The sequence below is a fragment of the Peterkaempfera griseoplana genome (assembly GCF_001418575.1).
Lineage (GTDB): Bacteria > Actinomycetota > Actinomycetes > Streptomycetales > Streptomycetaceae > Peterkaempfera > Peterkaempfera griseoplana.
On record NZ_LIQR01000366.1, the window covers coordinates 1 to 48,774 of the forward strand.

At 73.4% G+C, this 48,774-nt stretch carries 46 protein-coding genes and 1 pseudogene; 20 read left to right on the forward strand and 27 right to left on the reverse strand.

The window, feature by feature from the left end; genetic code table 11:
• Positions 1-126: 126 nt before the first annotated feature.
• The 4 genes from AOK09_RS25730 to AOK09_RS25745 all read right to left on the reverse strand — a co-directional run bounded on the left by AOK09_RS25730 (position 127) and on the right by AOK09_RS25745 (position 4,946).
• The gene (locus tag AOK09_RS25730) at positions 127-1,122 is read right to left on the reverse strand and encodes a pyridoxal-phosphate dependent enzyme (RefSeq protein WP_055589629.1); all 996 of its coding nucleotides are present in this window, start codon (positions 1,120-1,122) and stop codon (positions 127-129) included.
• Positions 1,123-1,195: 73 nt separating this feature from the next.
• Complete coding sequence (locus AOK09_RS25735) at positions 1,196-1,846, reverse strand: HD domain-containing protein (protein WP_055589630.1); 651 nt, start codon at positions 1,844-1,846, stop codon at positions 1,196-1,198.
• Positions 1,847-2,034: 188 nt separating this feature from the next.
• On the reverse strand, positions 2,035-3,279 hold the full coding sequence (locus AOK09_RS25740) for a PP2C family protein-serine/threonine phosphatase (RefSeq protein ID WP_407675438.1): 1,245 nt from the start codon (positions 3,277-3,279) through the stop codon (positions 2,035-2,037).
• Positions 3,276-4,946 (reverse strand): sensor histidine kinase, encoded by a 1,671-nt coding sequence (locus AOK09_RS25745; RefSeq protein WP_407675439.1) that lies wholly within the window; start codon positions 4,944-4,946, stop codon positions 3,276-3,278. The genes AOK09_RS25740 and AOK09_RS25745 overlap by 4 nt, the downstream gene beginning before the upstream one ends.
• A 148-nt stretch (positions 4,947-5,094) precedes the next feature.
• Here AOK09_RS25745 and AOK09_RS25750 point away from each other — a divergent pair, with 148 nt between their 5' ends.
• Complete coding sequence (locus AOK09_RS25750; RefSeq protein WP_055589631.1) at positions 5,095-5,469, forward strand: hypothetical protein; 375 nt, start codon at positions 5,095-5,097, stop codon at positions 5,467-5,469.
• Positions 5,469-5,903, forward strand: coding sequence for a response regulator (locus tag AOK09_RS25755; RefSeq protein WP_055589632.1), 435 nt, complete (start codon positions 5,469-5,471; stop codon positions 5,901-5,903). The genes AOK09_RS25750 and AOK09_RS25755 overlap by 1 nt, the downstream gene beginning before the upstream one ends.
• Before the next feature lie 295 nt (positions 5,904-6,198).
• Here the strand turns inward: AOK09_RS25755 and AOK09_RS25760 are convergent, their stop codons facing one another.
• From AOK09_RS25760 to AOK09_RS25770, 3 genes are all read right to left on the reverse strand, one after another.
• On the reverse strand, positions 6,199-6,537 hold the full coding sequence (locus AOK09_RS25760; protein ID WP_175609345.1) for a hypothetical protein: 339 nt from the start codon (positions 6,535-6,537) through the stop codon (positions 6,199-6,201).
• A 225-nt stretch (positions 6,538-6,762) separates the two neighbouring features.
• Positions 6,763-8,034: a dihydroxy-acid dehydratase domain-containing protein gene (locus AOK09_RS25765; protein ID WP_265736741.1), complete on the reverse strand. Its 1,272-nt coding sequence runs from the start codon at positions 8,032-8,034 to the stop codon at positions 6,763-6,765.
• Positions 8,031-9,113, reverse strand: coding sequence for a GDSL-type esterase/lipase family protein (locus AOK09_RS25770; protein WP_055589634.1), 1,083 nt, complete (start codon positions 9,111-9,113; stop codon positions 8,031-8,033). The genes AOK09_RS25765 and AOK09_RS25770 overlap by 4 nt, the downstream gene beginning before the upstream one ends.
• A gap of 78 nt (positions 9,114-9,191) precedes the next feature.
• Between AOK09_RS25770 and AOK09_RS25775 the strand changes: the two genes are divergently transcribed.
• Positions 9,192-9,539, forward strand: a complete 348-nt coding sequence (locus tag AOK09_RS25775) for an ArsR/SmtB family transcription factor (RefSeq protein ID WP_055589635.1) — start codon at positions 9,192-9,194, stop codon at positions 9,537-9,539.
• Positions 9,540-9,585: 46 nt separating this feature from the next.
• Here AOK09_RS25775 and AOK09_RS25780 read toward each other — a convergent pair whose 3' ends face one another.
• The gene (locus tag AOK09_RS25780; protein WP_055589636.1) at positions 9,586-10,599 is read right to left on the reverse strand and encodes a LacI family DNA-binding transcriptional regulator; all 1,014 of its coding nucleotides are present in this window, start codon (positions 10,597-10,599) and stop codon (positions 9,586-9,588) included.
• 619 nt (positions 10,600-11,218) lie between these two features.
• Here AOK09_RS25780 and AOK09_RS25785 point away from each other — a divergent pair.
• The gene (locus AOK09_RS25785; protein WP_055589637.1) at positions 11,219-11,614 is read left to right on the forward strand and encodes a winged helix-turn-helix transcriptional regulator; all 396 of its coding nucleotides are present in this window, start codon (positions 11,219-11,221) and stop codon (positions 11,612-11,614) included.
• 94 nt (positions 11,615-11,708) lie between these two features.
• On the opposite strand, the gene AOK09_RS25790 is transcribed toward AOK09_RS25785, so the two are convergent.
• Together AOK09_RS25790 and AOK09_RS25795 are read right to left on the reverse strand one after the other, a co-directional pair.
• Positions 11,709-12,590 (reverse strand): PhzF family phenazine biosynthesis isomerase, encoded by an 882-nt coding sequence (locus AOK09_RS25790; protein WP_055589638.1) that lies wholly within the window; start codon positions 12,588-12,590, stop codon positions 11,709-11,711.
• A gap of 194 nt (positions 12,591-12,784) precedes the next feature.
• Positions 12,785-13,483, reverse strand: a complete 699-nt coding sequence (locus tag AOK09_RS25795; RefSeq protein ID WP_055589639.1) for an aspartate/glutamate racemase family protein — start codon at positions 13,481-13,483, stop codon at positions 12,785-12,787.
• A 78-nt stretch (positions 13,484-13,561) separates the two neighbouring features.
• Here AOK09_RS25795 and AOK09_RS25800 point away from each other — a divergent pair, with 78 nt between their 5' ends.
• Together AOK09_RS25800 and AOK09_RS25805 are read left to right on the forward strand one after the other, a co-directional pair.
• Complete coding sequence (locus AOK09_RS25800; protein ID WP_079063429.1) at positions 13,562-15,241, forward strand: AlkA N-terminal domain-containing protein; 1,680 nt, start codon at positions 13,562-13,564, stop codon at positions 15,239-15,241.
• Positions 15,235-15,753, forward strand: a complete 519-nt coding sequence (locus tag AOK09_RS25805) for a methylated-DNA--[protein]-cysteine S-methyltransferase (RefSeq protein WP_055589665.1) — start codon at positions 15,235-15,237, stop codon at positions 15,751-15,753. The genes AOK09_RS25800 and AOK09_RS25805 overlap by 7 nt, the downstream gene beginning before the upstream one ends.
• Before the next feature lie 148 nt (positions 15,754-15,901).
• Here AOK09_RS25805 and AOK09_RS40430 read toward each other — a convergent pair whose 3' ends face one another.
• Positions 15,902-16,540 carry a hypothetical protein gene (locus AOK09_RS40430; RefSeq protein WP_157876039.1) on the reverse strand — a complete coding sequence of 213 codons (639 nt, stop codon included), beginning with the start codon at positions 16,538-16,540 and terminating at the stop codon, positions 15,902-15,904.
• A 156-nt stretch (positions 16,541-16,696) separates the two neighbouring features.
• Between AOK09_RS40430 and AOK09_RS25815 the strand changes: the two genes are divergently transcribed.
• The 3 genes from AOK09_RS25815 (at position 16,697) to AOK09_RS25825 (ending at position 19,405) form a co-directional block, all read left to right on the forward strand.
• The gene (locus AOK09_RS25815; protein ID WP_055589666.1) at positions 16,697-17,365 is read left to right on the forward strand and encodes a response regulator transcription factor; all 669 of its coding nucleotides are present in this window, start codon (positions 16,697-16,699) and stop codon (positions 17,363-17,365) included.
• A 1-nt stretch (position 17,366) separates the two neighbouring features.
• Entirely contained in the window at positions 17,367-18,761 is a 1,395-nt protein-coding gene (locus AOK09_RS25820) for a sensor histidine kinase (protein WP_063796071.1), read from the forward strand.
• A gap of 95 nt (positions 18,762-18,856) precedes the next feature.
• Positions 18,857-19,405 (forward strand): flavodoxin family protein, encoded by a 549-nt coding sequence (locus AOK09_RS25825; protein ID WP_055589641.1) that lies wholly within the window; start codon positions 18,857-18,859, stop codon positions 19,403-19,405.
• Positions 19,406-19,480: 75 nt separating this feature from the next.
• Here the strand turns inward: AOK09_RS25825 and AOK09_RS25830 are convergent, their stop codons facing one another.
• From AOK09_RS25830 to AOK09_RS25840, 3 genes are all read right to left on the reverse strand, one after another.
• Complete coding sequence (locus tag AOK09_RS25830) at positions 19,481-20,194, reverse strand: class I SAM-dependent DNA methyltransferase (RefSeq protein ID WP_055589642.1); 714 nt, start codon at positions 20,192-20,194, stop codon at positions 19,481-19,483.
• 519 nt (positions 20,195-20,713) lie between these two features.
• Positions 20,714-21,913 (reverse strand): M20 metallopeptidase family protein, encoded by a 1,200-nt coding sequence (locus tag AOK09_RS25835; protein ID WP_055589643.1) that lies wholly within the window; start codon positions 21,911-21,913, stop codon positions 20,714-20,716.
• 250 nt (positions 21,914-22,163) lie between these two features.
• The gene (locus AOK09_RS25840; protein WP_055589644.1) at positions 22,164-22,949 is read right to left on the reverse strand and encodes a LysR family substrate-binding domain-containing protein; all 786 of its coding nucleotides are present in this window, start codon (positions 22,947-22,949) and stop codon (positions 22,164-22,166) included.
• 56 nt (positions 22,950-23,005) lie between these two features.
• On the opposite strand from AOK09_RS25840, the gene AOK09_RS25845 reads away from it, so the two are divergent.
• Together AOK09_RS25845 and AOK09_RS39440 are read left to right on the forward strand one after the other, a co-directional pair.
• Positions 23,006-23,386 (forward strand): DUF5997 family protein, encoded by a 381-nt coding sequence (locus tag AOK09_RS25845; protein ID WP_055589645.1) that lies wholly within the window; start codon positions 23,006-23,008, stop codon positions 23,384-23,386.
• Positions 23,387-23,919: 533 nt separating this feature from the next.
• The gene (locus AOK09_RS39440) at positions 23,920-25,197 is read left to right on the forward strand and encodes a lytic polysaccharide monooxygenase (RefSeq protein WP_055589646.1); all 1,278 of its coding nucleotides are present in this window, start codon (positions 23,920-23,922) and stop codon (positions 25,195-25,197) included.
• A gap of 279 nt (positions 25,198-25,476) precedes the next feature.
• Here the strand turns inward: AOK09_RS39440 and AOK09_RS25855 are convergent, their stop codons facing one another.
• Together AOK09_RS25855 and AOK09_RS25860 are read right to left on the reverse strand one after the other, a co-directional pair.
• A complete protein-coding gene (locus tag AOK09_RS25855) occupies positions 25,477-26,550 on the reverse strand; it encodes a dipeptidase (RefSeq protein ID WP_055589647.1) in 1,074 nt (357 codons plus the stop codon).
• Positions 26,550-27,896: an amidohydrolase family protein gene (locus AOK09_RS25860; protein WP_055589648.1), complete on the reverse strand. Its 1,347-nt coding sequence runs from the start codon at positions 27,894-27,896 to the stop codon at positions 26,550-26,552. Before AOK09_RS25860 ends, AOK09_RS25855 begins: the two co-directional genes overlap by 1 nt.
• 166 nt (positions 27,897-28,062) lie before the next feature.
• On the opposite strand from AOK09_RS25860, the gene AOK09_RS25865 reads away from it, so the two are divergent.
• The 4 genes from AOK09_RS25865 to AOK09_RS25880 all read left to right on the forward strand — a co-directional run bounded on the left by AOK09_RS25865 (position 28,063) and on the right by AOK09_RS25880 (position 32,126).
• Positions 28,063-28,914, forward strand: a complete 852-nt coding sequence (locus AOK09_RS25865) for an IclR family transcriptional regulator (RefSeq protein ID WP_063796072.1) — start codon at positions 28,063-28,065, stop codon at positions 28,912-28,914.
• The gene (locus AOK09_RS25870) at positions 28,911-29,855 is read left to right on the forward strand and encodes an ornithine cyclodeaminase family protein (protein WP_055589649.1); all 945 of its coding nucleotides are present in this window, start codon (positions 28,911-28,913) and stop codon (positions 29,853-29,855) included. Before AOK09_RS25865 ends, AOK09_RS25870 begins: the two co-directional genes overlap by 4 nt.
• A 478-nt stretch (positions 29,856-30,333) precedes the next feature.
• Complete coding sequence (locus AOK09_RS25875) at positions 30,334-31,347, forward strand: polysaccharide deacetylase family protein (RefSeq protein ID WP_245687480.1); 1,014 nt, start codon at positions 30,334-30,336, stop codon at positions 31,345-31,347.
• Between the two features lie 371 nt (positions 31,348-31,718).
• Positions 31,719-32,126 carry a DnaJ family domain-containing protein gene (locus tag AOK09_RS25880; RefSeq protein WP_055589650.1) on the forward strand — a complete coding sequence of 136 codons (408 nt, stop codon included), beginning with the start codon at positions 31,719-31,721 and terminating at the stop codon, positions 32,124-32,126.
• A gap of 297 nt (positions 32,127-32,423) precedes the next feature.
• Here AOK09_RS25880 and AOK09_RS25885 read toward each other — a convergent pair whose 3' ends face one another.
• The 6 genes from AOK09_RS25885 to AOK09_RS42475 all read right to left on the reverse strand — a co-directional run bounded on the left by AOK09_RS25885 (position 32,424) and on the right by AOK09_RS42475 (position 38,362).
• Entirely contained in the window at positions 32,424-32,702 is a 279-nt protein-coding gene (locus tag AOK09_RS25885; RefSeq protein ID WP_055589651.1) for a hypothetical protein, read from the reverse strand.
• Between the two features lie 1,126 nt (positions 32,703-33,828).
• Positions 33,829-34,320: a hypothetical protein gene (locus AOK09_RS25890; RefSeq protein WP_079063432.1), complete on the reverse strand. Its 492-nt coding sequence runs from the start codon at positions 34,318-34,320 to the stop codon at positions 33,829-33,831.
• A gap of 69 nt (positions 34,321-34,389) precedes the next feature.
• Positions 34,390-35,220: a heavy metal-binding domain-containing protein gene (locus tag AOK09_RS25895; RefSeq protein WP_217698484.1), complete on the reverse strand. Its 831-nt coding sequence runs from the start codon at positions 35,218-35,220 to the stop codon at positions 34,390-34,392.
• Positions 35,221-35,314: 94 nt separating this feature from the next.
• The gene (locus AOK09_RS25900; RefSeq protein ID WP_055589652.1) at positions 35,315-36,337 is read right to left on the reverse strand and encodes a heavy metal-binding domain-containing protein; all 1,023 of its coding nucleotides are present in this window, start codon (positions 36,335-36,337) and stop codon (positions 35,315-35,317) included.
• Between the two features lie 126 nt (positions 36,338-36,463).
• A complete protein-coding gene (locus AOK09_RS25905; RefSeq protein ID WP_055589653.1) occupies positions 36,464-37,204 on the reverse strand; it encodes a class I SAM-dependent methyltransferase in 741 nt (246 codons plus the stop codon).
• Positions 37,205-37,426: 222 nt separating this feature from the next.
• Entirely contained in the window at positions 37,427-38,362 is a 936-nt protein-coding gene (locus AOK09_RS42475) for a hypothetical protein (protein ID WP_245687481.1), read from the reverse strand.
• Positions 38,363-39,167: 805 nt separating this feature from the next.
• Here AOK09_RS42475 and AOK09_RS25915 point away from each other — a divergent pair.
• On the forward strand, positions 39,168-40,241 hold the full coding sequence (locus tag AOK09_RS25915; protein WP_055589654.1) for a hypothetical protein: 1,074 nt from the start codon (positions 39,168-39,170) through the stop codon (positions 40,239-40,241).
• A gap of 207 nt (positions 40,242-40,448) precedes the next feature.
• On the opposite strand, the gene AOK09_RS25920 is transcribed toward AOK09_RS25915, so the two are convergent.
• Positions 40,449-40,979 carry a hypothetical protein gene (locus tag AOK09_RS25920; protein ID WP_055589655.1) on the reverse strand — a complete coding sequence of 177 codons (531 nt, stop codon included), beginning with the start codon at positions 40,977-40,979 and terminating at the stop codon, positions 40,449-40,451.
• 797 nt (positions 40,980-41,776) lie between these two features.
• On the reverse strand, positions 41,777-43,390 hold the full coding sequence (locus tag AOK09_RS25925) for a peptide chain release factor 3 (protein ID WP_055589656.1): 1,614 nt from the start codon (positions 43,388-43,390) through the stop codon (positions 41,777-41,779).
• A 407-nt stretch (positions 43,391-43,797) separates the two neighbouring features.
• On the opposite strand from AOK09_RS25925, the gene AOK09_RS25930 reads away from it, so the two are divergent.
• The 3 genes from AOK09_RS25930 (at position 43,798) to AOK09_RS25940 (ending at position 45,401) form a co-directional block, all read left to right on the forward strand.
• Positions 43,798-44,160: a peptidoglycan-binding domain-containing protein gene (locus tag AOK09_RS25930; RefSeq protein WP_055589657.1), complete on the forward strand. Its 363-nt coding sequence runs from the start codon at positions 43,798-43,800 to the stop codon at positions 44,158-44,160.
• A gap of 201 nt (positions 44,161-44,361) precedes the next feature.
• Entirely contained in the window at positions 44,362-44,652 is a 291-nt protein-coding gene (locus AOK09_RS25935; RefSeq protein WP_055589658.1) for a hypothetical protein, read from the forward strand.
• Positions 44,653-44,699: 47 nt separating this feature from the next.
• Positions 44,700-45,401 carry a (2Fe-2S)-binding protein gene (locus AOK09_RS25940; protein WP_055589659.1) on the forward strand — a complete coding sequence of 234 codons (702 nt, stop codon included), beginning with the start codon at positions 44,700-44,702 and terminating at the stop codon, positions 45,399-45,401.
• A gap of 28 nt (positions 45,402-45,429) precedes the next feature.
• On the opposite strand, the gene AOK09_RS25945 is transcribed toward AOK09_RS25940, so the two are convergent.
• Positions 45,430-46,479 carry a cation diffusion facilitator family transporter gene (locus AOK09_RS25945; protein ID WP_055589660.1) on the reverse strand — a complete coding sequence of 350 codons (1,050 nt, stop codon included), beginning with the start codon at positions 46,477-46,479 and terminating at the stop codon, positions 45,430-45,432.
• Positions 46,480-46,525: 46 nt separating this feature from the next.
• On the opposite strand from AOK09_RS25945, the gene AOK09_RS40435 reads away from it, so the two are divergent.
• Positions 46,526-46,726 (forward strand): hypothetical protein, encoded by a 201-nt coding sequence (locus AOK09_RS40435; protein ID WP_157876040.1) that lies wholly within the window; start codon positions 46,526-46,528, stop codon positions 46,724-46,726.
• 142 nt (positions 46,727-46,868) lie between these two features.
• Here AOK09_RS40435 and AOK09_RS25950 read toward each other — a convergent pair whose 3' ends face one another.
• The gene (locus AOK09_RS25950; RefSeq protein WP_055589661.1) at positions 46,869-48,023 is read right to left on the reverse strand and encodes an aminotransferase class V-fold PLP-dependent enzyme; all 1,155 of its coding nucleotides are present in this window, start codon (positions 48,021-48,023) and stop codon (positions 46,869-46,871) included.
• Positions 48,024-48,185: 162 nt separating this feature from the next.
• A pseudogene (locus AOK09_RS39445) lies at positions 48,186-48,386 on the reverse strand (response regulator transcription factor); the annotation flags it as partial.
• Between the last annotated feature and the right edge of the window lie 388 nt (positions 48,387-48,774).

A 48,774-nucleotide genomic window follows, 5' to 3' on the forward strand; every position in this document is an offset into this window, starting at 1 on the left:
GACCTGCTGGGCGCCGAGTTCCGCATCTCGGCCGCCGGCTGACCGCCCGCACCCGGCGGGGACGGGGATCCGCCCCCGCCGGGTGCCGCGGCCGCACCGTCCCGGGGAGCTTGAGTTGACGGATCGTCAGTCCCAGAGCTCGGCCTCCAGCCCCGCCTCGGCGCGTTCGACGGCCTCCGGATGGCCGAAGAACCCCGGCAGACCACCGCTGTGCAGCAGGACGGTCCGGCGGCCCGGGCGCAGCTCGCCGTCCACGACCGCGGCCATCAGACCGGCCAGGGCCCGGCCGGTGTAGACCGGGTCCAGGGCGATGCCCTCCGTGCAGCCGGCCAGTTCGAGGGCCTGCGCCGCGGGTTCGGTGAGCTCCCCGTAACCCGCGCCGATCTGGTCCCCGCGGACCCGCGGCTCCCCCGGCGGGGCCGCGGCGAGCGGCCGGGCCATCTCCCTGACCACCGGCACCGGATCCTCCAGGGCACCGCAGTCCACCCCGAGCACCCGGTCGCTGCCCAGCGCGGCCACCAGCCCCGCCATGGTGCCGCCCGAACCGACCGCCACCACCACCGTGTCCAGGTCGGGTGCCTGGAGCAGCAGTTCCCGCCCGCACGTCACATACCCCAGCGCCCCGGTGCTGCTGGAACCGCCGAAGGGGATCAGGGCGGGCCGGGCTCCCCCGGTGCGCAGTCGGGCGGCGACCTCCTCGGCCGTGAGCATCAGGCCGGCCAGGCCGACGTCGCCGGCCCAGACGATGCGGGCGCCGAACAGTCCGTCCAGGGCGAGGTTGCCCGAGTGCGACCGGCCGGGCTCCCCGGGGAAGACCAGCACCGCGGAGAGCCCGGCCCGGGCGGCGGCAGCGGCGGTGAGCCGGGCGTGGTTGCTCTGCGGGGCGCCGGTGGTCACCAGGGTGTCGGCGCCGTCGGCCAGGGCCCGGCCCAGCGTCCACTCCAGCTTCCGCACCTTGTTGCCGCCGCCGCCCAGCCCGCTGAGGTCGTCGCGCTTGACCCACAGGTCGTCCGGTGCGAGGCCGACCGCCGCGGACAGCCGGGGCGCCGCCTCCAGCGGGGTGGGCCAACTGCCCAGCAGGAAGCGGGGCAGCGCATGGACGGGGTCGTTGATGAGGGTCATGATCCTCCCGTCGGGCGGGGCGCCCCCGTACGGGCTCCGCCGGTCACCGGTGCGCCGCGGGCCGCCGCCGGGCTCACTCGGCCCACGGGGATTCCAGGACGGTGCGGACGAAGTCCCCCCGCTCGAAGCCGGGCACGAAGTGCTCCAGCACGTCCGCCTTGACGTTGCCGAAGGTGGTCTCCGGTCTCGGTGCGACGCCGTCGGTGAAGGCCTGCAGGATCCGCCGCTTGAAGTCGGGCCTGGGGTGCAGCGCGACGACCTCGGCCCGGTCCGCCTCGGAGACGTCCCCGTAGCCGATGCCGAGCACGTCGTACTCCACACCGGCGGTCACCAGCGCCACCTCGGGCTCCATGTACTCGGGGATGCCCGGTGTGGTGTGCAGGGCGACGGCCGTCCACACCCGCCGGACGCTGTCGTCCGGCACCCCGTGGCTGTGGAGGAAGCGGCGGGCCTCGTCGGCGCTGTCCACCTCGAAGCGCCGGCCACTGGTGCGGAAGCGTTCGCCCAGGCCCACGTCGTGGAAGATCGCGCCGAGGTACAGCAGCTCAGGGTCATGGCTGAGGCCGCCGTTGCGTGCCTGCAGACCGGCGAAGAAGTACACCCGCCGCGAGTGGTGGTAGATCAGTTCGCTGACGCTCTCACGCACCAGCTCGGTCGCCTCCCGGACCAGCGCGGTGTCGGGGACCCGGATCCCGGCCGGGGCTGACAGGTCGGTCGTGCTCATGTGCTCACCTCGGTCTGCCGCACGGGCACCGGCCGGGTTCCCGGCCGCCTCTCCAATGTCTGCCGACCGCTCCCCGTCCGCCACGGCTGGGGCGCCGTCTGCCGCAGGGACGCCGGGACGGCTCGGGGGGGCGCCAGGGGCCGCGCGGGTGGGTACGGGATGCCCGCACCCGGTGTGCGCAGCCGCCCTCAGCCACGCCCTCCGGCAGCCGCGACGGTGGACGACGCGCACCAGTCGAGGCGGAGGATGGCCAGGTCGTCGGCGTGCCGTCCGGCGTTGAGGCCGCGGACGGTGGAGACGAGATGGTCCAGCTGGCCCTCCACATCGATGTTCGCGGCCTTCTCGATGATGGCCAGCAGACCGTCGATGCCCAGCCGGTCGTCGCCCCGGCCGGTGTGCCCCTCGATCAGCCCGTCGGTGTAGAGGGTGAGCGCCCCGGTGGCCGGCAGGGTGAGGGTCGTGGGGAACCAGTGCCGCAGCCCGGGGGCGATGCCGAGGGCGACCCCGTGCTCCGCCGTCAGCACCCGGGTGGTGCCCGCGGTGGTCAGCAGGGGCTCGTGATGGCCGGCGAGGTGCACCTCCGCCGTGGTCCGGGCGGGGTCGAGGGTGAGCAGTGCGCAGGTGGCGAAGGTGTCGTCGCGGGTCCGTTCGGCGACGAGCATCTGCTCCAGCAGGTCGAGCAGCGCCACCCCGCGATGGCCCGCGAGGGTCAGCGCACGCCAGGTGATGCGCAGGCTCACTCCGAGGGCGGCCTCGTCCGGTCCGTGGCCGCTGACGTCGCCTATCACCGCGTGGACGAACCCGTCGTCGGTCTCCACGGCGTCCAGGAAGTCCCCGCCGAGCAGGGTGCGTTCGCGGCCCGGGAGGTAGCGGGTGGTGGCGGTGAGCGAACTGCCGGAGAGCAGCGGCTTGGGCAGCAGCCCCCGTTCGAGGCGGGCGTTCTCCTCCGCCCGCAGCCGGTTGGCCTGCAGTTCGGCGTTGGCCCGCTCGGTGTGCTTGCGGTGCACGGCGTAGCGCAGCGCCCTCTGCAGCAGCGCCGGTTCCACACTGCCCTTGACCAGGTAGTCCTGGGCTCCGGCCGCCACCGCCTCGACCCCCGCCTGGGACTCCGCGAGGCCGGTCAGGACGATGACGGCCGCATGGGGTGCGGCCCGCTGGATCTCGGTGACCCCGCGGGTGCCGGTGGTGTCGGGGAGGTGCAGGTCGAGCAGTACGCAGTCGGGTTCGGCCGAGGCCAGCTCGGACCGGGCCTCGGCGAGGGTCTGGCGCCAGACCAGGGTGTGCTGCAGGCCGGTGTCGGCGAGCAGTTCCTCCACCAGCAGGGCGTCCCCGGCGTCGTCCTCGACGAGCAGCACGCGGTAGTGCCCGACCGCGCCGGGGCCCGCGGGGTCCGGCAGGGGGTCGTCGGCCTCCCGGAAGACGGGACGGGTCACGACTCGTCCTCGCCGGGGGTGGCACCGCCGTTCTCCTCCGCCTGGGGCGCGGCTTCCGGGTGGGCGGACTGCGGATCGTCCTCCAGGGCGGGGAGGGTGAAGACGAAGCGTGTGCCGGACGTGTGGGCGGTGTCGAGGTGGATCGTGCCGCCGTGGAACTCAACGATCTTCCGGCACATCGCCAGCCCGATGCCGCTGCCCGGATAGGCGTCCTTGGTGTGCAGGCGCTGGAAGATGACGAACACCTTCTCCGCGTACTCCGGGTCGATGCCGATGCCGTTGTCGGTGACCGCGAAGCGCCACAGCTCCCCGTCGCGGACGGCCTCCACCCGGATGCGCGGCGGCCGGTCGGGGGCGCGGAACTTCACCGCGTTGGAGAGCAGGTTCTGCCAGAGCATGCCGAGCTGGGTCGCATCGCCCGCGACGATGGGCAGCGGGTCGTGGGCGACCTCGGCACCGGACTCCTCGACGGCCACGCTCAGCGCGTCGAGGGTGGCCGAGAGGGTCCGCTCCAGGTCGACGACGGCGTGCTGGTTGTGCACCCGGCCGACCCGGGAGAAGGCCAGCAGGTCGTTGATCAGGATCTGCATCCGGTTGGCGCCGTCTACGGCGAAGCCGATGTACTGGTTGGCGCGCTCGTCGAGCTGGTCGGCGTAGCGGCGCTGGAGGAGCTGGCAGAAGCTGGCGACCTTGCGCAGCGGCTCCTGCAGGTCATGGGAGGCCACATAGGCGAACTGCTCCAGCTCGACGTTGGACCTGCGCAGGTCGGCGGCCTGCTCGTCGAGGGCGCGGCGGGCGTGCTCGGTGAAGTCCAGCTCGTCCGCGAGCCGCTGCCGCATCGCCTCCACGTCCATGGCGAGGCTGCGGAGGTCGGCGGGTCCGCTGGCGGAGACGACATGCCCGAAGCTCCCGTTGGCGACCCGGCGGGCGTCGGCCGACAGCTGCTCCAGGGGTGTGGTGACACCGCGCCGCAGGCCCTCGAAGATCAGGGCCGCCAGCAGCACGATCAGGGCGGCGATCGCGGCGAAGACGGCGTCGCGCAGGGCGAGGGCGTGGTCCAGGTCGCCGCGCGCGTCGGCCCGGAACTCCTCGAGGTGCTGCTGCTGGACGGTGGTGGCCTTGCGTATCGCGTCGAAGGCGGACTTGCCCTGGTCGGCGCGCTCGGTGGCCACCGCGACGGCCGCGTCGCCGGAGGGCGCGGCGGCCACCGGCCGGGCGAACCCCTCCTGCCACGTCTCCGCCCTGGAGAGCACCAGGTCCAGGTCGGCGCGCGCCCTGCGGTCGTGGGCGACCAGCGGCCGCAGGGCGTCCACGGCGGTCTGCTGGTCGGCGAGCCCCTTGACGTAGGGCTGGATGAAGTCGCGCTGCCCTGTCAGCCCGTACCCGCGGATGCCGGTCTCCTGGTCGATCAGGGCCGACTCCAGCTGCACGGAGGTGATCAGCGCCGGCGTTCCCACGTCCACCAGCCGGTCGGTCGCCGATCCGGTCCGTGCCAGCGCCCAGACGCCGAGGCCGCCGAGCAGCGCCAGCAGGGCCAGGGAGGCGCCCACGCCCGTACGCAGCAGCCTGCGCGTCGTCCAGCCGGACGGTCGGCTGCTGCCGCCGCCCGGCCCCGCGCCCCGCACGCCGTCGACGGCTTCCGGCTGCTCCGGCAGCGTATCGATCACCGAGTCCCACCCTCCGTGTCCCGTCCTCCCGGGGTCCGGAGGGCAGGGCAAAGCCTGGCCGCCCCCGTTCCGGGACGGCAGGGGACACAGTACAGGCGGGCGACAACACCTGTTGTCGTGTCTCCCGGTGATCGCCTAGGGTTGAACCATGCCCGGCACACACTTCTCGTCCGATGAGCCCGAGGACCAGATCGCCGCAGTCGCGGAGCAGTCGGTGGACGATCTCGCCCGCCGCCTGGCCAGCCGGACATTCCATCCCCTGGCGGCCCCCGGGGACGGGGACGAGCACACCACGGAGCGCGCCAGCAGCCTGGCTTATCTGCACACCCTGGTGTACCTGCAGAAGGCGGTCGAACGGCTCTCCGACCTGGCGGCCGAGGAGGCCGTCAGAGCCGGTGCCGGGTACCCGCAGCTGGGAAGGGCCTGCCACATCACCCGACAGGCGGCCCGGCGCCGCTGGCCCGGTCTGGTGACCGCTGCACACCCCGCCCGATCCGCCACGCATACCGACCGGAGCCGATGATGATGGCCGCGCCTTCACGCCCGTACGACGTCCTGCTGGTGGAGGACGATCCGGCCGACGCCATGCTCATCGAGGACGCCCTGCTGGAACGGGGAGGGGCCCGCCGCCTCACCCATGTCGCGGACGGCGTCGCGGCGCTGGAGCACCTGCGCGACCCGGAGAACGCCCGGCCCGACCTGATCGTGCTCGACCTCAACATGCCGCGGATGAACGGCCGGGAGTTCCTCTCGGTCCTGAAGCACGACGAGAGCCTGCGGGCCATCCCGGTGGTGGTCCTCACCACCTCCGCGGCGCCCGACGACGTCGCCGGCGCCTACCAGCGCCACGCCAACGCCTATGTCACCAAGCCGGTGAACCTGGACGACTTCATCCGCGCCGTGCAGAGCATCGACACCTTCTACCTGGACACGGCCACCAAGCTGCCCCGCGAGTGAGCCCGCGGCGGACCGCCCTGCCGCCGCATCCGGGCCCGGGGCGGTCCTACGGTGGCGCGTGGTCCGGCCGTGCCCGCCGGCACGCCGGCTGCACAGCGCAGCGACGGGACCCTGACGCTCGGAGATGAGCGGGAGGGTCCCGTCGCTCTACCGGTTGCCCGGTTACGTTCCGCCCGCCGGAGCGAGCGGTGGGGGGAGACGGACGGGAAGTTCCGGGCCGGGGTCACCGGCACCGGTACGCCGCGCTCCCTTTCATAGGACGCGTCCGACGGCGGTGTGCCGCGGACGCACTGGGTCACCAGCGCCCGTAGCCGCCGTACCCGCCGTAGCCTCCGTACCCGCCATAGCCGCCGTAGCCGCCGTAGCCGCCGCGGTCTCCGTACCAGCCGTGGCCGCCGTACCAGCCGTGGCCGCCATGGCCGTGGCCGCCATGGCCGTAGCCTCCGTACCCGCCGTAGCCGCCGTAGCCGCCGCGGTCACCCCAGCCGGGGCCCCAGTTCTGGTGGGAGGTGGTGGTCACGGTGTGGGTGGGCGCGGCCGAGGCTGCTCCGGCGGTGGCGAGAGCGGCGCCGCCGATCAGCATGAGGCCGCTGGCGCTCACTGCGACGGCTCGCACAAAACGATTGGTGGACATCACTCCACCCCTTCTTCAGTTCGGGATCGATGCTGAAGCGACCCCTGTCGGCCGTCCCGGGAGTCGGACGGACCACCCGGCCTGGGCCCGGAAGGGCCGCTTCGGGGTCGTTTCGGCGCGCCGTGACTCTTCCTCCCCAGAAACTCCCATCCCAAATCCACCTAAATCCAACTTTAAACGATTTAACGTATTTTGATAGCTTCATGACAGCGGCCGGACGGGCACTCAGGAGGGGTCGGGCTCCGGATTCCGTCCCGGCTGCGCAAGGAAGTCGAAATCGCAGCCCTCGTCGGCCTGGGTGATGTGCGCGGCGTACAGCGACCCGTAGCCGCGCTCGAAGCGGGGAGGGGGCGGCCGCCGGCCGGCGCGACGCCGTTCCAGCTCGGCGTCGTCGACCTCCATCCGCAGCACCCGGCCGGGCACGTCCAGGGTGACCGGGTCCCCGGTGCGCCCACCCACATGGGACTCAGGGGCCACATGAAGCACACAGGTGCCGTAGCTGGTGCCGCTCATCCGGGCGTCCGAGATCCGGACCAGGACGCCGCCCTCCGCCGACACCGGGTCCTCCGGAGTGCGGATCACCTGGGGGTGGTGGATGTCCGCGCCGCGGTAGTGGGAGGCGAAGGGCTCTCCCGTGACCGTGGGCCGGTCGGGGTGCAGCACCTCCGGGACCCGCGCCAGCTGGGCGAGCAGCGCGGGCAGACCGCCCGCGTAGGAGAAATCCTCCCTCAGGAAGGCACCCACCGGCCGTACGTCCGCGAGGACAGGCACCCCGCGGCCGATGGCGTCGAAGTCCTCCAGCGAGAACTTCACGCCCCCCGCCCGGCCAGCGCGATCAGGTGGATCAGTGCGTTGGTGGAGCCGTCCGAGGGCCAGGACCGTCGCGGCGGCGTCCGCGAACGCCTCCCGCGTCATCACCTCGGCGGGGGTGAGCTGCTCCCGCACCAGCGCCACCGCGCGGGCGCCCGAGGCCGCGGCCGTCCGGTGGTGGGCGCTGTCGACCGCCGGGATGGACGAGGAACCGGGCAGCGCCATGCCGAGCGCCTCGGCCGCGGCGGTCATGGTGGAGGCGGTGCCCATGGTCATGCAGTGGCCCGGGGAACGGGCCAGCCCGCATTCCAGCCGCGCCATCTCGCACTCGCCGATACGTCCGGCCCGGAACTCGTCCCAGTACGCCCACAGGTCGGTCCCGATGCCCAGGGTGCGGCCGCGGTGGTGCCCGCGCAGCATCGGACCGGACGGCACCACCAGGGCCGGCAGCCCCGCGCCGGCCGCGCCCGCGGCAACCCCCTGCTGGTGAAGTCCCTGGACGAACTGCGCGACGGACGATCCGGGCTCGGCGAACGGGCGGCGACGGCGATACGGCGGCCGCCCCGCCCGGGCGCGGGCATCCGGCGGTGGACCGGCGCGGTACGTCCACCGCCGAGCAAGCCGGGCCGGTCCACCGCCGCGCCCGGCGGCCGGCCGTTGCCGGGCCCGCCCCGGCGCGGGGTTCACCGGAACAGGGCCAGGTCCACCGCCTCGGCGAGGGCCCGGGCACCGGCGTCATTGGGGTGGACTCCATCGCCGGAGTCGAAGGCGGGGGCCAGCCGGGCCGGGTCGTCCGGGGCGGCCAGAGCGGCGGCGAAGTCGGCGACCGGCCAGTCCCGCCGGCTGGTGATGCCCCGGTTGACGGCCCGCCTCACCTCTTCCTTGCCGTCGCCCCGGAACATCTCGAGGCGGCTTCCCCCGATCGGCGTGAGCGTGCCCAGTACCGGCTGGAGCCCGTGCTGCCGGGCCCGATGGGCCAGCGTGAAAAGGGCATCGAGGATGTCGTCCGCACCCGCCCCCATGCCCAGGTCGTTGAGCCCGCCCGCGATCAGGACATGGGTGGCCTCCGGGACACCCAGCACATCGCGGTCGAACCTGTCCGCCATGGTGGGCCCGAACAGGGGGCCGAGCAGCCGGTTGCCGCCGATGCCCGCGTTCAGGACCACTCCCCTGATCCCGGCGGCGAGCAACCGGCGCTGAAGGTGGTCGGGATAGCGCTGGTCGCGGTCGTCCGAGGTGCCGTCCCCACGGGTGACGGAATCGCCCAGGGTGATCAGGACCGGTTCGGCGGCGGGCTCGTCGGTGAGGACCCGGGTGATCCAGTACAGCGAGGTGAAGGTCTCCGCGCTGCTGGAACCCTGCTCCCCCAGCCGGTTGCCGGGCTCGGCGGCGCCGGTGCGCTGGGCCGAGTGCAGATATGCGCCGGGCTGCGCGTGCCCGGACACAAAGCAGCTCACCTCCAGTTCACCTCCGGCCGTGGTGGCCAGCGGGACGGGATCGCTGGTCGCGGTCTCGCCCGGCGGGATCTCCCAGCGGTCCACGCCCCGGCGGGGGACGCGGACACCGCCGTCCAGCGCGACCCCGTCGAACACCAGCGGAGCCCGGCCGAACTCATTGCTGAGCACCAGCCGTACGGCGCCGCCGCCACGCCTCAGCCGTACGGTCTGACGTACCGTCCGCCCGGAGAAGGAACAGGGCTGCGGCATGAAGGGCGGCACCACGTCCGGATCCCCCAGTGCGGCGAGATGGGCGGTGGACCAGGCCATGATGTCTCCTCAGATCGACGACCATCAATCTCTACGAAGATAGTCGATCTGATCGATGACTGTCGATATGATGGGGCCATGAGCGCGACAGCAGACGACCGGCATCCGGCCACCGGCGACCTCCGGCTGACCAAGGTGCTCGCGGCCCTTGCCGACCCCGCCCGCCTGGCCATGGTCCGGACCCTCGCCACCGTCGGCGAGTCCCCCTGCGTCGAGCTGCGCCAGGCCGCGGGACTGACCATCAGCCAGCCGACCTTCTCCCACCACCAGCGCGTACTGCGGGAGGCCGGGGTGATCCGGGAGCGCGTCCAGGGCCCGCAGCGCATCCTCACGGTCCGGCGCGAGGACCTCGACGCCTGCTTCCCGGGGCTGCTGGCAGCCGTCATCCACACGGCTGAGGAGTTTCTGAGCAGCCGCCGGACCTGAGCGCAACGGTTCGCTGTCGACGCCTCCGATGAAGCCGCAGGTCGCGTCAGCGCACGGGGGCCGGACCGCTGCTGGCCCGCACGATCAGCTCGGGCCGGAAGGTCGCGTCCTCGCCGCCGTCCTCACCGCGGATCAGGGCGTGCATACGCGCCCACGCCTGGACGCCGATCTCCTGCCACGGCACCGACACCGTGGTGAGGGACGGGGAGATGTAACGTGCCAGGGGGATGTCGTCGAACCCGGTCACCGAGAGGTCCTCCGGGACCCGCCTCCCCCGCTCGGCCAGACCGGTGAGCAGCCCGACCGCCACCAGGTCGTTGAAGGCCAGTACCGCGGTCGCCCCGCTGGCCAGTACGGCCTCGGTCGCCGCATGACCGCAGGCGGACGAGGAGCCCCCCGCCACCGGGTGCACGACGACCCCCGGGGCACCCGCGGCGAAGTCGTCGAGCCCGCGCAGCCGCTCGATGCTGGAGATGCTCATCGGCGGGCCCGCGACATAGGCCAGCCGACGGTGCCCCAGGGCGTACAGATGGCGGGCGAGCACCGTGATGCCGGCGCGGTAGTCCACCGACAGGGACGGCACCGCCGGGGTCGGGGCGGGCCGGTTGACCAGCACCAGCGGATGCAGCCGAGGCGCCAGGCGCTCCAGGACGTCGGCGGGCATCCGCGCAGCGCACAGCACCACGGAGTCGCACCGCCGGCGCGTCTCCATCGCCAGCAGTTCCTCCTCCTGTGGCGACTCCCCCGAGTCGGCGATCAGCACCCGGTAACCGTCCTTGGACGCGGCCTTGGTCAGCCGGTGCAGAAGGTCCTGGAACGCCGGATTCCCCAGGTCGGGGACGACGAAGGCGACCGTCTTGGTCTGGCCGAGCACCAGGCTGCGCGCGACCTGACTCGGCGTGTACTGCAGCGCCGCGGCCGCCCTGCGCACCCGGTCGGCGACCGTGTGCGCACCGCCGAAGCGGCCGTTCATCACCCGGGAGACTGTCGCCGCCGACACCCCGGCCTCGGCCGCCACATCCGTGATGGTCGGTCTGCCGGAGCGGCGGTTCCGCGTCACAGTGCTCCTTCGGTGTGCTCCGCGCTGCGCGGCGGTGACGGTGCGGTTGGAGGATACGGGCACCCGGCGCCGGGCCGGACGGCAGCTCTCGCCACAGCGCGGCGGAACGGGGGTTGACCTGGCTGTGAGCGGTGCCGTACCCGGCGGCGAGCAACCGCTTTCCCGTATCGGAAGCCTCCGTCTCGCAGCATGGCGGAGGAGTCGGCCCACGTGTGCAGCACCGGGGGGTTCCGTACGCTCGCCCGGTCCGGACGGTCGGGACCGGGTGCCAGGTCGGAGCGGAAGGACGCTCGCGTCGCGTAGGTGTTCCTGATCCCGTGGCTGCCCGGCATCGCTTGCATCACCTTCGGGCCGGTACCCGCCTCGCCGTACCTGTCCTTCACACATGACAACCTACTCCAGCCTCGGACTTCGCAGGATTCGCCGACCGGACCGGGATGTTCCGCGACAGCAAGTCCCGGACGTCGCTCAAGCGGTGCGTCGGTGGCAGCCCAGGCCCGGGCGGGCTCGGCTCGGCGGGATGCGCGGGCACGCCAGGCCGGGAGAACCGCGTACCGGGCCTCCGGCGCCGCGGTTATAGTCGGTGACCGCAGGCAGCTGACCATCCCGGGGGACCCGCATGGCCGACGAGACGATCTGGACGGCGGCCGCAGCGACCGGTGACCCCGAGCAGGCCTGTCCGGTCAGCCCCGTGGTCGACCTGGTCTTCAGCCGGTGGACCACGCCGATCCTGTGGACCCTCCACACACACGGGCGGCAGCGGTTCGTGGAGCTGCACCGGCGGATCGCCGTGATCACCCCCAAGGTGCTGACCCAGCGGCTCCGCCAGCTCGAACGCGACGGGCTGATCGTGCGCACCCACTACCGGGAGGTCCCCCCTCGGGTGGAGTACGAGATGAGCGACCTCGGCCGCAGCCTCGCCCCGCTCTTCGCCCACCTCGCCGAGTGGGGCGCCGCCAATCTGGGCAGGGTGGAACAGGCCCGGCACGACCACGACGCCGCCCCCGCCCGCTGACCGCACGGCTGCGCCCCGGGGCCGTCGGGTCCCGGGGCGCAGCGACTTTCTGACTGCCGGTCAGGTGTGCCCGGCACTCCCGGGACGGCAGCCCTCAGCGGCCGATCGGCACCGCCTGTCCGCTCACCCGTACCCGGGCATCGTCCGGGTCCACATCGACCAGCAGCCTGCTGGGGCGGCCCATGTCCTCGCCCTGACGGAGCGTGATGCTCGCGGGCTCCCGCACCAGTCCGAGAGTGCGCAGATAGCCGCCGAAGGCGGCTGCGGCCGCACCGGTCGCGGGATCCTCCACCACCCCGCCGACCGGGAAGGGGTCGCGCACATGGAACTCCCGCTCCGTCTCGCGCCACACCAGTTGCAGGGTGGTCCAGCCGTACCGCCGCATCACCTCGGCAAGCCCGTCGAAGTCGTAGTCCAGATCGCCCAGCCTCTCCCGCGAACGGGCGGCCAGCACCAGATGCCGCACGCCGCCGAAGGAGACATGCGGTGGCAGTTCGGGATCGAGGTCCGCCCTCCCCCAGCCGAGCGCGCCCAGCGCGGCGTCGACCTCGGCGGGCTCGGCCGGACGCGAGACGGTCGCCACGCTGGTGAGCGTCGCACGGGCCACCGCACCGGCACCGTCCCTGGCCGTCGTCACCGGGATCTCCCCCGCCGGGGTGTCCAGCAGCAGCTCACCCGGCCCGATGCGGTCGGCCAGCGCCACGGCGGTCGCGACGGTGGCGTGACCGCAGAACGCCACCTCCGCGAGCGGGCTGAAGTACCGCACCGAGAAGCGCCGCCGCACCACATCGGCCCGGGTGACGAACGCGGTCTCGGAGTACCCCACCTCGGCGGCGAGGGCGAGCATCTCCGCATCGCCGAACCCGGAGGCGTCCAGGACCACCCCCGCGGGGTTCCCCCCGGCCGGGTCGGCGGTGAAGGCGGCGTACCGCAGGGTGTCGGCGGTGAGGATGCGGGCTGTGGCGTCGGCGTTCATACCGCTCACATTTCCACCTCGGCTCGCCTGACGACATACGGCAGGCGAAAGGCGGCCGACATCGGGCGCCGGACGGCAGGGCCCGCGGCAGGCGCCGGACGGCACGCGACAACCTCCGGCCCGCGAGCGGCAGACGACCCGCGCCGGCCGCGGGGACGCCGCTTCCGGGCCGGCCCATCCCGGAAGCCTCCGGGCTATGCGTCCCCGGCGAGCGCCGCCGCGACGGCCGCCTCGGCATGCAGTCGCGCGGTGCGGAAGACCGGCACCGGACTGTCCTCGGCGCGGACCAGCAGCTCGATCTCCGTACAGCCGAGCACGATCCCCTCGGCCCCGGCGTCCACCAGGTCCCGGATCACGGCCCGGTAGGCGGCGCGCGACTCCTCCCGGACGACACCGAGGCACAGCTCCTCGTAGATCACCCGGTGGACCGTGCTGCGCCCCTCCGCTTCCGGGACCAGCACCTCCAGGCCGTGCCCCGCCAGCCGGCCGCGGTAGAAGTCCTGTTCCATGGTGAAGGCGGTGCCGAGCAGCCCCACCCGGCGCAGGCCGGCCGCCCGTACCGCCTCCGCCGTGGTGTCGGCCAGGTGCAGCAGGGGGACATCGACGGCGGCGGCCACCTGGTCGGCGACCTTGTGCATGGTGTTGGTGCAGATCAGCAGCAGTTCCGCACCGGCGGACTCGACCGACCTGGCGGCCTCGGCCAGCAGTGCGCCGGCCTCCTCCCACGCCCCGGCGGCCTGCAGCCGCTCGACCTCCGCGAAGTCCACGGAGTACAAGACGCACTTCGCGGAGTGGAGGCCCCCCAGGCGCTCCCGGGTGAACTCGTTGAGTAGCCGGTAGTACTCCGCCGTCGACTCCCAGCTCATACCGCCGAGCAATCCGATGGTTCGCATCGCGCCACTCTCACACGCCGGGACGCCGGGGACAAGATCGCCGGGCACTGCGCCCGGCGGCGGTCCGCGCGGACGTCGATGTCGTTTTCTCGCCAGACCGAAGCTGCGGTGAGGGGCGATGCTTGGGGGGTGACTTTGGACTTTGACTCCTGCGTCCGCGCCGTGCAGTCGAAGGACACCCGTTTCGACGGGTGGTTCTTCACCGCGGTGCTCACCACCCGTATCTACTGCCGGCCAGGCTGTCCCGTGGTCCCGCCGAAGCCCGAGAACATGACCTTCTACCCCAGCGCGGCCGCCGCGCAGCAGGCGGGCTTCCGCGCCTGCAAGCGGTGCCGGCCGGATGCGGCGCCCGGGTCACCGCAGTGGAACGAGCGGGCCGACCTGGTCGCCAGGGCGATGCGGCTGATCGCCGACGGTGTGGTGGACCGCGAGGGTGTACCCGGCCTCGCCGCCCGGCTGGGGTACAGCGCCCGCCAGGTGGAGCGGCAGCTGTTCTCCGAACTCGGCGCCGGCCCGCTGGCGCTGGCCAGGGCGCAGCGGGCGCAGACCGCCAGGCTGCTGGTCGAGACCACCGCGATGCCGATGGGCGAGATCGCCTTCGCCGCCGGTTTCAGCTCCATCCGCACCTTCAACGACACCGTCCGTGAGGTGTTCGCCCTGTCGCCGAGCGAGCTGCGCGCACGGGTCGCCAAGGGCCGTCCGACCGCCGCGGCCGGCACCCTCTCGCTGCGGCTGCCGTTCCGGCACCCGCTCAACCCGGACAACCTGTTCGGTCACCTGGCGGCCACGGCGGTACCCGGCGTGGAGGAGTGGCGTGCGGGGGCCTACCGGCGCACCCTGCGGCTGCCGCACGGCACCGGGATCGCGGCGCTGCGGCCGGAGCCCGACCACATCGCCTGCCAGCTGTGGCTCACCGACTGGCGGGATCTGTCGCAGGCGATCAGCCGCTGCCGTCGCATGCTCGACCTGGACGCCGACCCGGTCGCGGTGGACGCCCTGCTCTCCGAGGACCCGGTGCTGGCGCCGCTGGTGGCGAAGGGGCCGGGACGCCGGGTGCCGCATGTCGCCGACGGTGCCGAGTTCGCCGTACGCGCGGTGCTCGGCCAGCAGATCTCGACCGCGGCCGCGCGCACCCATGCGGGCCGGCTGGTGGCGGCGTACGGCGAACCGGTGGACGACCCCGCCGGTGGTCTCAGTCACCTCTTCCCGTCCCCGGAGGCGCTGGCCGACCACGATCCGGCGGCCCTGGCCATGCCGCAGAGCCGCCGCAACACCCTGGCCGCGCTGGTACGCGCCCTCGCGGACGGCACCCTGGACCTGGACGTCGGCAGCGACTGGCAGCGGGCCCGGGCCCAGCTCGCGGAGCTGCCGGGCTTCGGGCCGTGGACCGTCGAGACCATCGCCATGCGGGCACTCGGCGATCCCGACGCCTTCCTGCCCACCGATCTGGGGGTGCGGTACGCGGCCCGGGATCTGGGGCTGCCCACCACGCCGGCGGCGCTGACCAGGCATGCTGCGGCCTGGCAGCCGTGGCGGGCCTATGCCACGCAGTATCTGTGGGCGGTGGGCGACCATCCGATCAACGTCCTGCCCACGGCGGACTCGCGACCCACGAAGGCCGCAGCGGGCGTCCGGCGTCCGGCCGCGCCCCGCCCGGCCGGTGCCGCCGGCCCCTCCCGACCGGACGACGGCCCGGCCGCCGTCGCCACCCCCGGCGTCCCCGGCGCCTCCGAGGAAACGGACGGTACGTCATCGTGACGAGCGCTCCTGCCCACACCGTGGTGGACAGCCCCTGCGGTCCGCTCACCCTGGTCGCCAGGGACGGTGCCCTCGCCGGGCTCTACATGCACGGTCAGCGGCACCGTCCCGCTCAGGAGTCCTTCGGCCCGCGCACCCGGCTGCCCGTCCTCGCCCGCGTCGCCGAGCAGTTGGACGCCTACTTCGCGGGCGACCTCACCCGCTTCGACCTGGACCTCTCGCTGGACGGCACCGCGTTCCAGCGGAGCGTGTGGGCGGGGCTGCTCACCATCCCGTACGGCATGACCGTCTCCTACCGCGAGCTGGCCGAGCAGCTGGGGCAGCCGGGTGCCTCGCGGGCGGTCGGGCTTGCCAACGGCAGGAACCCGATCGGCATCATCGTTCCCTGCCACCGGGTCGTCGGCGCCAACGGCAGCCTGACGGGCTACGGCGGGGGGCTGGACCGCAAGCGGTGGCTGCTGGAGTTCGAACGCGGCGCACAGCAGACCGTACTCGGCGACGCCTTCGCCTGACACCTCCACGCCGCCGGCTCCCCCGAGGCTCCGGCGGACGGCCGCGACGACGCGCCGTCCGCCGGAGTTCAGCCGCAGTCGGCCGGGGTCAGCAGGTGTGCTGCGCCTGCCGGGATGCCCGCACCGGCCGGGTGGGCGGCCGCAGTGGTCACTTCCGGGTCGTACCGCCCTTGCCCGGCAGGGGCAGCGGAGGGCAGTCCGGCTTGCCCTTGGCCGGCTTGCCGTCGGCGACGACCCGGCCGTTCACCACCTTCACGACGGGCTTCCCCGGCCGACCGGCCGCCGGAGCACCACCCTTGACCACCTTGATGTCGCACACCACCACACCGCCCTTGCCGCCCTTGCCCGGCAGGGGCAACGGGGGGCAGCTCGGCTTGCCCTTGACCGGCTTGCCGTCGACGACGACCCGGCCGTTCACCACCTTCACCACGGACTTCCGCGGCCGACCGCCCGCCGGAGCACCACCCTTCACCACCTTGATGTCACACACCACCACACCGCCCTTGCCACCCCTCCCCGGCAGGGGCAACGGGGGGCAGCTCGGCTTGCCCTTGACCGGCTTGCCGTCGACGACGACCCGGCCGTTCACCACCTTCACCACGGACTTCCCCGGCTTACCGCCCGCCGGAGCACCACTCTTCAGGAAGCACTGGACGACCGTGCCATGGCGGCCGGCGGACGTGGGGTGCGTGGTGGGCGAGGCGGCGGCGCTGCTCGCCGACGCGGTCACCACCGCGGCCACGCTGATGCCTGCCGTGAGGCCTGCGAGTATCCGGTTCCTCTGCATGGACTGACTCACTCTCCTGTTCCGGCCGCCCCGGGGGGCGTCGGCAACTGGCTGATCGGACGCTTCGCAGTCTGGTTCGGCGTAGCTGAAGCCTTGCTGAGGGAGCAACAGATGATCTTCATGTTCGCCTTAGCCTGACCCCTGCATCCTGTGGTGGTGCGCATACTCGTGGTGGATGACGAAGTAAGGCTGGCGGAACTGCTGAGGAGCGGCCTGACCCGCGAGGGCTTCGCCGTCGACCTCGCCCATGACGGGCACGAGGGTCTGTGGATGGCGACCCAGCAGCCCTATGACGTGATCGTGCTGGATGTGATGCTGCCGTCGCTGCACGGCTACGGGGTCTGCGCGAAGCTGCGAGAGAGCGGGAGCTGGACCCCGATCCTCATGCTGACGGCCAAGGACGGGGAGTACGACGAGGCGGAGGCGCTGGACACCGGCGCCGACGACTACCTGACCAAACCCTTCTCCTTCGTGGTCCTGCTGGCCCGGCTGCGGGCCCTGGTCCGGCGAGGGGCGCGGGAGCGGCCCGCGGCGCTGGTGGTGGGGGACCTCAGGGTCGATCCGGCGGGGCTGCGATGCAGCCGCGGGGATGTCCGTATTCCGCTGACCCCCAAGGAGTTCGCGGTCCTGCACTGTCTGGCGCGGCACGCGGGCGAGGTGGTGACCAAGTCCGAACTGCTGTCCCGGGCTTGGGACTTCAGTTACGACGGCGATTCCAACGTCGTCGAGGTCTGCATCAGCGCCCTGCGCCGCAAGATCGACAGGCCCTTCGGGCGGACGACCCTGCGCACCGTGCGGGGCGCGGGCTACCGGCTGGAGGCATGAGGTGGGCGTACGGCTGCGAACGACGCTGACCGCCACCGCGGCGGTGGCGGTGGCCCTCTGCCTGGCCTCGGTCGCCCTGTTCAGCGCGCTCGACGCCAGCCTTGCCGACTCCACGCGGAAGATGGCGATGGCGGACGCCAAGGCCAAGGCGGCGCTGGTCCTGACACACGGCGGTTCGGCGGCCGTAAGGACCCCCGGCCCTCCGGGCGGCCCGGAGAACCAGCAGACCCCCGGCCGCGGGGACGCGCCGCCACCGGGCGATCCCGGCGGGACTCCCCCGGAGAAGTCGGGCAAGGTCGTGTTCACCGAGGTGGTCGTCACCGGCCACGGACCGGTCACCGTGATGGGCACGGCATCCACCGCGCCGGCGACGGCCGCGATGGCCACCCTGAGAAGGCTGCTGATACCGGGGGTCCCCTGCCTGCTGGGACTGGTGGCGCTGTTCACCTGGCTCAGCGTCGGCCGGGTGCTGCGTCCGGTTTCCGCGATCAGGGCGAAGGTCGCCGACATCACGGCGTACGACCTCCATGAGCGGGTTCCCGAACCGGACACCCGCGACGAGGTCGCGGCCCTGGCCCGGACCGTCAACGCCACCCTGGACCGGCTGCGGACCGCGGTCGAGGCGCACCGGCAGTTCGTGGCCGACGCCGCGCACGAACTGCGCAGCCCGCTGGCGGTGCTGAGGACCCGGCTGGAGCTGGCCGCGCCGCAGGAGCGGCAGCTGGCGGCGGACGCCCTGGACGACGTCGCACGCATCCAGTCGCTCACCTCGGACCTCCTGCTGCTGGCCCGGCTCGACGCCCGCGAGCCCCTCCGGGCCGCGCGTCTGGACCTCGCCCGGCTGGTCGCCGATGAGGCCTCCCGCACGCGCCCCCGCCCCGATGTGGGCGTACGGCTCGGTCTCGCCCCCGGCCTGCTGGTGGACGGCTCGGCGGACCGGCTCCGCAGGCTGGTGGCCAACCTGGTGGACAACGCCGTCCGCCACGCCGCCACCTCGGTCGAGGTGACCCTCACCGCCAGGGACGGTCAGGCGGTCCTCGACATCGCCGACGACGGGCCCGGCATCCCGCCCGAGCACCACACCACCGTCTTCGACCGGTTCACCCGCCTCGACCACGCCCGTGCCCGCGACACCGGCGGCTCCGGACTCGGTCTTGCGATCGCCCGTGACATCGCCCGCGCCCACCAGGGGACGCTCCGGGTGGTCCCGCAGGGGGCGGGGGCCCGGCTGCGCACGACCATTCCGCTGCCGCGGCACCCCGCGGTCCGGACCGCAACCGCGACCGCCACCGGACGCCGGGGAATGCCGGAGGGGACCGGTGGCTCCCTGGCGCGTCCTCGGCCCGAGCCGAGCGGAGCCGGCCTGGGGGCCTCCCCTGACCGTTCCGGCGGCTGACCGCGGGGATATGCGCTTCTCTCTGGCCATCATTCAATTGCTTGTGCATATAATGCTCTTGCAATAATTTTGGGCGCCGACCACAGGGGACCGTCATGTCTCGCTCCTTCCTGTTCCTGCTCGGAAGCAGTCGCACCAAGGGCAACACCCAGCTCCTCGCCCGCAAGGCCGCCGAACAGCTGCCGGGAGACGTCCGGCAGCGGTGGCTGCGACTGGCCGACCATCCGCTGCCCGACTTCGCGGACGCACGACACGAGGGGGGCGGCCGCTACGACCCACCGACCGGGCACGGCGCCACGCTGCTCGACGCGACCCTCGCAGCGACCGATCTGGTGATCGCCTCCCCCCTGTACTGGTACAGCGTCTCCGCCGACACCAAGCGGTACTTCGACCACTGGTCCGGCTGGATGCGGGTGCCCGGGATCGGCTTCCGCCCGGCGATGGAAGGCCGCACCCTCTGGGGCGTGACGGCCCTGGCGGGCTCCGACCCGGCGGACGCCGACGCCCTGAGCGGGATGCTGGAGAAGACCGCCTCGTACATGAGGATGCGGTGGGGCGGAGTGCTGCTCGGCAGCGGCGACAGGCCGGGAGGCGTCCTCGACGACGGGGCGGCGCTGGCCCGCGCCAAGACCTTCTTCAACTGACGTCCCATCGGTTGCGCTGCAGGACGCGGCTCCACGGAACGGTACCGCGACGGATCAGATCCGCTCCCCCTCCCCCTACCGCGTCCTGCGGGCCAGCACCAGCCGGCACCGGGGGCTGCCGTCCGGGCGTCGTCCGAAGTCCTCCAGCGCCGCCGTCGTCACGGTGAAGCCGGCTGCCACCAGTTCCGCACGCAGCGCCGCCAGCGGAGCGGTGCGGTAGTACATGACGAACGGCGGCCGCCACAGGGCGTTCCGCACCCGCATGGCCGCATCGAACCCGGTCAGGATCCAGTACCCCGGAGAGGTGATGGGCGGCGGCGCGGCGATCGGGAGGGCGAAGAGCCCGCCGGGGCGCAGCGCCCGGTGCACCCCGGCGAAGAGCGCGGGCCGCTCCGCGGGGAGGAAGTGCCCCAGGGCGCCGAAGCTGACGGCCAGGTCGAACGCCCCGGCGAACGGCAGCGCCCGTACGTCGGCCCGCACCCAGCGCGCGCCCGGGTGCGCCGCGCGTGCCCGGGCGAGCATGCCCGCGCTGAAGTCGACGCCGGTGACCCCGCTGTCGCACAGCGGCTCCAGGGCCAGCAGGCCCGCGCCCGTGCCGCAGCAGACGTCCAGCCCCTCACCGAAGGGCCCGAGGGGACGCAGCGCCCGCGCGGTCGCTTCGAGCACCCGGTCCGGGGTGCGGAAGGGCGTGTGGTCGAACCTCGGGGCGAGCAGGTCATAGCCGTGCTCGACGGAGGACAGCGCCTGGACGGCCAGGTCGCGCAGGGTGGGGCCTTGGGAGGAGAACACCGGTTCAGCGTAGGGCCGGAGCAGGCTCCGGCCCGGGTGGCGGCGCCCGGCCGTCCGCGCCCGGGGGGAGCCCGTGGGGTGAGGTCCGGCGACAGGCCCGCATGTCCGCCCGGCAGGACACCCACCGGCGGAGGCGGCCTGGCCGAGCAGGCCGGGCGATACGACGCAGAGCCGCAGCCGGGCCCAGGGAGTACTGCCCGTCGCGGGGGACCGCTGACCTGGGCGTTCTGCGGCCCCTGTCTGCAAGCATCCGCCGTCATCGACGAACGGGACCTCGCCCTGCTGGACGGGCTCCGAGTCGGCCCCGTGTCCCCTGTTCACGACCCGCCGGGCCGCTGCGAGTGGAGCGGGCGGCGCTGTCCCGCCGCCGGGGAGGCACGGGTCCTCTGCCGTCGCCCTCCGGAGCCGGCCGGCTGCTGGACCGGGACGTCCGCGCCGCGGGCCGGGTGCCCATCGGCCCCTGGGCGGGCCGGTCCGCCCCGCAGGCCCGTGGCGGCGCGGACCCAGCCGCCGGCTGAGTCAGCCCCTGGCCAGCCGCCCCAGGGCGAGCTGCGCCAGCAGGGCGGCCGCGTCACCCAGCACGGTGTCGTCGAACTCCGCCTCGGGGGCATGGTTGTACGCGGCCGTGGCAGGGTCGCGGTCGGCGGGGCAGGCGCCGAACATCACATAGGCGGACGGCACCAGCTCGCTCAGGATGCCGAAGTCCTCCGACCCGGCGATGGCGTTGGGCAGCGGGAAGTACCGCTCCTCACCCAGCAGCTGACGTACCGTCGACTCAGCGAACGCGGCCTCCTCCGGGTCGTTGACGGTCACCGGGTAGCCGGGCACGATCTCGGCGTCGACGGTCAGCCCGTGCGCCGCGCCGATCCCGCGGACCACCCGCAGCGCCTCCTCCTGCACCCGGGCCCGCGCCTGGGGCGAGAAGGAGCGGATGGTCGCGGCGAACCGGGCCTGCTCCGGGATCACATTGCACACGCTGCCCGCATGGAACTCCCCGACCGTGAGCACCACCGGGTCGAAGGCGTCGAAGCGGCGGGTGACCATCGTCTGCAGCGCGAGAACGGCCTCGCAGGCGGCGGGGACCGGATCCAGGGCCAGATGCGGGCTGGAACCGTGCCCGCCTCGCCCCCGCAGGACGGCCTCCATGCTGTCCGACGCGGCCATGATGGGCCCGGGGCGCGCGGCCACCCACCCCGCAGGCAGCTGCGCGGCGGCGACATGCAGTGCGTACGCGGCCACCACCCGCTCGCCCGCGGCGTCCAGCACGCCCTCGTCGACCATGAGCTGTGCGCCGCCGTCGCCCTCCTCACCCGGCTGGAACATGAAGACCACCGACCCGGGCAGTTCCTCGCGCCGCTCGGCCAGCAGCCTCACGGCACCCACCAGCGCGGACACATGCAGATCGTGGCCGCAGGCGTGCATCACCCCCGGGAAGCGCGAGGCATACGGCAAGGCGGCCGCCTCCTGCACCGGGAGCGCGTCCATGTCGGCCCGCAGCAGCACCGCCGGACCAGGCCGGCCGCCCCGCAGCACCGCGGTGACACTGCTCAGCCCGTCGCCGAGGGAGATCTCCAGCGGCAGCCCCTCCAGCGCGGCCAGCACCCGGGCCTGCGTCAACGGCAGGTGGAGGCCGAGCTCGGGCTCCTGGTGCAGGGAACGGCGCAGATCGCGCAGCCCGGGCTGGAGCAGCGCGGCGGAGTCCTTGAGAGTGGTGGACATCGGGTGTCTCCGTTTCCGTGGAACAGCGGACCGGGGCGGTCCGGCCACAGCCCATGCTGACCTCGGACGGACCGGTGAACCCGCAGCCTGCCCGGAAACGCCGGGCCGGTGTCGCCCGTGCACGGATGAGCCGGCCGGACTCCCGGCGATCCGCCGTTCATCCGTCCGCCGGAGGTCTCAGCGGGCCCGGTGGGACGGCGACAGCGCGACGGCGTACGCTGCTCGGCCCGCGCCGGCGGACGGACCGGCCTCAGGACCGGCGACGCGGCTTGCCGCGCTTCCCGGCGCCGGACCTGGCGCCGCCGGAGCCGCCGGAACCCCCACCGCCGGTGCGCGGACGCCCCCCGGCCTTGTTCCCGGCAGCGGCCTGCCGGCGGGCCCCGTCCGCGGTGCCGCGCTTCTGCTTGGGCTGGGCGGGCGTCGGGGTCCGGCCCCGTGAGCTGTTGACCGTCCGCCCGCGGACGATCCCGATGAACTCCTCCACCAGGTCGGTCGTCCTGTCCTGCAGCCAGGACAGTCCGACCTGCGACTGGGGCGCGTCCGCAACCGGCCGGTAGGTGAGGTCCCGGCGATGGTGCAGACGGGCGAGGGACTGCGGAACCACCAGGACCCCGATGCCCGCCGCCACCAGCTCCACGGCGTCGGCCGTGGTGGCGGGGCGCTCGAGCGCGGGCAGTCCGGGCCGGCTCTCCCATTCGAGGGTGTCGTCCAGGGGGTGCAGCACGATGTCGTCCGCCAGATCCCCGACGGTGACCTCGTCGGCCGAGGCCAGCAGGTGGTCCTTGGGGACCACGACCACCGTGACCTCGGTGTAGAGCGGGATCGCGCTGAGGCTCGTCCGGTCGACGGGGAACCGTACGAGCCCGGCGTCGGCGCCGCCGCCCAGCAGTGTCTGCGAGGCCTCGGCGGAGGCCACCGGGACCAGGGTGAGGGGGACCTGGGGCAGCCTCTCGTTCCATACCCGCATCCACTTGGCGGGCGTCACTCCCGGCACATACGCGAGCCGGAACAAGGGGGTTGCGTCCATGTCTGTCACATGACCAGGCTACCGGCCGTGATCGGGCGGCTGTTCTGCTCGCTACCCTTGGCGTCATGACATCGCACAAGCCGAAGACCGCCCAGACCATGAAGCCCGCGACCGCGGCGAAGAAACTGGGTATCTACCTCGAGGCCGCCCCTGCCGAGTTCCGGGACGACGTCGTCTCCCGGGACGAGCTGAACGCGCTGCAGGCCGATCCCCCCGAGTGGCTGGTTGAGCTGCGGCGCAGCGGCCCGCACCCCAGGCCGGTCGTCGCGGCGAAGCTCGGTGTCTCCATCTCTGGGCTGGCGCGCGGGGGAATCACCGAGGCTCTCACCACCGAGCAGATCGACGCGCTCAAGGCGGACGATCCGGAATGGCTGCGCAAGGAGCGCGCCATTCAGGCCGAGGTCCGCAAGGAGGCATTGCGCATCAAGGAGAAGAACAAGGAGTAGTCGCGGCGCTGCTCGGCCGCGGGCGCGCGTTTCCCGTCGGCGCTCGCGGGCCATTCGATCGATTGTGTCCGATCAATGGCGCGGGAGAATGGCGCGGGGAATGCGGTGCCGGCCGCCCGCTTTGCCCGCCCCCGCGCCGGGCGTCCCGGGAATGCCCTCCGCTGGTCCGTCCTGGTCCCCTGCCACTGCCGGGGCTGTGAACGGACCGCCGCGCATCCGGCTCTGCCATCGGCCGGTCCGGAACGGCACCGGATCACCGAAAGGCCCTAAAAGGCATACAAGGGGGATTCCCGACGCCGGGCGACGTTCCCCCCTCTCCGACTTGTCGGACATGTGGCCGACGGTCCTCGATCAGGGCTCTGACCTGGCCTGATGAGATCAACAGTGCACGCCCTGTTTACATGTCGTTGATCTGCCGGTATTTTTTTATATGGGAGCGCTCCCATGAATGGCATCGTTCACCCCAGCCCCCCGGGACCAGGCTGCGGTGGACCACGCTCGGCCTCGGGGGCGTTGCCCGAAAGGTCAGCACCTTGAACAGAAGCAGGAAACTGTCCTTACTCGCCACTCTGGCCACCATCCTCTCCACCTTCGGCCTGTTCCTCGTCGGCCAGGGCACCGCTCAGGCGCACGGCGTCGCGCAGATGCCCGGCTCCCGCACCTGGCTCTGCTACGAGGACGCCAAGACCGCCAGCGGCGCCCTGACACCGACCAACCCGGCCTGTGCCGCGGCCGTCGCCCAGAGCGGGACGACGTCCCTGTACAACTGGTTCGCGGTGCTCGACTCCAACGCGGGCGGCAAGGGCCAGGGCTATGTGCCCGACGGAACGATCTGCAGTGCGGGCAACAAGTCGCCGTACGACTTCTCCGGGTACAACGCGGCCCGCTCCGACTGGCCGCGCACGCACCTGACGTCCGGGGCCTCGATCCAGTTCCAGTACAGCGACTGGGCCAAGCACCCGGGCACCTTCCGGGTGTACGTCACCAAGCAGGGCTGGTCCCCGACCACCCCGCTGGCCTGGGCCGACCTGGAGCAGATCGGCAGCGTCACCGACCCGCCCGCCGACGGCGGACCGGGCACCGACGCCGGCCACTACTACTGGACCCAGGCGCTGCCCTCGGGCCGCTCCGGTAACGCCCTGATCTTCATCCAGTGGGTCCGCTCGGACAGCAACGAGAACTTCTTCTCCTGCTCCGACGTCGCCTTCGACGGCGGCCACGGTGAGGTCACGGGCATCAACGGCAGCTCGACCACCGGTGGCACCACCACCGCCGGGACCACGTCGGGCACCACCACCGCCGGAACGACCAGCGGCACCACGTCGGGCACCACCACGTCCGGCACCACCTCCGGCACCACCACCGCCGGAACCACGTCCGGCACCACCTCCGGCACCACCACCGCCGGGACCACGTCCGGCACCACCACTGCCGGAACCACCAGCGGCACCACGTCGGGCACCACCACCGCCGGCACCACGTCGGGCACCACCGGTGGCACCACCGGCTCCTGCATGGCGCAGTACTCGGTGACCAACTCCTGGGGCGGTGGCTTCCAGGGCCAGGTCGAGGTCATGAACCACGGGACCGCGCCGATCAGCAAGTGGACGGTGAGCTGGACGACCGCCAGCGGCACACAGATCACCAGCCTCTGGAACGGCACCCTGACCGGGTCGAGCGGCGCGGTGACCGTCACCAACGCCGCCTACAACGGCACGATCGCGGCCAACAGCTCCACCACCTTCGGCTTCACCGCCAACTCCACCGGGAACAACCTCCCGAACGGCTCCATCACCTGCAGCGCCTCCTGAGGCACTGAGCCCGGTGTCCGCCCCGTACGGCCGCAGCGCCGTGCGGGGCGGACATCCGTGGGGAGGTACCACCTCCCCGGGGCAGAGCCGACACCTGGGAACGGATCGACCGGGTACGCATTCTGACGGCCCATCACACGGCGTCCGGTGCCGTACTCAGGCCCGGTCCCGGGTGACCCGGTACCGCAACAGACCGCGCCCCTGCGGCCGTGCGCAAGCACGGCCGCAGGGGCGCGGCGTCCCGGGACGCGAGGGGTGGCCCCGGGTGTCCGGTGGGGCTCAGGCAGCCCAGACCCGCTCCGCGTAGTCCAGGAAGTTCCGGCCGAGGATCTTCTCGATCCGCTCCGAGCGGTAGCCCCGCAGTTCCAGCAGCCGGACCAGATCGTGGAACTGGTCGACACCCCTCAGGTCGACGACGAAGGGGAAGGTGTCGCTGCGCTCCCCCGCCGCCCCGACACCTGCCGCCGCGCGCAGGGCGACATGCTCGGCGAGCTGCGCCCGGTAGGCGTCCAGGTCGTCGATGGAGGTGATCGTGCCGTCGGTGCCGATGCCGACGTGGTCCTCACCGCAGACGTTCACGGCATGGTCGATGTGCTCGACCACGTCCTGCGCGCTCGCATGGCCGGAGGCGTTGAGGAAGGGCATGAAGTAGATGCCCACGAAGCCGCCCCGGGACGCCACCAGCCGCAGCTCCTCGTCCGTCTTGTTGCGCGGCAGGTCGGTGAGGGCGCGGCAGCCGGTGTGGTTGATCGAGACCGGCTGCCGGGAGATCGCGGCGGCCTCCAGGCAGGTGCGCTCACCGCTGTGTGACAGGTCGACCATGATCCGGCTGTCGTTGAGGCCCTCGACCACCTCCCGGCCGAAGGGGGTCAGGCCGCGGTTCTCCGGCGCCATGGAGCCGTCGCCGATGTGGTTGGCCTGGTTGTAGGTGAGTTGGACGACCCGCACGCCGAGCCGGTCGAAGGTCTCGATCCTGCCGAGGTCGTCACCGATGGCCACGGCGTTCTGGAAGCCGTAGATCACCCCGATCCTGCGCTCCCGGCGGGCGTCGTGGACGTCGGCCACGGTGCGCACCTTGACCAGGTCGTCCGGGTGGTCCCGGATAATGGCGTCCCAGACCTCGATCTCGTGCAGGGTGTGCTCGTACGGCGGCATGTCGCCCAGGGTGTAGCCGAGGGTGATGTTGACCGCGGTGAGGCCCGAGGCGTGGGCGTCCGCGAGGGTGCGGGCGTCGATGGTCAGGTCGTCGCTGGACTGGTTGAGCTTCCCGGCCGCCGCGACCGAGTGCGGGGCGTTGGGGTTGTCGAGCGCTCCCAGCGCGTTGACGACCACGTAGTCGTGTGCGGTGGCCATCAGCCGGCACATCCCTTCGGCTCGGCCCCGGCCGGTTCGCCGGCGGGGCGGTAGTCGGTCCGTTCGAAGCCGCGGCCGCGCTTGACCGTGAGGACGATGCTGCGCAGATGGGCCAGGTCCGCCAGGGGATCCTCGGCCAGCACCACGAAGTTGGCGAGCTTTCCGCTCTCCACGGTGCCCATGTCGGTCTCGGCGCCGAGGCTCATGGCTCCGACCAGGGTGGCGGAGCGGATCACCTCCGCGGTGGACATTCCGCAGTGCTCCGCCAGGAAGGCCATCTCGTCGTGGAGCGCCGGAAACGGGTGGTGCGGCTCGGTCTCGTAGTCGGTTCCCGTGGAGATCGGGACCCCGGCCCGGTGGGCGTGGGCGGTGAGCCGGGCCGCCAGTGCGGAGTTGGCGCGCGCCCTGGCCCGTTCGCCGTCGTCCTCCGCCTCCGCCCCGATCCACTCCCACAGGCCCGCGGTGGCGTCGAGGACGGTGCGGTGCTCCAGCATCCGCTCGAAGAGCGCCTGGAGCGCGGGGTCGTCACCGGCGGCGAAGCGGTCGTACTCGATCGCGGGCTTGTCCTTGTAGCCGTTCAGCGGTTCGGCGCCGCCCTCGTAGGCGAGCAGGGTGATGTGCGAGACCGAGTCGACTCCGGCCGCGACCACCTCGGAGGGCCGGCTCGGGAAGACGGTGCCGTGCGCCCAGACGGCGATGCCCTGCCGATGCGCCTCCGCGGTGATCGCGGCGACCAGCGACGCCGGGAGGTCCGCATAGATCTTGATCGCCCGGGCGTGGGTGCCCCTGGCCATCGCCACGGCCAGCGGCAGGTCGGTCTCCTCGGTGACCGCCTGCATCCAGGGGACGGCGCCCGGCGTCTCGCCCTGCGACACCTGCCAGGTGCGCGGGTCGTCGAAGAAGCCGGGGCCGGCCATCAGGGCGGCGTAGTGGATGTCGGGGCCGGGGATCTCACCGACGAGGGTGGCCCGGGCGAGGTCGCCCACCTGCCGCAGGTCGTCCGCCATGTCGCGGATGGCGGTGACACCGCCGTACACCTGGCGACGCAGCGTCTCCTCGGCCGGCGCGCGGTTCGGCGGCGTGGCGATGTGCTGGTGGGAGTCGATCAGGCCGGGGATGACGAAGCGGCCCCGGAGGTCGACGGTCTCCGCACCGTCCAGGAGGGTGCCGGGGATCTCTCCGTCCGGGGCGACCAGCACGATGCGGGCGCCGTCGACGGCGATCGTCATGGACGGCCGGGCGGGTCCGCCGGTCCCGTCGACCAGGGTCGCGCCGCGGTACACGACGGTCGTCCCCTTCTCCGGCGCGGCGTGGGGAGCGGGCGCTCCGGCGGCCTCGTGGCCCATCGGTTCCACCTCTTCCTGGTGACGGTCTTCCTGGTGACGGTGAACGACTCGTTCCGGCGCCTGGCGGCCTTCTTCGCTGTTACAGTCCACGTAACAGGCGTTTCGTGGAATGAAACTCGCGCTACTCTACATGAGCCCCGCCCGCACCCGAGAGGAGCGATGAACCATGCCCCGGTCCTCCAGTTCCGCCGTGGACAAGGCGCTGGACCTGATCGAGGCCGTCGCCCGGTCGGACCGCCCCATACGCCTCAGCGAGCTCGCCGAGGAGGTCGGCCTGCACCGCGCCACCGCCTACCGGGTGCTGCTCGACCTGGTGCGCCGCGGCTGGGTGCTGCGCGCGGGCGACCACTACCTGCCCGGCACCGTCGCCCTGCAGCTCTCCCACGCCTCGGCCACCCGCTCGCTCGCCGCGGTCTCCCGCCCCGTACTGGAGACCCTGTCCGCCCGCACCGGCATGATGGTCAACCTCCAGGTGCTGGAGTCCGACCGGTCCCGGGTGATCGACGCCATCCGCCCGGCCAGACTGGAGATGATCTCCGACCTGCGCGACAGCACGCTGCCGGTGCACAGGTTCGCCGGCCCGCTCGCGCTGGTCGCGACGCTCCCGCCCGAGGCACGCCGCCCCTATCTGCGGCAGGCCGAGGAGGCAGGCCGTACGTCGGCCGACGACGACCGCCTGGCCGCTGACATCGCGCAGGCGGAGCGTGCCGGGTACGCCCTGGAGCGCGGGCGCAACGAGAAACTGGTCGCCTCGGTCAGCCGCGCGGTGACGACCGCCAAGGGCGCGCCGATCTGTGCGCTCACCGTGGTGGGCCCCGACACGGAGTTCGAGGAGCCGCTGCTCACCGAGGTGATCGCGGCACTGCACGAGGCCACCGCCGAACTGCAGCGCACCCTGACCGTCCTCTCCTCGGACACCGCCGGCCCGCAGCCCCCGGCGGCGGAGCAGCGGTCCGACGACCCGGCCGGCGCGGACCCGGAAGCTGCCCACCCCCTCCCTCCGGAGGGCTCCCGGTGAGCGGCGTCCTGGTACTCGACCGGTCGCAGACCCGCGCCGCGCTCGACCCGGCCCGGGTGATGGCCGCCGTCGCCACGGCACTGGTGGCGATCGCCCGCGGCGAGGCGTCGGCTCCGCCCAGGATCGCGGCGCGGACGCCCGCCGGGCTGCTGGGGGCGATGCCCGCCCATGTCCCCGGGCTCGGGCTGGCGGCCAAGCTGGTCTCGGTGTTCGCCGCTCCGGGCCGGCCGGGCGGGAGCGAGCACCGCGGTGTGGTGGCCCTCTTCGACGAGCACGACGGCCGGCCGCTGGCGCTGATGGACGCGGAGTCGATCAGCGCCGTACGCACCGCCGCCGTCGCGACTCTGAGCATGCAGGCGCTGGCGGGCCCGCACCCGGCCCGGATCGCCGTGGTCGGGACGGGGGCGCAGGCCCGCGCCCAGGTCGCCCTGCTCGCGGTCGTCGCCCCCGGTGCCGCCGTGGTCGTCGGCGGCCGGAGCCCGGAGCGCGCCCGGCGGACCGCGGCCGGGCACCCCACCGCCTCGGCGGACACCGTGGAGGCCGCGGTACGGGGCGCCGACGTGGTCTTCTGCTGTACCGGCGCGGCCGAGCCCGTGATCCGGCGGCACTGGCCGGCCGAGGGGGCGCACATCAGCTCCGTGGGCGGATCGGAGGGGCCGGAACTCGACCCGGAGACCATCCGCAGCGGCTCCCTCTTCGCCGAGTGGGCCGGCGCTGCCGCCTCCGTACCGCCCGCCGGTGCCCATGAGCTCCAGGGCGTGGCCCCCGATCGCGTCACCCTGCTGGGCTCGGTGCTCGACGGCCGGCACCCCGGCCGCCGGCAGCCCGGGGAGCTGACCGTCTTCAAGTCGACCGGCCATGCGGCGCTGGATGTCGCGGCCGCATCGGTCGTCCACGGCTTCGCGCGCGCTCACGGCCTGGGCACGACCGTCGACCTCTGAAACCTCGGGCGCCGCCCCACCCCCACGGCCGGGTGGCGGCCGCATGGTAACACCATGGCGCCCGGCCCGAGACGGCGGGTCCGGCGGCCTCGATCTGTTTCCCGGCGCGCCGTGCACACTTGAGAGCAGGGGGAGGTCAGGCCCGGCCACGGACACCCGGTACGTGCGCAGGGCGGCCTGTTGCCGAGTGCGTGGCCCAGTCCCGCGCCGTGTCGTCGCTGTCGGAGGACTCCCCACTGTCTGTGATCCCGTACATCCCCAGCCCGATCGGATGCCGGCGCCTTCGCCGCAGACGGCCCTGGCGTGCCTCGCCCGCCATGTGCCGGGACCGGGCCTGAGCGGTCCTTCCCCGCGGGTCTGCCCGGGAACCGCCGGGCGGCGCCACCGCGCCCACCCGCCTCACCCGCTCCCCTGACTTCCTGCCCATCCTCGCCCGTACCAATCGCGAGGCCGCACCACCACGTCGAGAGGCTCCTTCTTGCGTACCACCACGAAGATCGCCGCTGCCGCCGTCGCCTGCGGGGCCGCCACCCTCGGACTCTCCGCCTGCGGGGCCGGGACACACGACTCCAAGGCGGCAGCGGGTCCCCGCGCCTCCGCCGTGGCAAGCCCCAGGCACACCCCCCAGGCCGATGTGCTGCACCCCGCTCCGCGTACGCCCTCCGCCGCGCCCTCGTCCCCGGCCGCGTCGCCGTCGAAGGCCCAGCCCAAGTCGTCGCCGCCGCCGCCGTCGCCGTCGCATGCGCGGTCGGTGCGGAGCGAGCGGCCCACTGCGCCGGCCCGGACCTCCACGCCCTCCGAGCGCCCCGTCCACACCAGGCCCGCCCCGCACCCCTCGGCGGCCTCCCGCGAAGGCGGCCACACCCTCGCGGTACGCACCGGCGCCGTCTCGGCCCTGCTGCAGCACAGCACCGCGGCGCCGGGCAGGTCGGTCGCCCTCACCTTCGACGACGGGCCGGACCCGCGCTGGACTCCGCAGATCCTGGACGTGCTCGCCCGGCACCACGCCAAGGCCACCTTCTGTGAGATAGGTCCCAATGCGGCCGCCCACCCGGAGCTGGTCCGCGACATCGTCGCCGCCGGGGACGCGCTCTGCGACCACTCCGTCCACCACGACGAGCAGCAGAGCCACAAGTCCGCCGCCTACAACCGGCACGAGATCGTGGACGCCCAGCACGACATCGCGGCGGCCGCGGGCTCCACGGCCCGTCTGTGGTACTACCGCGCCCCCGGCGGCGACTTCTCGCCGTCGATCCGGCAGACCGCCGCAGGGCACGGCATGCGTCCGCTGGCCTGGACCGTGGACACCGAGGACTGGAAGCGCCCCGGCGTCGCCGCCATCCTCGACAACGTCAACACCGAGCTGCGCCCCGGCGGCATCATCCTGATGCACGACGGCGGCGGCCCCCGGCAGCAGACCGTCCAGGCGCTCTCGGTGCTCCTCGACCGTCTGGACGCCGCCGGTTACAGCTACACCTTCCCCGGCCGCTGACCCGGCGCCGCCGGGGGCGGTCCCCGGCGGGCCGGCCTTCCGGGTCGCCAGGCCCGGAAGGCCGCTTGGTCGGGTCGTGGCCGCTACGGGTCCGGCTGGAGCCGCAGCGGCTCCGGCCTGTCCGGCACGCAGGTCCACGACCGAGCAGGTCCACGGCGGGCTCGACCGCGGGGGCCGCGGCCGGATTCCTCGGTGGATCTTCCGGCCGACGGAGAACGGGACCCGGATGACGGCCGCCAGGGACGGCGGGGTCATCGAGCCCGCTGATCCTCGTCCGCACGGACGGCGTACCGGCCGCCGGTCCGCGTCAGCGGCCGGATGTGGCGCCCGGCTGTGTTCCGGATGCGGCCGGCCCGGGGAACAATCAGGGCATGACCGAGCGAAAACCTCCTGGTGTCGACTTCGAGACATGGGTGGACAGGCAGATTCGCGAAGCGACGGAGCGTGGCGAGTTCGACGATCTGCCGGGCGCCGGCCAGCCCCTGGCCGAGTTGGCCGAACCCTATGACGAGCTGTGGTGGGTCAGGCAGAAGATGCGCCGCGAGCACCTGTCCTGGCTGCCGGAGACCCTCGTCCTGCGCAAGCAGGTCGAGGATGCGCTGGCGGTGGCACTGCGGGCCGGGTCGGAGAGCGAGGTCCGGCGGATCGTGGCGGACATCAACGGGAGGATCAGGGAGGCGAGCGGGCGACCGCTCTCCGGTCCGCCGCTCAACCTGGTTCCCCTCGATGCCGACCAGGTTGTGCGCGACTGGCGCGACGGCCGTTCCGGCCGGCGATAGCCCGCCCCGCTCCGCTCCGCCACCGGATCCGCGCCGTACTCGGCCCACGGGACCGGACGACCGGCCTTTCCGCCCCGCACCGGTCGACCCCTCGCGGCCGTCACGGGCCCGGGGCGGGAATTCCATCACAGGGCCGCGGCATACTCCGGCCGGAAGTCGGGGCAGGCCCCCGACGTACAGGGAAAAATGACCGCCCGGCCGCCCGACCGCACGGCGCCGCGGCACCGCGGCTCGGAAAGCGGAGGGGAAAGGCCCCGGAATACCGGGGCCTTTCCATGGTGTTCGACCGGGCGTTTGTTATCGGTAGCAGTGCCGGGTGCTTCCGTGCCAGGTCCTGGTCCAGTAGCCGGCGTGCCAGCGGTGGCGCTTGTCCGAGTAGCCACGGTGCCAGGTCCTGCTCCAGTAGCCCGCGCGCACCTGGCACTTGGGCTTCGAGTGGCCGAAGCCGGGATGCGCCGCGGCCGCCGTGGGGGTGGGGGACGCCGAGGCGGCCGTGGCCGAGGTGAGGGCGGCGCCGCCGGCGAGGGCGGTGGTCGCCACGCCGAGCGCGAGTGCACGGATAAAACGATTGCCCATGTGAGTTTCTGCCTTTCCGGAACGGGAGGGACAACCAGATGCTTACCAACGGGCCCACCTCCTTCAATCAGACTTCACCCTTTCACCGCGATTCCCGGTGAAAGCCGTAAAATTTTATTCAGCCTTTATTCCGGGCCGGGTAGGGGCACGCCCTGCCGGGGAAGAGCTTCGCCCCGAACGGGACGCGCCGCCATCCCGGAATGATGGGGAGCCCGCGGTGTCCCACGCAAAACCGCCAGGGCCAGGCGGCCCAGTCCACCGGCGGAGCCGGAGCCCGGGACGGCTGGCTGCGGCAGCGGGCCGGGCGCAGCCCGCAGGGGGCGGGCGCCAGGGCGAGGAGGCCGGGCTCGCAGCCGTCGGCACCGCCGCGGCCGGTGCCCTGCGGCCACCCGGTGAGTGCCCGAACGGACCGGACCGGTGAGTGCCCGGACGGACCGGACCGGTGAGTGCCCGGACGGACCGGAGATGATGCGGCGGGTCCCCGGGGAGCGACCACCCCGCAGGCGCACCGGTTGCCCGCCCGACCGGACCATGGGGCCGCCTCCGCCGACTCCGCGGGTGCCGCACCACCGGGACCGTCCCCCAACGGGCCGTGACGAACCGCCACGAACGGCCACAGGGCCACCACGGACGGCGATCAGCCCCCGACCTCCGGTGATCGCCCGGCGGCCGACCACAGCTGACGGCATGTCCCGTCCGCCAGGCCGGCGACGACGGCTGCGGCTGCGGCACCGGCACCGTCACCGGCGTGTTGCCCGCCTCTCGCGGCCGGGGATAGCCTTGAAAGCGGACATCACCGTTGCCGAATGCGAGTGGGCCGGGCGCGGAACGGGATCCGGTCCCGGCATCCGGCCCGACTCCGGGATGTCGCCGGCCAGGCCGGACTCAGCCCGGAGCCGTCCACCGCACCGCGGGAGAACCGTTCGGGTCGTCAGTGACCGTGAGCAGGAAACTGACCATACGTCAGCACCCGGACGGCGCCGCTGCCGCCGTCGTCGAGGCGGTCGTCCGTGGACCGGACGGACCGTCCCGACGGCGTCACACCGGGTCGCGGCCGCGTCGGGAGCGGCCGCGGCCCACTGCGGTACGGACGACCCCCGTCCCGCCCGGGCTGCGCTGCGGCGGATCAGCCGCCCAGCAGGAGTTTCTCCAGGGCCGCCCTGGCCCGTGCGTCGGAGCGGGCGCGGACCGCCACCGCGGCGGCCAACTCCTGTGCCCAGGTGTCCAGCGGCACCGGTTTGCGGGAGAGGACGACGCCGCGCACCACCGTGGCCACCTCGCCCGCGGGGCGCCCCTGCGCGAGGGTGAGGATCAGCCTCCGGTCGTCCAGCGAGACCTCGACCTTCTCGATCCTGCCCTCCCGGCCGGCCAGCCGGTCGCCCATGCTGCGGCGGCGCTCCAGCGCGACCGACCCCGGCGGCAGCGCCTCGGCCAGCGAGCCGGTGAGCACCTGGGCGTACATCTCCAGGTCCGCGGCGTCCCGGCGCAGCGTCGCCGCCAGCATGTCGATCGAGCCGGCCCAGCTGTCCGGCTCTCCGCCGCCGGCGAGCGGTGCGGGCAGTCCGTCCGGGCCCTCCTGCTGCCCCGCTGCGTCCGGCGACGGCTCACGGTCACTCATGGCGCTCCCTGCGCTGACTTGCTCGTTCTGGCCCGGCCGCGGGTGCGGCCGGCGGTCGTCACCAGCTTTTCAGCCGTCCAGGCTGAGCACCATGGTGGGGCGTTCGATCTCGTGGTCCTCGCGGAGCGGCCGCACGGCCGTGCCGATCGAGAAGAACTCGGTGGTGTGGCCGCCCCAGCGGTGGTTGTGGGCGTTCAGCTGCACACCCACGATGCCTTCGGCGTCCAGTTGCTCGGCCTCGGCCTGCATCCTGGCCATGGCCAGTTCCCTGGCGTCGTAGAGCGCCTGGGTGAACTGCTCGATCTCCACGTTCTTGCCGAAGTTGGAGAACACCGCGCCCATCCGCTGGTGGGCGATGTGGTAGACGCAGGTGCCCATGACCATGCCGAGCGGGGCATAGCCGGCCCGGATGAGCGTCCAGAAGTCCTGACCGGAGAGGTCGGAGGTGAAGGGCAGGCCCTTGTTGTTGCGCCAGCCGGTGCCCCCGGGGGCCGGCTGGTCGGCCTTCACGGCGGTGCCGATCGCGATGAACTCCGCGATGTCGTTGCCGAACTCGCGGGCCTCCACGCTGAGCCGCACACCCACGATGCCGTCGGCTCCCAGCTGGGCCGCCTCCGCCTCCATCCGGGTCATCGCAAGCTCGCGGGCGTGGTACATGGCCTGGCTGAGCGTCTCCAGCTCCTGGTTCTTGCCCCAGCGGCCGATCTGGATGCCGACGTGGTAGATGGAGCTGCCCAGTACCAGGCCGATGGGCTTGAACCCCGCCTCCCGGACGAGCAGGAACTCATTGACCGAGAGGTCGCTGGTGAAGATCGAACCGGGTTTGCCCGGCTCCAGCTCCGCCAGCCGCCGCATGGCATCGGCGGGAATCCCCTGGGTGTTCGGGTCGGTACTGGTCATCTCGCTCCCCTGGTCACCGGCATCTGCTCACCGCTCACTGGCTCTCCTGCCGCCGTCTCCGGCGGGCCGCCGCTTCCGCACACCCCGGTGGAGGTCATCCCTGACCGGCCTCCTCCTGGAGCTCCCTGAGCAGGCGGCGGTACTCGGCGGGGTCCCCGTAGGGGGTGGACGCGACCGCGTCCAGCCTGGCGCGCAGCCGCTCCCCCCGGCGTCCCAGCGGCAGCACGGTCAGTGTCCGCTGCGGTGGGGCACCTGTCCGGAACCGGGCGATCGCCGTCCCCACCATGGTCGCCTCGACCAGGTGGTCCTCCTGGTCGGAGCCTCCTCCCGAGTTCGCCCGGATGCAGGGCTCCCGCCAGACCCGCATACCGCCGGAGGCGAGGACGACGCCGTCGCCGCCCCGGCCGAGCCCCTGGACGTGCAGCTGGTGCCGGGCGTCCGAGCGGACCTCGTGGACCAGTTCGCTCCATCCGGTGACCTCGGCGTTGCGGAAGGAGAAGGAGTTGGACAGCGACCGGGTCGTGAAGTCGTCGTGGCGCACCCCGACGGACATCCCCACCAGCAGCTCCACGGGCACCCAGCCCGCAGCCACCAGTTTGGCGAACCCCTGGCCGTCCAGATGGCAGGTGAACGGCTGCCGTGGCCGCACCTCGCCGCGCGCCCGTACCGCGGTGCCGATGACCTTGAACTCCAGGCAGTTCGGCTGCGCCGGGAACGGGGCCATGGTGAGCTGCGCCGCCACCACCCCGTCGCCGCCCAGCGCCGCGCACTCGGCGGTCATCCGGCCGAGCGCGGTGCGGCGCGCCTGGTCGAAGACCTGGACCAGCCCGGCCGAGGGGGCGCCGCGGCCGGACAGGGCGACGGGGGCGTGGGACTTGGCGAAGGCGAAGCCGGCACCCTGGTAGAGGCAGTCGTGGTAGCCCCAGTACCGGCCGCTGCGGCCGATGTGGTGGACGGTCGAGCCCATCACCTGACCCACCGGTTCGAAGCCCACCGAGCGGAGCGCGGCGAACTCACCGGTCGACAGCGCCGACGACCAGGTCCCGCTGCCGCGGACCTCGGCCATCCGCTCCGCGGCCGCCGGCGGCAGTCCGCCCCCGTCCCATGGCACCGACATGTCTCGCATCCGCCTCCGGTCCCCCTCGACTGCGCGGCCTCCGCACTCGCGGGGCCGGTCACCGCAACGGTACGCGCCCGGCACGGCCGTTCACCGCGCCCGGGCCCAACTGATCCACCAGCAGGTTCAGGCAAGGACCAGAAGGTCCATCCAACTGGTCGCGGCGGCGTCCGGATCGGCGGCCGCGGCTGCCCTGAGGCGGGCCATGCCCTCCTCGAACTCGGCGTCGGGCAGCGCCCGGAGCTTTGAGTCGGTGTCACGGCGCAGCGAGGCGGCGAAGGCCGCCAGGGTGGGTGCGCTCCGCTGTGGCAGTGAGCGCAGCGACACCCTGGTGAAGCCCGCCGTCGCGAAGTCCTGGCAGACCTGCTCGACGGTGGGGTAGCTGTCGACGATCCGCGCCGTCCCGGGGAAGAAGCGCACCCTCAGGTCGCGGTCGCAGCGGCCGGGGAAGGCGTTGCGGATGAGGACCGGCGCCCCCGGTCCGAGCGCACGGCGCAGTTCGCGGGCGGCGGCCCCGATGTCGCCGATGTGGTGCAGGACCGAGCCCAGCCAGGCGGCGTCGGCGCAGCCGTCGGGCACCGGCAGCGCGTCGGCGCGCCCGTCGAGCGCCTCGATGCCGTCGGCCGCGGGGATCAGCGCCCGCATCGCCTCGGCCGGTTCGACCGCGAGCACCCGGACGCCGAACCAGTCCCGGAACGCGGCGGCGAACCCGCCCGTCCCGGCGCCCACGTCGAGGACGGTCGCCCCGGGCGCGAAGGCGGGCACCTCGGCCAACGCCGCACGCCACGCCTCAAGACCGTCGCGCGGTATCTCACGGGCCGCCCGGTAGTCCTCGGCGGCCCGGCGGTCATCGCTGGTGGGGGGCATCTTCTCCTGCCTCTTCCTGCTTCCCGTACCGTTCCGTTGCCGGCCGGGCCGGTCCGCCGGCCGGGGCCGCGGGTGATCACGGCGGCATGGTGCCACATCCCCGTCCGCCGGGGCGTGGTGGTCCGTCAGTCGGCCACCCCTCGGCGCTCGGTGGCTCCCCGTCCCCGGGTACGGCGGCTCCGCCGCACCCCGCCGAGGGCCGCACCGGCCCCGTCGGGCCCGTCAGACGGCGGCCGGGCGGGTCCGGAGCCAGTAGGACCGGGCTGCGAGGAGCAGTGCGACGCCGTAGACGGCGAAGGCGCCGATCCCGATCCAGCTGACCAGCAGGGTGTCCGACTCCGTGGGGAAGTCACCGCGGGGGACGGTCAGCACGCCGGCGGAGCCGAGGGCGAGGTAGCCGGCGCCGATCACTCCGTAGGGTGCGAGGGTGGCGGCGCCGACCAGCGCGGGAGCGAGGGGAAGCCAGCGCGGCACCCGCCTGCCGTGCAGGACGGGGGTCCACCGCGGGAAGGTCAGGCCCCACGGGCGGGTGAGCCCGAAGAGCAGCAGCACGCCCAGCACCGCGAGCAGCGCGGTGGCGTCCAGCCCCTTGGACTCCAGGGTGAGCCACAGTCCGGAGGCCCCGTTGCGCCGGGAGATCGCGAGCACCTGCGCGCCGTCGAGCCCGGCGAAGGTGCCGCCGAGCGCCCAGGTCGCCTTCATCGCCGCATAGGGGACGAAGGCCGCCGTTCCCAGGTAGGCGGCCAGCCGGATGCGGCGGGGGGCCACGGAGGATCCCCGGTCGGCAGTCGGGCCGCGGGAGGCGCCGGAACGGGACGCGGCACCGAGCACGACCACCCCCAGCATCCCGAGGGCATGGTTGACGGCGGCCACCGCACTGTCGACGCGCTGGCTGACGGCCAGTGTGATCATGTCCATCAGCAGGCCGAACGCGGAGACTGCGGAGAGGGCGCAGGCCGTCCGGAGCAGCAGCCGCGTCCCCGGCCGGGCTCCCTTCCAGGCCTCGGCCGCGACGGTGGCCGCCGCGCATGAGGCCACGGCCACGACCAGCCAGTCCAGGCCGACGGGTCCGGGCTCGGTGGCCCGGTAGAGGAGTGGCACCCCGGTGAGCGCGCAGACGAGCGCGAATCCGCCGTGCAGCAACGCCCAGCCTGCCACGGCTTGCCGGGTCCGGCCCGGCGGCGGTTGCCACCGGGTCCGCGGGGACGTGCCCCGTCCCTGTGCGATGTCGTGCATACGGCCAATCTGGCAGTCGTCCCGGTACGCGGCATCCGCCACCGGGCCGAGCTGTGATGCCCCTGCCGCATGAGGGTCGCCGTACGGTCTCCGCCTTGCGGATGAGACGCTCGCGGCTCCCAAGCCGTATCCGACGAACCGTCAGACTTATGGTCACACAACACCTTTGGTGGCTGAGGCACGTATATGCGCACCTGACCGTCCGCTCGACGTGCCGTCGCCGGACGGATCTCCGGAACCCCTCAACCCTGCGACGACGGGCCCGACTTGGCCCTCCTCACGACGCCCCGGCGCGGGCCCGGGCGGGCGGTGAGCCGCCTCCCGCCGTACGGGCGGCCCACACGTCCGGGCGACCTCGGCGTCGCGGCGCATACCGCGACTCGCCGGGCGGACGGAGAAGTTGCCGCCCCTCGGCGACGGGTGCTCCCATGGAGGGGAGCAGTGGGCCTCCCCCGGGCCCGGTCCCCGGCCACCGGCCGGGGACCGGGAGGGACCTGCTGCACGCGGCCGAAGTCCCCCGCAGGTCCAGCCGGACCGGGCCCGGCTCCCCTGGACGGCCGGTCCGGTGCGGGCTGCCCGACCCCATGCCCGCATCCGGCTCCCTCGCCCGGGAGAAGGCACCGGCGTGTCGTGGAACCGCATCCTCCTGGCAGCGGTCCCTTCAGATCAGGGACGTAGTGGGACACAAACGCCCTCCAGTACATCGAACCGACCTTGGGGGAATGTCATGACTTCCGCTGACCAGAAGCAGGCGGTGCGGCGCGTGGCCGCGGGCTCCGCACTGGCCCTGTCCGCAGCACTCACCCTGGTGGGTGGATCGGCTGCGGCAGCGCCCGTCACCCCGGCCCCGCCGAGGGCGCACACCGGCTCCGCCCCCGCGTGCGGCGCGGCGGCGCACCCCGTACGTCGTGCCGCCGCCACCACGGGACCCGCCGACGGACGGGCGCAGGCCCCGGCCGGGAACGCGGCGCAGCAGATCTCCTACCGGATGCCCGCCCAGGCCCCGATCGGCCTCTGGACCACCTCGGCGGTGACGCTGCGCGCTCCCGTCTCCAAGGGCACTGTGCACCTCGATGTGACGACCACCGGATTCAGCACCGACTCACTGGCTCTCCAGCGCTATGTGCCCTCCAGCCGCAGCTGGGTCGATCTGGCCGTCCGCTCCGACGGGGGCGGTCTTCCGGCGCATGCCGACTTCAGCTTCCCGGTGACCGCCGCAGCAAGTGCGGCCCATCCCTACACCGTCGCTCTGCGGCTCCAGGACCTGGACCGTCCCGGCACACTGAAGGTCGCCGCCTCGGTGGCCGACGGCCGAGGCCACACCTATCGCGCACCGGTCCGCACCGCCGCGGCGACCCGTCCGGCGGTCTCGGTGGCCGGCTGGCGGCGGGGCGCCACACTGCTGCGCGGCGGTGCGCCCACCGCGTTCACGGTCACGGTGCACAACACCACCGACCGGGCGTATCCGGGGCTGACCGGCGTCTTCAACGCCTACGGCCAGAACCGGAACGTACTGCGGCCCGCAGACCTGGTGCTCCAGCAGTACCGGGCGGGCCACGGCTGGAAGCGGATCGCGCTCACCCCCGACGGGTGCGACCCCGGCATGTTCGCGGTGCTGGCCGAACCCGCTGAAGGTCCGCTGGCCCCCGGCGCCACGGCCGTGTACCGGCTGCGGCTGGCCGTCGCCGCCGGCGCGCCCGGCGATGTGACCCACGCCGACGCGGGGCTCTCGGTGGGTACCGGAGACATGGCGTCCTTCTTCTCGCAGGACCTGTCGTTCGCCATCGGGAACCGCCGGTAGGCGGGCCCGCGGCGGACCGTCGGCCACTGCCCGGCGGCCCGCGGCCGTGTCGCGATCGCTTCCCGGCCGTGGGCTCCGCGGAGGCTGTCACGGCGTCAGTTCCGCCAGGTGGAGCAGCAGATCGGCCTTCGGCCGAGACCCGGTCCTCGCGCCGAACGCCCGCCGGCCGGTGCCGCCCGGCGCCGGACGCCACCGGCCGCGCCGCCGTCAGCCGATGCCGGTGACGCTCAGAGCCGTGGTCCAGTTGTTCTTCATGGCGGTACGCGCGGCGGACAGGGTGATCCGGCCGTCGCAGACCGCGTTCTTGAGCTTCGTCTCGACGCCGTCCTTGGTGTGGGCGGTCTGCGTGCCCGAGTACGGCTCCGGCCACAGGTTCCCGGGGTCGCGCGGGGATCCACCGAGCTCCAGCGGGATGAAGTGGTCTTCCTCGTAGTCCGCCATGTTGGTGTCCGCGTAGCCGTAGTCGATGATGCCCTGGGCCTTGAGCGGGTTGGTGTAGGTGGTGGGCGGGCGGACGGTCGCCGTCCAGCCGGACACGCAGATCGTGGAGTTGATCGTCGACTGGGTGACGGCGGAGTTGTACACGCCCGGGGTGCACGTCGGGTCCGGCAGGGGCAGACGGGACTGCGAACAGGTCGCGGCCTGCGCGGTGCCGGCGCTCACGCCGAGGATGAGTCCGCTGGCCGCCAGGGTGAGGGCGGCGGGGACGGCGGTCGATATTCGAGCGAGGGAGCGCATGAGAACCTCATTCAGGTCATGTCCATGACATATATGGACATCCGGGGCCGGAAACAGTGGTTCGAGGTCCGGCCTGCGCCACCGAGCAGGGTTCCGGCGGCGAGGACGGCGGCGCCGAGGGGATGCACGCACCGCAGAACAGGGCGTTTGCGGGCATGGCGAAGTACTCCCGTCGACAGGGGGGAGGAGCTGTGCGCGGTGCTCGACAAGGATGGGGCCATCCCCATCTATGCGGGTAGATGTGTGCAGTGAATTCTGCATGGCCATGGCATTTCTGAACACCACCGCATCCCTCGGCGACCCCCCGCAGACCGCTGCCCCGGACCGGTGGAGAGGCACGGCCCGGGGCAGCGACGACTCGCACACGGGCGAGCGGGGATCCGGCGGAGGTCGGCGCGGGCGTCGCGGCGGCGACGGCCTGCAGGCCGCCGTCCCGCATCCGGCGGCCGCGTTCATCGAGGTGGCCGTCGACGCGCCGGTGTCGGCACATGTCGTGACGTACCGTCACACGGCGCAGGTATGCGACTGCCCCACCCGGGTCCGCTCAGTGGCGGACAGTGAGCACAGAGCGAGGCCGCGCCCCCGAGGGCTCCGCACCGACGGGCCGGCAGGACTTACGGTGCTGCCGCCCCGGCCGGAGCGCGCCACTCAGGGCGCCCGGAATGCGGCCCACCGCGGAACGGCGTCACGCCGGACGGACAACCGGGACAGCAGGCCGGGCGGTGGGGCACCGCGCCGGGCACGGTGCCGGACCGGAACCGGGCTCGCCGGTCCGGGCCGGACGGACCCGGACGGCCTCAGTCAGCCGTGGCGATCAGCGGCTGCAGCAGGACGTCGGGGTTGGCCCGCTGGAAGGCGTTGAGGTGCCACTTGTCGGCGAAGAGGGCCAGCAGCACGTCGTCCGAGCGCCGGGTGAGCACCTCGCCGTCGGTGAGACGGGCCTTGGCCAGTACGGCGGCACCCTCGGGATCGGTGACCCGGGCCAGGCGGTAGGAGAGGTGGTCGAGCGTGATCGGGGAGGAGAACTCGTGCTCCATCCGGTGCAGCACCACGTCGAACTGCATCGGGCCGACCGCCGCCATCACCGGCGCCTGGTCACCGCGCCGGTCGGAGACCAGCACCTGGACCACGCCCTCCTCGTCCAGCTGCGAGACACCCTTGCGGAACTGCTTGGAGCGGCTGATGTCCTTCGGCCGGGCCACCGCGAAGTACTCGGGGGCGAAGGCGGGCAGCGGGGGGAACTCCGCCTTCCTGCCCGTGTAGAGGGTGTCGCCGACCCGCAGCGCGCTCGCGTTGATCAGGCCGACCACGTCACCGGGGTAGGCGGTGTCGACCACGGTGCGCTCGGCCCCGAAGACCGTGTGCGCGTACTTGGTGGCGAAGGAGCGGCCGCTGGCCGCGCGGGTGACGTTCATCCCGCGCTCGAAGGCGCCCGAGCAGACCCGGACGAAGGCGATCCGGTCGCGGTGGGCCGGGTCCATGTTCGCCTGGATCTTGAAGACCACTCCGGAGAAGTCCTCGCCGACGTCGCGGCTGCCGCCGTTCGCCAGCGGACGGGGACCGGGGGCCGGGGCCAGGTCCACCATGGCGTCCAGCAGCAGCTTCACACCGATGTTGGTCAGCGCCGCCCCGAAGAAGACCGGGCTGATCTTGCCCGCCTCGAAGGCCTCCTGGTCGTAGCCGGGGCCGGAGGACAGCACCAGCTCCAGCTCCTCCAGCGCGGTCTCCCAGGCCTCGCCCTCCTGCTCGGCGGCCTGCTCGGAGGTGAGCCGCTCCTCCAGGGCCGCATGGGTGCCGGCGGGCACCTTGGTGTAGCGGAGCATCTGCTCGGTGTCCTCGGCCTGCACCAGGCCCCGCAGGTTTCCGGCGTTGCCGACGGGCCAGACCACCGGCACCGGGGTGATGCCCAGGTGGGTCTCGATGTCCTCGAGCAGGGTGAGCGCCTCGCGGCCGCGGCGGTCCCACTTGTTGATGAAGGTGATCACCGGGACGCCACGGTGGCGGCAGACCGCGAACAGCTTGCGGGTCTGCTCCTCCAGGCCCTTGGCCGCGTCGACCAGCATGATCGCGCAGTCGACGGCCGCCAGCACCCGGTAGGTGTCCTCGGAGAAGTCGGCGTGGCCCGGGGTGTCGACCAGGTTCATCACATGGCCGCGGTGGTCGAACTGCAGCGCCGCCGAGGTCACCGAGATGCCGCGCTCGCGCTCCAGCTCCATCCAGTCGCTGGTCACACCGCGCCGGCCGCCCTTGGCGTGCACCGCGCCCGCCGAGGTGATCGCCCGCGCGTGGAGCGCCAGCGCCTCGGTGAGGGTGGACTTGCCCGCGTCCGGGTGGCTGATCACGGCGAAGGTCCGCCGGCGGCCGGCCTCGTTGAGGACCTGAACGACGGGGATGGACTTCTCGATGCTCATATGTGTCCTCGGGTACGGCTGCACATCAGGCCGGTGACGCCTCTCCGTACCTGTCGGCCCGGCCTTCCGATCCGCCGGTCCAGGGAGCAATTCTAGTGGCTCGGCCCGAGTGGTCGGCGGGAGTGCCGCAAGGACGCCGCCGGGCCGCCCGGCGCTCCACGCGCCGGCGCCTGCACGGCCGTGACATCCCGCGGGTGTCCCCGGTGCCGGAGGACCGCATGAAGGCGTCCGCGGCGGGCGGACGAACGTCCGGGTCCACGCGGGTCGGCGGCATGGCACCGGCGCGCCGTCCCCCGCCCCGCATGCGGATCCCCCGCTCTCCCCGCAGACTGGTGGCGTCCGTACCGGGCCCGCCGCGTCCATGACCGGCGGTCGGCGCACACGGCCTTACCGGAGGGTGAGCTGCGATGATCCGTCTGCGGTTGGGTGCCCTGGGCGCGGCCCTGCTGACCTGCGGGGCGCTGGCGCTGTCGAGTCCCGTCCAGGCGGCGCCGACGGGGCCGGACTGTGCGTACACCTCGACCTCGTACCGGGCCACGCTCTCCCTCGGCCAGACCGGAGCCGGAGTGCGGCAGGCCCAGTGTCTGAGCAATGTGTGGGGCGGAGTGCCGAAGCTCACGGTCGACGGCGTCTTCGGCACCCGGACGCTGAAGAAGATCGAGTGGATCCAGGGCTGCCACGGTCTGAAGGTGGACGGAGTGATCGGCCCGGAGACCTGGCAGGTGCTCTACCACCCGGCGCTGGACTGCTACCTCCCCTATCCCGTCTGACCGGCGGCGACCGTGCGCCGCGGCCGCGGACGGCGGGCACCACGGCGACGGCCGGTCACGGCGGCCGCGGCCTCACGGGGCGGCGTTGACGACTTCGCGCGGACCGCCCTAACCTCCCGGACAGTCGCGGCCGGTACGGGCCGCGCCCACCCCGGTCCGTACCGCCGGGGGTGCGCCGGACGCTCCAGGGAGGGCTCCTGCATGAGCGGTCCGTCCGCGCCCGCCGCCTTTCCCCTTGCCGTCCCCGGCACCCGGGCGGCGCCCCTCCGGCTCGGCGCTGCGCTGGTCGCACCCGCCGTCCGTCACGCCGTCGGCGCCTACGGGGGCGCACTGCCGGCGTCCGGCAGTGACGCGCGCGTCCATGGTCCGGTACAGGTCCTGCTGCGGGGCGCACTCCCGCTGGTCCCCGGCCCCAGGGCGCACCGCTCGCTCCGGCCCCCGGCAGCGGGAGGCACCGACCCGGCGGGCACACCCGGGCCGAGGGCCGCGTGAGCGCGCCGGCCGACGGGGAGGGAGCCCCGCCGCGGGAGCCACTCGCCGTGCTGGGACCCTACTTCGCCCTGGAACGACACGATCCCGGGCTGCCGCCGGCCCCGCCGTGGCAGTCGATGGCCGCCCTGGGCCTGGACCCGGCCGTGTCGGCCGACCGGGTGGCCACGGTACGGGCGCTGCTCGCCGGCGGCGGCCGGCCAGCCGAGGCGGTGGAACGACGGGTCGCCGCCTCGGTCGTCCATCTGGGCCTGGTCGCCCGGATCGCCTCGCCCGTGCTGGCCCTGGCGGTGCTGGAGGGACGGGTACGGCCGGTCCGGCTCGCGGATCTTCGCTGGCAGCCGCAGCCGGGCAGCACCTTCCCGCTGTCCCTGGCCGCGTCACCCGACTCCGCGCCGCCGGGCGGACCGGCCGCGCTCGCCCATGTCCTGGGCCGCACCCTGATCGACCTGGCGGCCGCCGAACTCGCCGCAGCGGTGCGCCCCCACGGTGTCTCCCGGCACATCGCCTGGGGCAACACGGCGTCCGCGCTGGCCGGCGCCACCGCCGTACTGGTCACCGCGCGGCCGGACTGCGCGCCCCGTCTGCACGCCGTCCTGGACGGGCTGTTGGACCACCCGTCGCTGCGCGGCACCGCGGCCCGCGGTCCCGACGGCCGTCTGCGCCGCCGCAGCTGCTGTCTGATCTACCGTGCGGCCCCCGGCCGCAACGGCCCGCTGTGCGGGGACTGCGTACTGGCCCGCGCCTCCTGACCCGGCGGCGCCGCCGCTGCTGTACCGCTCAGTGCTCGTGCGGGCCCGGACGGTGCACCGGCCCGTGGGTGTCCTCGTCCGGCCCGCACACCCGGTCGGGCTGACCGGTCGGCGCGGTGATCTGCAGCAGCTGCTCGTCTCCGTCCTCACCGACGTGGTCGACCTGGAGGGTGGTATGGGTGATCCGGTACCGGTCGCGCAGCAGCCCCTGCAGACGGCGGCGCACAGCGTGGCAGTCCCCGCCGGGCGGCACCAGGATGTGGGCGGACAGTGCCGGATGGCCGCTGGTGATCTGCCAGATGTGCAGGTCGTGGACCTCCGCGACATCCCCCGAGGCGGCCAGCTGGTCGCCGATCGTGTCCGGGTCCAGTCCGGCGGGGGCCGCCTCCAGGAAGATCCGCCCCGAGTCCCGTACCAGTCCGGCGCCCGCCCTGAGCATCAGGGCGACCACCACCAGCGACGCGATCGCGTCCGCACGGGCGAAGCCGGTGACCACCATCACGCCACCGGCTACGGCGGTCGCGATGAAGGCGAAGAGGTCCGTGAGGATGTGCTGGTACGCGCCCTCGACATTGAGCGACGTCCGGTTCGCCCTGGAGATCGACCAGGTGGCCGCCAGATTGACCGCCACCCCGGCCAGCGCGGTGATCAGCACCAGCGTCCCCGACACCTCGGGCGGGGCGATGAGCCGGCGGACGGCCTCGTAGGCCAGCCACACCGACAGCACCAGCAGGGTGGTGCCGTTGGCCATCGCCGAAAGGATCTCCGCCCGCTTGAGGCCGAAGGTGTAGCCGCCGCGCGCGGGGCGCTCCGCGAGCCGCATCGCCACCAGGGCCAGCAGGATCGAGGCGGCGTCGGTGAGCATGTGGGCCGCGTCCGAGATCAGCGCCAGTGAGTGCGCCAGCAGACCGACCACGACCTCGGCCGCCATGAAGACCGTGATCAGGCCCAGCGCCACCGTCAGCCAGGTGCGGTCGGCGTCGGCGGAGACCCCGTGGGCGTGCCCGGAGTGCCCGCCGTCGTGCCGGTGCCCGGCGGCGTGGTGGTCGTGGTCGTGCTCGTGCGCATGGGCGGTCACCCGGGTAGTCAAGCGCGAATCGACCGGATCTCCAAAGACCGCACCGGTGACCGTTGTCATTACCGCGATCATCCGTCCCCACGACGCCGTGATCCTGGTGTCCGCGGCCTGCGTCCGCGGCTCCGGCCTGTGGCCCCGCCCCGGCATCGCACCGGTCGCCGCCATCACCGCGACGGGCCATACGTACGTCGGCACCGTCGAGGAGGCACGGGGACGGCGGAGACCGTCATGCTCGGGGCAGTCATGAGCGGCGCCGGAGCCATCCGCGTCGGGGAAGGCGGAGGTCCCCGGATCGGGCGGCCCTCCACCGGTCACGGCCGCGGCGGGACGCCGGCGGTCACGGCCGACCGACCGGCCCCGGCCTCACGGCGGGGCCCGCACCGCCGGGGCTACCGCCCCGCGAGCAGCCCGGTGAGGGCGGTGTGCACGTCCTTGGCGGCCTCGGGACGGGTCGAGGCGTGCGGCGAGAGCCGCACCTGGCGGGCATGGACGGTCGCGCTGACGCCGTGCTCACGCAGGGCCGCACCGATCTCCGCGGGGGTGCGTCCGGGCAGGGCGAAGGTGAGGATCCCCGCCCGCCGCCCCGGTTCGCGGGGCGAGAGCACGGTGGCGCCCACCGACTCCACGGCGGCGGTCAGTTCCTCGACCCGGTCGCTGATCCGGCGCTCGATCCAGCCGGCGCCCACCGACTCCACCAGCTCCAGCGCTCCGGCGAAGGCCGCGGTGGCGACGGGGCTGAGGTTGGTGAGGGAGAAGTCCTCGACGCCCCCGGCCCGCTCGTGGAGGGTGCCGTCGTAGCGGACCGGGTCCTCGACGCCGGTCCAGCCGGTGAGCAGCGGCCGCACCCGCTCGGCGGCGCGCGGCGAGAGCGCGAGGAAGCCGGTGGCCCAGCCGGAGCGGAGCCACTTCTGGCCGCCGACGACCAGGATGTCGGCGGCGCTCCAGTCCGCCTCCACGGCGCCGAAGCCCTGGATGCCGTCGACCACCAGCAGCCGGTCCCCGGCCACGTCGCGCAGTGCCGCCAGGTCCGCCCGGTAGCCGGTCTGGAAGTCCACCGCGCTCACCGCCACCGCCCGGGTCTGCGGGGTCAGTGCGGAGCGCAGCGCGTCGGGGGTGGTCATGCCGCCGGACATGCGGGTCAGCGCGAGACGGACCCGGCCGGCCTCCTGGGCACGCGCCCAGGAGTAGATGTTGGCGGGGAACTCCCCGGCGCCGACCACCACCTCGGCCGGCCCGTCGGGTCCGGGGGCCACCGCGAAGGCCGCCTGCAGCAGGCCGGTGCTGGTGTTGGGCACGGTGATGACGTCACCGGCGGAGAACCCGGTGAGCCTGCCCACCGCGGCGCGGGCGCGTGCCTCGGACCGCATCAGCTCGTCCACGGTGGCCGGTCCGGCCTCGGCGGCGGCGGTGAGGGCGTCCGCGCTCTCCTTCAGCACCGTCCTCGACGGCGGGCCGAAGCGGGCGAAGTCCAGATAGCCGGCCGACTCCGCGAACTCGCCGAGGTACCGCTGCTGCGGGCCGGGGGCACCGGCGGCGCGGGTCACCGCGTACCTGGCCGGGTCCGGCGGTGTGCCTGTGTGCCGGACATCCGACCTCGCTTCCGTCGTCCCCGTCTGGTGCTCCGCGAGCATCCTAAGCGGTCGGATCCGCAGGCTCTTCGGCGGTTGACAGCGGTGGATCCTGCCGACCGCGTCGTCCCATGGACCTCAGAGCCGGCCGACGAGCCCTGACTCGTAGGCGATGATCACCAGATGGATGCGGTCCCGGGCGTTCAGCTTGGTGAGCAGCCGGGAGATGTAGGTCTTGGCGGTCGCGGGCGTGATGAAGAGTTCCGCGGCGATCTCGGCGTTGGAGCGGCCCAGACCGACGAGGGTGAGGATCTCGCGCTCGCGGTCGGTGATCGCGGCGGGCGTCGCGGGGCCGGTCTCGGTCCCCGCCCCCGGCCCGGGCCCCGCTGCGGGTGGGTGCGATCAACCGCCGGGTGGCCGGCGGCCACGACCCGGATCGCGGCGATGATGCCCTGAGCGGTCGGCGGTCACGGCCGTCCGGCGGGCCGTACGGGGGACGACCTGCCGGCTCCCGGTCCCGGACGCGGCGGTGGCCGCCACGGGGGTCCGTGGCGGCCACCGCGGGGCGGTCGGCTGCGGGCTGCTACGCCGTCACTCCGGTGCGGTCGCGCCGTGGTCGCGGTCATGGCTCCAGGGCTCGGGCCACGGGCCGGGGCCAGGGTGCGGACCAGGGCCGGGCCAGGGGCCAGGGCCGGGGCCGGGCCCCTGGCCCGGCCCTGGTCCGCAC

What these genes read in the sequence shown, in the direction of transcription:
- AOK09_RS25935 (WP_055589658.1), top strand. Translation starts at nt 44,362, where the DNA reads ATGAGCGGTCCGTCCGCGCCCGCCGCCTTTCCCCTTGCCGTCCCCGGC.
- AOK09_RS25785 (WP_055589637.1), top strand. Translation starts at nt 11,219, where the DNA reads ATGGCCGACGAGACGATCTGGACGGCGGCCGCAGCGACCGGTGACCCC.
- AOK09_RS25865 (WP_063796072.1), top strand. Translation starts at nt 28,063, where the DNA reads ATGCCCCGGTCCTCCAGTTCCGCCGTGGACAAGGCGCTGGACCTGATC.
- AOK09_RS40430 (WP_157876039.1), bottom strand. Translation starts at nt 16,540, where the DNA reads ATGCAGAGGAACCGGATACTCGCAGGCCTCACGGCAGGCATCAGCGTG.
- AOK09_RS25890 (WP_079063432.1), bottom strand. Translation starts at nt 34,320, where the DNA reads ATGAGTGACCGTGAGCCGTCGCCGGACGCAGCGGGGCAGCAGGAGGGC.
- AOK09_RS25895 (WP_217698484.1), bottom strand. Translation starts at nt 35,220, where the DNA reads ATGACCAGTACCGACCCGAACACCCAGGGGATTCCCGCCGATGCCATG.
- AOK09_RS25760 (WP_175609345.1), bottom strand. Translation starts at nt 6,537, where the DNA reads ATGTCCACCAATCGTTTTGTGCGAGCCGTCGCAGTGAGCGCCAGCGGC.
- AOK09_RS25900 (WP_055589652.1), bottom strand. Translation starts at nt 36,337, where the DNA reads ATGTCGGTGCCATGGGACGGGGGCGGACTGCCGCCGGCGGCCGCGGAG.
- AOK09_RS25860 (WP_055589648.1), bottom strand. Translation starts at nt 27,896, where the DNA reads ATGGGCCACGAGGCCGCCGGAGCGCCCGCTCCCCACGCCGCGCCGGAG.
- AOK09_RS25920 (WP_055589655.1), bottom strand. Translation starts at nt 40,979, where the DNA reads ATGCGCTCCCTCGCTCGAATATCGACCGCCGTCCCCGCCGCCCTCACC.
- AOK09_RS25730 (WP_055589629.1), bottom strand. Translation starts at nt 1,122, where the DNA reads ATGACCCTCATCAACGACCCCGTCCATGCGCTGCCCCGCTTCCTGCTG.
- AOK09_RS25845 (WP_055589645.1), top strand. Translation starts at nt 23,006, where the DNA reads ATGACATCGCACAAGCCGAAGACCGCCCAGACCATGAAGCCCGCGACC.
- AOK09_RS25750 (WP_055589631.1), top strand. Translation starts at nt 5,095, where the DNA reads ATGCCCGGCACACACTTCTCGTCCGATGAGCCCGAGGACCAGATCGCC.
- AOK09_RS25925 (WP_055589656.1), bottom strand. Translation starts at nt 43,390, where the DNA reads ATGAGCATCGAGAAGTCCATCCCCGTCGTTCAGGTCCTCAACGAGGCC.
- AOK09_RS25915 (WP_055589654.1), top strand. Translation starts at nt 39,168, where the DNA reads ATGACTTCCGCTGACCAGAAGCAGGCGGTGCGGCGCGTGGCCGCGGGC.
- AOK09_RS25825 (WP_055589641.1), top strand. Translation starts at nt 18,857, where the DNA reads ATGTCTCGCTCCTTCCTGTTCCTGCTCGGAAGCAGTCGCACCAAGGGC.
- AOK09_RS25905 (WP_055589653.1), bottom strand. Translation starts at nt 37,204, where the DNA reads ATGCCCCCCACCAGCGATGACCGCCGGGCCGCCGAGGACTACCGGGCG.
- AOK09_RS25790 (WP_055589638.1), bottom strand. Translation starts at nt 12,590, where the DNA reads ATGAACGCCGACGCCACAGCCCGCATCCTCACCGCCGACACCCTGCGG.
- AOK09_RS25835 (WP_055589643.1), bottom strand. Translation starts at nt 21,913, where the DNA reads ATGTCCACCACTCTCAAGGACTCCGCCGCGCTGCTCCAGCCCGGGCTG.
- AOK09_RS25855 (WP_055589647.1), bottom strand. Translation starts at nt 26,550, where the DNA reads ATGGCCACCGCACACGACTACGTGGTCGTCAACGCGCTGGGAGCGCTC.
- AOK09_RS25885 (WP_055589651.1), bottom strand. Translation starts at nt 32,702, where the DNA reads ATGGGCAATCGTTTTATCCGTGCACTCGCGCTCGGCGTGGCGACCACC.
- AOK09_RS25770 (WP_055589634.1), bottom strand. Translation starts at nt 9,113, where the DNA reads ATGGCCTGGTCCACCGCCCATCTCGCCGCACTGGGGGATCCGGACGTG.
- AOK09_RS25800 (WP_079063429.1), top strand. Translation starts at nt 13,562, where the DNA reads ATGTCGTTTTCTCGCCAGACCGAAGCTGCGGTGAGGGGCGATGCTTGG.
- AOK09_RS25775 (WP_055589635.1), top strand. Translation starts at nt 9,192, where the DNA reads ATGAGCGCGACAGCAGACGACCGGCATCCGGCCACCGGCGACCTCCGG.
- AOK09_RS25880 (WP_055589650.1), top strand. Translation starts at nt 31,719, where the DNA reads ATGACCGAGCGAAAACCTCCTGGTGTCGACTTCGAGACATGGGTGGAC.
- AOK09_RS25795 (WP_055589639.1), bottom strand. Translation starts at nt 13,483, where the DNA reads ATGCGAACCATCGGATTGCTCGGCGGTATGAGCTGGGAGTCGACGGCG.
- AOK09_RS25755 (WP_055589632.1), top strand. Translation starts at nt 5,469, where the DNA reads ATGATGGCCGCGCCTTCACGCCCGTACGACGTCCTGCTGGTGGAGGAC.
- AOK09_RS25735 (WP_055589630.1), bottom strand. Translation starts at nt 1,846, where the DNA reads ATGAGCACGACCGACCTGTCAGCCCCGGCCGGGATCCGGGTCCCCGAC.
- AOK09_RS25930 (WP_055589657.1), top strand. Translation starts at nt 43,798, where the DNA reads ATGATCCGTCTGCGGTTGGGTGCCCTGGGCGCGGCCCTGCTGACCTGC.